This is a genomic window from Bacillus sp. ISL-47 (genome assembly GCF_018613175.1).
Lineage (GTDB): Bacteria > Bacillota > Bacilli > Bacillales > Cytobacillaceae > Cytobacillus.
The window spans coordinates 1-54178 of record NZ_JAGGQS010000027.1 but is presented as its reverse complement, the minus strand read 5'-3'; the positions used below and the strand labels follow the sequence as shown (position 1 = coordinate 54178).

Genomic DNA, 54178 nt, shown 5'->3' with positions numbered 1-54178 from the left:
AACTTCCATTATGGATGATTCCATATCCAGGCAAGGCAGTCAAAGTGAAAAGCCTTTGACTGCCTTGCCTGGATATGAAGACAAAAATCCATGGAAGTCACGCTCGAAAAATGAAAAGGGAATGAACCCCTAAAGTTTTGGTTGAAAACTGTTGTATTAAATTTTACACAATAATCAGGACTTGACTAAAAAGAAACAGTTTAAATGCCTAATTCGGGGAATTATCGGTCAAAAAAAGCAGTATAATGGCCCATTCAAGGTATTTGCGGTCCTTAAAAGCAGTTTAACGGCCAAATTTTAGATTTTTTCGGCCCCAAAAGGCCATTTATCGGCCAAAACGAGCAGTTTATCGGCCAAATTCCAAGATTGAACGGTCAAAAATGGCAGTTTAGTAGATTGTATATGTTTTTTAAGCCATTTACCGGCCAAATAACGGCTTTTACCGGCCGAATTCATATATTTACCGGCCAATAGTAGTGATTTACCGGCCGAATCAGCAGAAATACCGGCCAAAGTTCAAGAACGGAGGATATGAACATGAACGTTAAAAACATTATGGTAATCGGTGCAGGACAAATGGGCTCGGGAATTGCACAGGTTTGTGCACAGGCAGGGTACAGCGTGCTGCTGAACGATCTGAAGGCGGAGTTTGTAGACCGGGGACTGGGCGTTATTAAAAAGAACCTTTCCCGTCAGGTGGAGAAGGAGCGCATGACAGCGGAGGAAATGGAAACGGTGCTTGGAAATGTAACCGCTTCAACCGACCTGCAGGATGTGAAAAATGTTGACCTGGTTATCGAAGCAGCTGTTGAAAATATGGATATTAAGACAAAGATCTTCAGCCAGCTGGATGAACTTGCTCCGGAGCATGCGATTTTGGCGAGCAATACATCATCTCTTCCTATTACCGAAATTGCTGCTGCCACGAACCGTCCAGAAAAAGTAATTGGCATGCACTTTATGAATCCGGTGCCTGTGATGAAGCTGGTTGAAATCATTCGCGGCCTGGCTACAGCAGATGAAGTGTATCAGACAATAGAGGACATCACCAAAACGCTTAAAAAAGTACCTGTTGAAGTAAATGATTTCCCTGGCTTTGTGTCCAACCGGATCTTAATGCCGATGATTAATGAAGCGGTGTATACCCTTTATGAAGGCGTTGCATCGAAAGAAGCGATCGATGAAGTGATGAAGCTTGGCATGAACCATCCGATGGGGCCGTTGACTTTAGCTGATTTCATCGGCTTGGATACGTGCCTGTATATTATGGAAACGCTTCACGAAGGCTTTGGCGATGATAAATACCGCCCATGCCCATTACTAAGAAAATATGTAAAAGCTGGCTGGCTCGGCAAGAAAACCGGCAGAGGCTTCTACGTTTACGAATAAAGAAAGGGCTTTAAGGGCCTTGAGACAGTTTTGCCAAATAGGGGCTTGGCTACTAAAAGCCAGGCGGCATCGGGGGGAAGACAAGTGAACCTGAGATTTACAGAAGAGCAGGAAATGATGAGAAAAATGGTGCGGGATTTTGCCCAGACGGAAATCGCTCCTTTTGTTGAAAAAATGGAGCAAGGCGGGTTTCCGAGGGAGATCCTTTGCAAAATGGGCGAGCTAGGCTTAATGGGGATTCCGATTCCGGAAAAATACGGCGGATCTGAAATGGATTTTACCTCCTATATTATTGCCATCCATGAATTGTCACGGGTTAGTGCAACGGTAGGAGTTATTTTATCAGTCCATACATCTGTGGGTACTAATCCGATTTTATATTTCGGGACGGAAGAGCAAAAGCAAAAATATGTACCGAAGCTTGCTTCAGGTGAGTACCTTGGGGCTTTCTGCCTTACAGAACCGAGCGCAGGCTCAGATGCGGGAAGTTTAAAATCGCGTGCAGTGAAAGACGGAGACGATTACGTCATTAATGGATCGAAAGTATTTATCACCAATGGCGGCGAGGCAGATGTGTATATCGTATTCGCATCAACCAATCCCGAGCTGGGCAGTAAAGGGGTATCGGCGTTTATCGTAGAGAAGGATACTCCAGGCCTTGTATTCGGAAAAGATGAACATAAGATGGGCTTGCACGGTTCCAGGACACTGCAGCTGACATTTGAGGATATGCGCGTTCCGGCTGAGAACCTTCTTGGCAATGAAGGCGAGGGCTTCAAAATTGCTATGGCAAACCTGGATGCAGGACGGATCGGGATTGCTGCCCAGGCACTTGGAATTGCAGAGGCTGCCTTTGAAGCAGCAGCCGATTATGCGAAAGAGCGCGTGCAATTCGGAAAGCCGATAGCAGCCCAGCAGGGAGTAGGATTTAAGCTTGCGGACATGGCGACAAACATCGAAGCTGCCAAGCTATTAATCTATCGGGCAGCAGAGCTTCGCCAGCGCGGCATCAAGTGCGGCCTTGAGGCATCTATGGCAAAGCTTTTTGCATCAAGAACGGCAGTGGAAGTGACAACAGAAGCGATCCAGGTTTACGGCGGCTACGGCTATACAGAAGAATACCCGGTTGAACGCTACTTCCGTGATGCGAAAATTACCGAAATCTACGAAGGAACCAGTGAAATACAGCGGATAGTCATCAGCAAGCAGCTGTAAAGACATCTTCTTGGAGGATGTTCTCGAAAGTTTGTTGGATAACTAAGTTTTTCCACTGAGTTGATTGTAGCGGAAGGCACTTGATCCTCGAAAATGCTGCCGCATTTTCTTCGTGCGGTGTTTATTCAAGGATGTTTTTTCAATGTCCTACGGGAGTAGTGTTCCAAGGGTGACCCCGCAGATGCAGAGCGTCGAGGAGGCTCCCGGTAGCCCCCTGGGTTCGCTGTGTGCCTGCAGCGGAAATCAACGGGTAGGATTATAAGGTCTTTTTGAAAATATCAAAGAAATCATTCAAAGCGAGGGACTGACAATGAATTTTCAATTAAGTGAAGAGCATGAAATGATAAGAAAGATGGTTCGCGATTTTGCCAGAAATGAAGTAGCTCCAACAGCAGCAGAGCGTGATGAGGAAGAGCGTTTTGATCGCGAAATCTTCAATAAGATGGCAGAGCTTGGCTTAACGGGTATTCCCTGGCCTGAAGAGTACGGCGGAATCGGCAGTGATTACCTGGCATACTGCATCGCGGTTGAGGAGCTTTCAAGAGTGTGTGCTTCAACAGGTGTTACCCTTTCTGCACATACATCCCTTGCAGGCTGGCCGATTTTCAAATTCGGCAGTGAGGAGCAAAAGCAAAAGTATCTAAAGCCAATGGCACAAGGTGAAAAAATCGGTGCATACGGACTGACTGAGCCTGGCAGCGGTTCTGATGCCGGCGGAATGAGAACGACTGCGCGTCTGGAAGGCGACCATTATGTATTGAACGGCAGCAAAATTTTCATTACAAACGGCGGAGTAGCAGATATTTATGTAGTATTTGCTTTAACAGATCCAGCCGAAAAACATAGAGGAACAACGGCATTTATTGTGGAGGCCGGCTTTGAAGGTTTCTCTGTAGGCAAGAAGGAAAAGAAATTGGGTATCCGTTCATCGCCGACTACAGAAATAATTTTTGAAGATTGCAAGGTTCCTGTTGAGAATGTGCTGGGAGAAGTTGGCGAAGGCTTCAAAATCGCCATGATGACACTTGACGGCGGCCGCAATGGTATCGCAGCACAGGCTGTCGGAATTGCCCAGGGTGCATTAGATGCTTCCGTCGAGTATGCAAAGGAGCGAGTGCAGTTTGGCAAGCCGATTGCTGCCCAGCAGGGGATCGGATTCAAGCTGGCGGACATGGCGACAAGCATTGAAGCTTCAAGACTATTAACTTATCAGGCAGCATGGCTGGAATCCGAAGGCCTCCCATACGGAAAGGAATCTGCGATGTCTAAGCTTCTAGCCGGCGACACGGCTATGAAGGTAACAACGGATGCGGTTCAAATCTTCGGCGGATACGGATATACAAAGGATTATCCGGTTGAGCGCTTTATGCGTGATGCAAAAATCACGCAGATTTACGAAGGAACGCAGGAAATTCAGCGTCTCGTAATCTCGCGGATGGTAACGAAATAAAAGGATCTCACAGTAGTTATTTCAAAGGCTATTTTCGTAACGTTTGTTGATTTTAGGCGACTGACTAGTTGATTGGAGCGGGGGGCACTTGATCCTCGAAATTTTTTCATGCGGTGTTTACACAAGGATGGTTATTCTATGGTCCTGCGGGAAGTGAGGGAATGTGAGACCCCGCAGGCATAGCCGGGGAGGCTCACATCGCTCCCCGCGGGTTCGCTGTGTGCCTGCCGCGGAAATCAACGGTCAGAATTCGTAAACTAACACAACATTCTATGAGGAAATCCTCTTCAAAATAAACAGGTATTCAGGGAATGATTCACGGGAGGCGGTAGATAAGTAATGAAGAAACGGGAAGTTCAAGCTTCTGTTAAAGATGAGCGTCTTGTCAAAAAGAGGCGTGATCAGATGATTAAAGGTGCCGTCACCCTTTTTATCCAAAAAGGGTTCCATCGTACAACAACTAGAGAAATCGCTAAGGCATCTGGTTTTAGTATCGGGACGCTTTATGAGTATATCCGGACCAAGGAAGACGTATTATATCTGGTTTGTGACAGCATCTATGATCAGGTTGCAGAGCGCCTGCAAAAGGGTCTTGATACAAATCAGGGCACGCTTGAAAGCCTGGAGCAGGGAATTGCCGATTATTTCAAGGTAGTCGATGAAATGCAGGATGAAGTGCTCGTCATGTACCAGGAAGTCAAATCCTTAACAAAGGACGCGCTTCCTTATGTTTTGAAAAAAGAAATCGAAATGGTTGGCATGTTCGAGCATGTCATCACACTTTGTGTGGAAAACGGAGAGCTGGACCTTCCGGAAGGAAAAATCAAGATGATTGCCCATAACATTTTTGTCCAAGGGCAAATGTGGGCGTTCCGGCGCTGGTCATTGCAAAAGTTGTACACGATTGATGAATATATCCAGCTGCAGACGGATCTGCTTTTTCAAGGGATAAAAAACCCAGACAAGGTTTCGGAAAAAGCTTAACAAGTTAAATTTTTATGCGCACAGCATCAGCTGCCCTGGTGCCTGCGCTTTCGGACAAGGGGGAGAAGTATGAGTAATCCAGAAGTGTATAAGCCGAAAAATCATATTCGCTTTGTAACAGCTTCGAGTCTTTTTGATGGCCATGATGCTTCCATTAACATTATGCGCAGAATCATTCAGGCGAGCGGTGCGGAGGTAATCCACCTGGGTCATAACCGTTCGGTAGAAGAAGTCGTGAACGCTGCGATTCAGGAAGATGTACAGGGAATCGCCATTTCCTCTTATCAGGGAGGGCATGTTGAGTATTTCAAGTATATGTATGACTTGCTGAAGGAAAGAGGCGCTTCCCATATCCGCATTTATGGCGGTGGCGGCGGGGTTATCATCCCGAAGGAAATCAAGGAATTGCATGAGTACGGAATCGCGAGAATTTTTTCGCCTGAAGATGGCCGAAAGCATGGCCTGCAGGGCATGATCAACCAGATGATTCAAGAATGTGATTTCCCTACATTCACAGCAGGATCATCCGGGCAAATTGAAAAGCTTCAGGAAGGGGAAACCAATGCGATTGCCAAGCTGATTACCCTTGCTGAGCATCAGGTTACGGAAAGCAAAGAAGCAGCGGCATCTCTTGAAACCGTGATGGAAAAAGTAAAGTCGCTTGAAAAACAGGTACCGGTTGTTGGGATTACGGGTACAGGCGGTGCCGGTAAAAGCTCCTTAACCGATGAGCTGATCCGCCGTTTTATCAACGAAGTCCCGGAAAAGAAGGTAGCCATTCTGTCCGTTGACCCGACAAAGCAAAAAACAGGTGGCGCGCTTCTGGGCGACCGGATTCGCATGAATGCGATCTTTAATCCGCGTGTTTATATGAGAAGCCTCGCAACTAGAAATTCCCGAAGTGAGCTTTCACTTGCGATTCAGGATGCAATTTCGGTTGTAAAGGCGGCCGGCTTTGACTTGATTATTGTGGAAACGAGCGGAATCGGGCAAGGGGATGCCGGCATTACTGAAATTTGCGATGTCTCTATGTATGTGATGACAAGTGAATTCGGCGCGCCTTCCCAGCTTGAGAAAATAGATATGATTGATTATGCAGACTTAATCGTTATTAATAAATTTGAGCGCAAAGGGTCTGAAGATGCCATGCGCCAGGTGCAAAAGCAATATCAGCGCAGCCGGATGCTTTTTGAAAAGGAACTGGAAGAAATGCCTGTATACGGTACGATTGCAAGCCAGTTCAATGATCCGGGAACAAATGCGGTGTTTGCTGCACTGGTTGAAACGATCAACAAAAATGCAGGCACAGGTTGGGAGACAAGTTTTACAAAAGAAGCGAAAGTGGAAAAGCAGAATGTCATTATCCCGAATGAGCAGCGGTATTATTTGCGTGAGGTTTCAGATACAGTACGCGGCTATCATAAAAAGGCAGAAGAGCAGGCCGATCTTGCCCGCAAATTGTTCCAGCTGGAAGGTGCTCTTCTTGCTGTAAAAGAACAGGAAGGAAATGAAGAGGCAATCTCTTCATTGGAAGCCATCAAAGCGTCGGTCGAAGACAAATTGACAGCTGAAACGAAGAAGATTCTTGAGGGCTGGGATCGTCTGAAGGAAAAATATGCAGGCGATCAGTTTGTGACGAAAATCCGCGATAAGGAAATCATAACGGTTTTAAAAACCAAGAGCTTATCAGGCCTGTCCATTCCAAAGGTGGCCCTTCCTAAGTACAAGGATTATGGAGAAATCATCCGCTGGGTGTATAGAGAAAATGTACCGGGCTCATTCCCGTACACAGCAGGCGTTTTCCCATTCAAACGCGAGGGAGAAGATCCAAAAAGGCAGTTTGCCGGCGAAGGTACGCCTGAACGGACGAATCGCCGTTTCCACTATCTTTCAAAAGATGATTCAGCCAAGCGTTTAAGCACAGCGTTTGACTCGGTTACTCTTTACGGAGAAGATCCGGATTACCGCCCGGACATTTACGGAAAAGTCGGGGAGAGCGGTGTCAGCGTTTGTACGCTTGATGATATGAAAAAACTGTATGCCGGATTTGATTTATGCCATCCATCTACATCTGTATCGATGACCATTAATGGGCCGGCTCCGATCATATTGGCTATGTTCATGAATACAGCCATTGAGCAGCAGATTGAAGCAAAAGAGCAGGAGCTTGGCCGAGTGCTCACTCCGGAAGAGTTTACGGAAGTAAGGGCGCAAACGCTGCAGACAGTGAGGGGAACGGTTCAGGCTGATATTTTAAAAGAAGACCAGGGCCAAAATACGTGTATCTTCTCTACAGAGTTTGCCTTAAGGATGATGGGGGATATCCAGCAGTACTTTATCGACCATAAGGTCCGCAATTATTACTCTGTTTCAATTTCAGGCTATCATATCGCAGAAGCGGGTGCGAACCCAATTTCGCAGCTGGCATTTACATTGGCAAATGGCTTCACATATGTAGAGTATTATTTGAGCAGAGGCATGAATATCAACGACTTTGCACCAAACCTTTCATTCTTCTTCTCAAACGGACTGGATCCTGAGTATACGGTGCTTGGCCGTGTGGCACGCCGCATCTGGGCGACTGTTATGAGAGATAAGTATGGCGCGAATGAAAGAAGCCAAAAGCTGAAGTACCATATCCAGACTTCCGGGCGGTCGCTGCATGCGCAGGAAATCGATTTTAACGATATTCGCACAACACTGCAGGCATTAATGGCACTTCAGGATAACTGTAACTCACTGCATACAAATGCTTATGATGAAGCGATTACCACTCCGACAGAAGAGTCTGTCCGCCGTGCGATGGCCATTCAGATGATCATTACAAAAGAACATGGATTATCCAAGAATGAAAATCCGCTTCAGGGTGCTTTCATCGTGGATGAGCTTACAGATCTTGTAGAGGAGCAGGTATTGAAGGAATTCGAACGCATTAATGACCGCGGCGGTGTACTTGGTGCCATGGAAACTCAATATCAGCGCGGAAAGATTCAGGATGAGTCTATGTATTATGAAATGAAGAAGCATACCGGTGAGCTTCCGATTATCGGGGTAAACACATACTTGAATCCGAATCCTCCTTCAGAGGAAGAAATGGACAATATGGAGCTGGCAAGAGCAACTAAAGAAGAAAAAGAAACTCAGATCCGCAATCTGCGCAGCTTCCAGGAGCGCAATAAAGATAAAGCAGAAGGGGCCTTGAACCAATTGAAGGAAACGGCAGTCAGCGGAGGCAACATTTTCGCTGCCTTAATGGAAACCGTCAAAGTGGCGAGCCTTGGACAAATCACACGTGCGCTTTATGAAGTGGGCGGGCAATATCGCAGGAATATGTAGATAAAATAAGGCATCCAAAGGCCGATGGAGTCAATAATTGAAATTAAGGCTTGCAGCCTCATGCTGCAGGCCTTTACTTCTTCTGAGTGATAACCTAATTTTTACACGGAATACATACAAAATACATCCGTATCCTATATAATGGAATCATTATACATAGCGGTGCACTTCGGGGCTTGAGGATGTGAAAATGTGAAGAAATTATTTCTGTATGCAGCTCTAGTGGGAGCTAGTGCGGGCGTTTACTTCCTATACGAAAGACAGCTTGGAGCCATTGCCTTCTTTTTATTATCATTTTATTTTACTTGGCTGGCGTATAAACAGATGGATCAGCCTTTGAAAGGCCGGAAAAGAAACAGGGTGGATTAAACTCTTCTATTTATAGGCATGAAATACACTGCTTTGATTTTGGCACCCTGCTGAGTGGAGCGGGTCGCAGGGAGACTTCGCAGGTGCGTATGCGCCAGGATGCTCCCTGACCCCTGCGGAAAGCTGGTTTCAAGAGCGGAAATCAACAGGCCTTTTCATTAACGTTTATGTTTAGCAGGGCTGGAAAGTACAAAACTGCAGAAAAAATGCCAGAACAGCAGATATAACTGGCATAAACCGTAAAAATTTGTTTATAATGAAGAATATGTCTTCTTGGGGGCAGTTCAAGTGTTTTTTTGTGCTCTCAAAATATAGAGCCAATAGGGCTTCATTTAAGTTTGTGCGTGTTTTTGTTATTTACGCTGCCTAATAGCGTTACATAGGGAAAGGAAGTGCTGATATTGAGTTTGGAACAATTCTCAAAAGAAGAATTACAAGAAATGTCATTAATTGAAGTGGCTTATGAACTTTTAAAAAGCAAAAAAGAACCGATGGCTTTTAATGACATTATGGATGAAGTGACTAAGATTCTGAACCTTTCAAAGGAACAAGTTAAATCGAAAATTGCACAGTTCTACACTGATTTAAATATAGATGGACATTTTATTGGATTGGGCGACAACCGCTGGGGTCTTCGTTCATGGTATCCGGTAGACCAATATGAAGAAGAAGTCGTTTCCGTTATCAAGCCTAAGAAGAAAAAGGCGAAGAAGAAGGTCGCCGATGATGATCTTGACCTTGAAGATTATGATGAACTGGATGAAGAGGATATCGATTATGATGACGACGGTTTTGATGATGACGATCTGACAGATGACGATGATGATGATCTTCTTGATGATGACGACGATCTTGACGAAGACTTCGAGGATGACGCTGAAATTATTGATAAAGATGAAGAAGAATTCGATCTTGATGAAGATGATGACGATGATGACCTTGAAGAAGATGAACTTGAACTGGATGAGGACGAAGAAGATTTATAATCTTGACTTTTCGTTTCAGGGCTTGTAGAATACTTTTTGGGCTCCTTAAAAAAGGAACGATTCGTTAGACGCTAATAGCGCTCCCTTACTTTATAAGTAAGCGGAGCGCTTTTTATTTTTGGCTCTGTTAAAGCTCATTGTTTATATTTGCAACCTGTTGAATGGAGTGGAAGGAGCGAGACTCCAGCGGGAGAAGCGGGTCAAAGGGAGACCCCGCAGGCGCGGCTGCGCCGAGGAGGCTCCCGGACCGCCCGCGGAAAGCGAGCTCCTGGAGCGGAAATCAGCAGGCAAGTGTAACAGAGCCTTATTTTTTATATGGGAGAGGCGAACGATCGTCTCTTCTAAGGGTGAATGGATAAAATTGCGTTTCCTCCCCTTTGCCGAATGGTGCAGCTTCGGATTGAAAAAATCCTGCAGCTGGAAGATAGAATTTTTTTAATGAAGTCTTTAAACCAAGACGAATATGCACAAACTGATATTGAGGGGGAATTTTACATGACAAAGTATATTTTTGTAACAGGCGGGGTTGTATCATCATTAGGAAAAGGGATTACAGCAGCATCACTTGGGCGCCTTTTGAAAAACAGAGGTTTAACGGTTACGATTCAAAAATTTGATCCTTACATAAATGTGGATCCGGGAACAATGAGCCCGTACCAGCATGGTGAGGTATTCGTAACGGGTGACGGTGCAGAGACTGACTTGGACCTGGGCCACTATGAGCGCTTTGTTGATATTAACCTGACAAAGTACAGCAGTGTAACAACGGGTAAAATCTACTCAACGGTGCTTAGAAAAGAACGCCGTGGAGATTATAACGGAGGAACTGTACAGGTTATTCCGCATATTACCAATGAAATTAAGGATAAAGTATTCCGTGCAGGTCACGAAACCAATGCGGATGTGGTCATTACAGAAATCGGCGGAACAGTAGGGGACATTGAATCACTTCCATTCCTAGAAGCAATTCGCCAGATCAAGAGCGACATCGGCCGTGACAATGTGATGTACATTCACTGTACGCTGGTTCCTTATATCAAAGCGGCAGGAGAAATGAAAACAAAACCGACTCAGCACAGCGTAAAAGAACTAAGAAGCCTTGGCATCCAGCCAAACGTAATTGTTCTTCGTACAGAAATGCCGATTTCCCAGGACATGAAGGATAAAATTGCGTTATTCTGTGATATCGATAAAGAAGCAGTTATTGAAGCAACCGATGCAGAAACTTTATATTCCGTACCGTTATCGCTTCAAGAGCAGCATCTTGACCAGATTGTCTGCAAACATTTGAAGCTTGAGTGCGGAGAAGCAGACATGGCAGAGTGGAATCAGCTTGTGGACAAGGTTCTAAACCTGTCTAAGAAAACCAAGATTGCCCTTGTCGGTAAATATGTTGAATTGCAGGATGCCTATATTTCTGTAGTAGAAGCATTAAAACATGCAGGCTATGCTTTTGATTCTGATATTGAGATAAAATGGATTAACTCTGAAGAAGTGAACAAAGATAATGTAACAGAATTACTAAACGATGCAGATGGAATCCTTGTTCCGGGCGGATTCGGAGACCGCGGGATTGAAGGTAAAATTCTTGCGATCCAATTTGCACGCGAAAATAAAAAGCCATTCCTTGGCATTTGCCTTGGCATGCAGCTTGCTTCCATTGAATTTGCAAGAAACGTACTGGGCCTAAAGGATGCACATTCTGCAGAAATTAACCCTGAAACGGAACACCCAATCATCGACCTTCTGCCTGAGCAAAAGGACATCGAAGATTTAGGCGGAACATTGAGACTTGGGGTACAAGCTTGTAAATTGGAAGAAGACACGAAAGCATTTGAAGCTTACCAGGATGAAGTGGTTTATGAGCGCCATCGCCATCGCTATGAGTTTAACAACCATTACCGCCAGGATATGGAGAAGGCCGGATTTGTCTTTTCTGGTACAAGCCCGGACGGCCGCTTAGTGGAAATCATCGAGGTGAAGGACCATCCTTGGTTCGTGGCATCTCAGTTCCATCCGGAGTTTATTTCAAGGCCAACACGCCCGCAGCCTTTATTCCGTGAGTTTATTGGGGCATCACTGAAATTTAGCGAGAAATTATAAGATATGAAAAAATCCCTCCAGGTGCGGAGGGATTTTTTTATGGGCATGAACGAGCGCGAGAAGATTTTCGCGATATGTTTAAAATTTCTTTGAAAATACTATTCGTATTCCGCCAAAATCTCTTCAATTGTAAATTTGATTCCGTAATACACAAATAAAGCAGCCATGGAGGCAGGGTAACCAAAACGGTTTCCTTCTTCGTCAGGAAGGAGCCCTTTCGTTAGCTTCAAATCGATGTGAACATCGGCCAAATTGGCTAGGTTTTCGCTGCGATCAGCTTTTTCCGTACTCACTGCCACAAAAGGGATGCCTTTGTCGGCTAGTTTTTTTGCTAATGAAATAGCCTCATCATCATCAGAATATCTTGAAAAAATAATCAATCTGTCTGTTTCCGAAATTTCGTTATCATTCCCCCAAATTGCCGCATCCCGGAGCGGTTCCATGCTTTGGGTAGCTTCATAGCCGATACTGCTCATTTCATGAGTACCATATATATATATTTTTCCATCGCCTGCAGCGGCTTGGGCCAGTAAGCGCGCGCTGTCTTCGATGGCGAATTCCTCTTTCTCCTGCAATCGCTTAAACAAGCCTGTAAGCTGGGTAGAGAACATTTTTAACAAAGTATTTCACTCCTTCAGTCACTGCTTCCTGGGATTCTATTATAGTGAATCAAGAGGAAAAGGTAAAATATTCACGGTTAAATTGTAAAAAATAGCAGGAAATATGCTGTTTTATAGAGAAATTACCTGTAGGAGAATGTACAGTTAAGTGACCTGCAGTCATAATTGAGTAAGTATTTAATCAAAGTGCTTTTAAAACGACAGGAAGAGGTGGCTTGATGAAAGGGAAAATTTTAATCGTAGATGATCAGTTCGGAATCCGCATTTTACTTAATGAGGTATTACAGAAAGAAGGGTACGACACATACCAGGCTGCCAATGGAGTCCAGGCTCTCGACATTGTTTCCAAGCATTCGCCTGACCTCGTCCTTCTGGATATGAAAATTCCAGGAATGGACGGGATTGAAATTTTAAAAAGAATGAGAGTGGTTGATAAGGATATCCGGGTCATTATCATGACTGCGTATGGTGAGCTGGATATGATTCAGGAAGCCAAAGATCTAGGTGCTCTTACCCACTTTGCAAAACCATTTGATATTGATGATATTCGGGCAGCCGTAAAGAAGTATTTGCCGGTTCCCAATTCCAATTAAGGTGTAAAAAAAACCGTTTTTACCCTGAAATTCCATCGGCTTGAAAATGATAGCGTTTGCTTTATGACAATTAAGAAAAACGCTCTAGATTAATGGCTTTTCTAAATCCTTTTTGGTATGATAACAAATGAATTCCAAAGGATCGCTTTCGTTTAACAGGGGATTTTAAGGGTACATATTCGTTAGTGTTAAGGGGAAAACTTTAACAGTCCATGCCCTGTGAAAAACTTAATCGATCATCAATAAGGAGGAAGAAAAATGCCTTTAGTTTCTATGACTGAAATGCTGAACAAAGCAAAATCAGAAGGCTATGCAGTAGGTCAATTTAACTTAAACAACCTTGAGTTCACTCAAGCTATCCTGCAGGCTGCAGAAGAGGAAAAGTCACCTGTAATCCTTGGTGTTTCCGAAGGTGCGGCTCGTTACATGGGCGGCTTCGTAACGGTTGTAAAAATGGTTGAAGGACTGCTGGAAGATTACAAAATTACAGTTCCAGTGGCTATTCACTTAGACCACGGTTCAAGTTTTGATAAATGTAAAGAAGCAATCGAAGCAGGATTCACTTCTGTTATGATCGACGCTTCTCATGATCCGTTTGAAGAAAACGTAGCAACTACCAGCAAAGTAGTTGAATATGCGCATGCAAAAGGCGTTTCAGTTGAAGCAGAGTTAGGAACTGTCGGAGGACAGGAAGACGATGTTGTTGCTGACGGCGTTATTTATGCAGATGCAAAAGAATGTGAAGAGCTAGTGAAGCGTACAGGCATCGACTGCCTTGCACCAGCACTAGGTTCTGTTCATGGCCCTTACAAAGGTGAGCCTAACTTAGGTTTCGTTGAAATGGAAGAAATCGGAAACCTTACGGGTGTTCCTTTAGTTCTTCATGGCGGAACAGGTATCCCAACAAAAGATATTCAAAAAGCAGTTTCATTAGGAACAGCTAAAATCAATGTAAATACAGAGAACCAAATTGCTTCTGCAAAGCGTGTTCGTGAAGTATTGGCAGCAGATACAGAAATGTATGATCCACGCAAATACTTAGGTCCTGCACGTGAAGCGATTAAAGAAACAGTTATCGGCAAAATGCGTGAGTTTGGTTCTTCTAACAAAGCATAATTTAAGAACTGAACAAGTAATAAGAGAAACCGCCTTCTAGTTTTAGGGGCGGTTTCCCTGTATATTATATTACTTAAGGGTTGCAGGTTACCCAAGGCTTTACAGAATAGAGACTTTATTTAATAATACATAGATAATTATCAAAATATTAAACAAGGTGGGATTATTATGAAGTTTTTTATCGATACGGCAAACATGGAAGAAATTAAAGAAGCATTTTCGCTTGGGGTAGTAGCTGGTGTAACAACCAATCCATCATTGGTTGCGAAAGAAAAAAATGTATCCTTTCCTGACCGCCTTCGCGAAATTACGGAATTGGTTCCCGGGTCCGTTAGTGCAGAAGTAATCGCCCTTGATGCAGAAGGAATGATTAGAGAAGGGAAAGAGCTAGCTGCAATTGCGCCAAACATTACAATCAAGGTTCCGATGACCCCGGATGGATTAAAGGCCGTTAGCGCTTTTTCAAAAGAAGGCATTAAAACAAACGTTACTTTAATCTTCAGTGCCAACCAGGCGCTGCTTGCGGCAAGAGCTGGGGCTACTTATGTTTCACCGTTCCTTGGACGCTTGGACGATATTGGCCATAACGGTCTTGATTTAATTTCAACGATTGCAGAAATCTTCGCTATTCATGACATTGAAACGGAAATCATTGCAGCTTCCATTAGACATCCTCAGCACGTTACCGATGCCGCTTTAAGAGGTGCGGATATTGCTACGGTTCCTTATAAAGTAATCCAGCAATTATTCAACCATCCACTGACAGATAAGGGAATTGAAGCATTCTTGGCGGACTGGAATTCAAGAGGATAATTGATTCTTCGGTAAAATAACTCTAGGTACCCGGCTTTGTATCCGCTGCATAAGGCAAGCGGAGCAAAGCCGGCCCCATAACCTGAACCTCTGCTTTTAGTACTTCTTTCTTAATTTTAACTTTTTTCGTTATCGATACATGAGATTTGATTTTTCGTGTAAACTATAAGATAAAGATAATGTCGGAATCTGCAAAAAACAGTTGGAAAATTGTTCCTTATACATCTTGCAATGTTGTAAACTACAGATACGTGATAATATGAAAGTGCATATTTTCCCAAGGGATTTTTCTGACATTAATATTAGGACAAGCCTATTTCGGTTTCTTATAGAAGCTAGGGCTATTTTCTGGCGTAATTGGTTAGAAAAGTAGTGTATAGCTTTTGCTGTAAGGGCTCTCATTAGAAAAGCGGAAGTGCCTTGTTCAGCCCCGGCAAGCATAAGACGAATCACGCAGGAAATCCTGATTTCTGGAGTGATTTGGCTTATGACTCGAGGGGCTAGGCACTGGAGCTGGACAGTTATCTAATTAAGAGTTGCTCTCAGCAGTGCACGATTAACAACGGCTTAGAAGGGAGTTACAAATGGAAAAGCTTATGATTGCAGGCGGTTATCCTTTAAAAGGAACAGTCCGGATTAGCGGAGCCAAGAACAGTGCGGTGGCATTGATCCCGGCTACCATTTTAGCGGAGTCGCCTGTGACAATTGAAGGTTTGCCGGATATTTCGGACGTTCAAATTTTAAAAGATCTGCTTGAAGAAATAGGGGGAACAGTTGAATTTACAGACAATGATATGACAGTTGATCCCTCTTCCATGATTTCCATGCCTTTGCCGAACGGAAAAGTAAAAAAATTACGTGCTTCCTATTACTTGATGGGAGCCATGCTTGGCCGTTTTAAAAAAGCGGTGATTGGCTTGCCTGGAGGCTGTCACCTTGGTCCAAGGCCGATCGACCAGCATATTAAAGGGTTTGAAGCGCTTGGCGCACGTGTGACCAACGAGCAGGGAGCCATTTATTTGCGTGCCGATGAATTGCGCGGGGCGCGAATTTATCTGGATGTTGTCAGCGTCGGGGCAACCATTAATATCATGCTAGCCGCCGTTCGGGCGAAGGGCAGGACGATCATCGAAAATGCCGCCAAAGAACCCGAAATTATCGATGTTGCTACATTGCTGACCAATATGGGTGCCAAAATTAAGGGAGCCGGAACAGATGTCATCCGAATTGACGGAGTCGATCACCTGCATGGCTGCCAGCATACCATTATTCCTGACCGGATTGAAGCTGGAACCTATATGATCGTTGGTGCAGCAGCGGGAGAAGGTGTACTGATTGATAATGTCATTCCTCATCACCTCGAATCGCTGATTGCAAAGCTTCGTGAAATGGGTGTTCAGATCGAAACGAAGGACGATCAGGTTTTTGTTGGTCCGGCTGATAAAAAGAAAGCTGTCGATATTAAAACACTGGTATACCCTGGTTTTCCTACGGACCTTCAGCAGCCGCTGACTTCGCTGCTTACAGGGGCAGAAGGAACAAGCATGGTCACAGACACCATTTATAGTGCCCGTTTTAAACATATTGATGAGCTTCGCAGAATGAATGCGAATATTAAGGTGGAAGGCCGTTCCGCCATTATTAACGGTCCAGTCCAGCTCCAGGGTGCCAAAGTAAAGGCAAGCGATCTGAGAGCAGGGGCTGCACTTGTGATTGCTGGCTTAATGGCTGAGGGCGTCACAGAAGTAACAGGCCTTGAACATATTGACAGAGGCTACAGCCATCTGGTCGAAAAACTGAATGGGCTGGGTGCCACAATCTGGCGCGAAGAAATGAGTAAAGAAGAACTGGAACAAATGAAAAACGCTTAGTTTCAATTAAAATAAAGAGAACTTTACACCAATAAAAAAGGCGGGTGATGCGGCGCCGGGATCTTAAACCGGCCCGCCATTCACCCATGCAATTCTGCCTTAGAATCTGGGGAGGAAAGATCGATGGAAAGAAGTTTGTCAATGGAGCTTGTCCGTGTAACGGAAGGTGCTGCTTTAGCATCAGCACGCTGGATGGGGCGCGGTTTAAAGGATGAAGCGGATGATGCAGCTACTTCTGCGATGAGAGATGTGTTTGATACTGTGCCAATGAAGGGAACAGTGGTTATCGGAGAAGGTGAAATGGATGAGGCGCCTATGCTTTACATTGGGGAAAAGCTTGGAACAGGCTACGGGCCTCGCGTCGATGTAGCTGTTGATCCATTGGAAGGTACGAATATCGTAGCATCTGGCGGCTGGAATGCACTGGCTGTACTGGCTGTTGCTGACCATGGAAACCTGCTTCATGCTCCGGATATGTACATGGATAAAATTGCTGTCGGTCCTGAAGCCGTAGGACAAATTGATATTAACGCTTCTGTTTTGGATAATTTGAAAGCGGTCGCAAGAGCAAAAAATAAAGATATCAATGATGTCGTGGCAACCGTTCTTAACCGTGAGCGCCATGAGCATATTATCAGCCAGCTGCGAGATGCGGGGGCAAGAATCAAACTAATCAATGACGGTGACGTGGCTGGAGCGATTAATACAGCTTTCGACGAAACGGGTGTAGACATCCTGTTCGGTTCAGGCGGTGCTCCTGAAGGCGTTCTTGCAGCGGTTGCCCTTAAATGCCTTGGCGGAGAAATCCAGGGTAAACTTCTCCCTCAAAACGATGCAGAAGTAGAGCGATGCCTAAAGATGGGCCTTGATATTAACAAGGTTCTATTAATGGAAGACCTGGTAAGAGGCGATGATGCCATATTTGCCGCAACAGGTGTAACAGACGGAGAGCTTCTTAAAGGCGTACAGTTTAAAGGTTCATACGGTTCAACTCATTCAGTTGTTATGCGTGCCAAATCAGGGACTGTCCGCTTTATTGAAGGTCGCCATAGCTTAAATAAAAAGCCTAATCTTGTTATTAAATAGAGAGCAAAATAGATTGAAAATGAGGGCTGGCCTCTAATGCCAGCCTGCTCATTTTCATTTCCTTCCTGCTATATTTTCCATTTAAAAAATTGTTATTGATTAATTTTTAGATTTAGGGGTAAAATAGAGATTGTTTTTTACTGAAGAGGAAACCTCCTTATTTCAACTGAAAACGGACATCAAACCGGTCCATTCCTCGAAACCTTTTATTAAGAACATAAGTAGACATTCTTCAACTTTTTCAAGAACCTCAAAAGCGTCTTTCCCATTCCTTTCATATAAAGTCCTATATTCGTACAGCTGCATATGAAGGAAATAATTGAAAATTTCAAAAGTGTGGTGTGAAAATGGGTTTAAACATTTCAAGTTTAGAAAATATGAAGCTAAAAGAGCTTTATGAACTTGCCCGTGAATATAAAGTTTCTTATTACAGCAAGTTATCGAAAAAAGAATTAATTTTTGCCATCCTGAAAGCAAGGGCAGAGCAGGAAGGTTACTTTTTCATGGAAGGTGTCCTGGAAATCATCCAATCAGAGGGCTTTGGCTTCCTTCGTCCGATCAACTATTCGCCAAGCTCAGAGGACATTTATATTTCCGCTTCGCAGATTCGCCGCTTTGATTTAAGAAACGGAGATAAAGTATCCGGGAAGGTCCGCCCTCCAAAGGAAAATGAACGCTATTTCGGCCTGCTTCAAGTAGAAGCGGTTAATGGCGATGATCCGGAATCAGCGAAAGAGCGTGTTCATTTCCCAGGATTGACGCCTTTATATCCAAACCGTCATATGAAGCTGGAAACAGGTACAAGACAGGTTTCCACACGAATTATGGACTTGCTTGCCCCAGTCGGTTTTGGGCAGCGCGGTTTGATCGTTGCGCCTCCTAAAGCAGGTAAAACGATGCTTTTAAAAGAAATTGCCAACAGCATTACAACGAATCATCCGGAAGCAGAATTAATCGTCCTATTGATTGACGAGCGTCCGGAAGAGGTAACGGACATAGAGCGCTCGGTTGTTGGCGATGTTGTCAGCTCAACGTTTGACGAAGTGCCGGAGAACCATATTAAAGTGGCTGAGCTTGTGCTTGAGCGTGCCATGCGTTTAGTTGAACATAAGCGCGATGTTGTCATTTTGATGGATAGCATTACAAGACTGGCAAGAGCTTATAACCTTGTCATTCCTCCAAGCGGAAGAACATTGTCAGGCGGTATTGACCCTGCTGCATTCCACCGTCCAAAGCGTTTCTTTGGTGCGGCCCGCAATATCGAAGAAGGCGGAAGCTTAACGATTCTTGCGACTGCGCTTGTTGATACAGGTTCACGAATGGACGATGTAATTTACGAAGAGTTTAAGGGTACTGGAAATATGGAACTTCACCTTGACCGCTCACTGGCTGAAAGAAGAATATTCCCGGCCATCGACATTCGCCGTTCCGGAACGCGCAAAGAAGAATTGCTTATCCAAAAAGACCACCTGGACAAACTATGGGCAATCCGCAAATCCATGTCCGACTCACCTGACTTTGCAGAAAAGCTCCTTCGCAGGCTGAAACAGACAAAATCAAATGAGGAATTCTTTGCTAATCTGGCTGAGGAAATGAAGGCTAAGCGGTCTCATTAACATTTGAAAGTTTTTAGCAGCTTTTTTGGAAGGCTTTTTTGTAAAAGGCTTTTTTCGACGGAAAACTAATGCTAGCCCACTGAGTTGATTGGAGCGGAGGGCACTTGATCCTCGAAAATGCATCCGCATTTTCTTCGTGCGGTGCTAATTCAAGGAAGCATATTCAATGTCCTGCGGGAGGAGAGGGAGCGGGAGACCCCACAGGCGAAGCCGAGGAGGCTCCCGTTCCTCCCCGCGGAAAGCAAGTGCCCGCAGCGGAAATCAACGGGCAACATTAATAAACAAAACAACCATTTATGAGAAACGAGTTGCCTTTTGGAAAATACAGGCTGCATAATTCCCTTATTGCAAAATATACTTGGACTTGTTATAATGATGACAGTGTGTTTTTGAAGTTTACGGCAATTCCAGATTGCCCGTAATATATAACTCTGTTTCGAATGATTCAGGGCGGAAGGAGATGAAAAGAATGAAATCAGGAATTCATCCTAACTATAAAAAAGCAATGGTGAAATGTGCTTGCGGTAATGAGTTCGAAACGGGTTCTGTTCAAGAAGAGATCCGCGTTGAGACTTGCTCTGAGTGCCACCCATTCTATACTGGACGTCAAAAATTCGCTGAAGCTGGCGGACGTGTTGACCGTTTCAACAAGAAATACGGCATCAAGTCAGAACAAAAATAATAAACAACAAAAACAGGCAAGTTAACTTTCTTGCCTGTTTTTTATTGCTAATGAAGGCCGCAAGCCGGTCTTTATGCGGATATGAAGAACTGTTTTGCCAGGGCCATTTTACCCAAGGCTCTGAAAAAGCGCACGAGTAAAAAAGGAATTTTAACAGCTCGACCCTTTCTTCATAAAATAATAATTAGAACAAAAAATAGAAAAGTGTAATTTTTGAAGTCTGACGGGTGTCTAGCTTCAGGCGCCATCGGCTCGAGGTCATAAGCCAATCCGCCAAAAAGGTAAAGAGCAACCTTTTCGTCGGCTTTTCTTATGCTTGTCGCCGATGAGCAGGCGCCTTACGCATTTCGATTATATTAGATAGAACGAGGAAGGAGAGGCCGTTCATGTACGTTATGAATCATCACGGATGGGTGGAAGTCATTTGCGGAAGCATGTTTTCAGGCAAATCAGAAGAGCTGATTCGCCGTGTACGAAGAGCTCAGTTTGCCAAACAGCAAATTGCTGTTTTTAAGCCGCAAATTGATAACCGGTACAGTGATGAGGCTGTCGTTTCACACAATGGAACTTCTATCATAGCTAGACCTGTAATCCAGTCTACCGATATTTTTAAATACATTAATCCTGAAATTGATTTGATTGCCATCGATGAGGTGCAGTTTTTTGACAACGAAATCGTGAAGGTCATCCAGCATCTGGCTGACAGCGGACACCGTGTAATCGCTGCCGGACTTGATCAGGACTTCCGCGGAGAGCCATTTGGCCAAATGCCTGCCATTATGGCGATTGCTGAATTGGTTACAAAGCTTCAGGCTGTATGTGCCGTTTGCGGATCGCCTGCAAGCCGTACACAGCGCCTGATCAATGGAAAGCCAGCTTCATACGATGATCCCGTTATCCTGGTTGGCGCATCAGAAGCATATGAACCGCGCTGCCGCCATCATCATGAAGTTCCCAAATCGCCCAATGTTATAGAAAATCCTGAGACAACTGAGTCTTTATCATAATTTTAATACTTAACGATCTCTCTGCCCTGGCGTTGTTCCGGGCAGTTTTTTTATGTAGTAAAAGGACGGGGCTGTAATCGCATCAGACTGGGAAGTGGTGCAAAAAATCGGAAAGTGACGCATATATACTGGAAAGTGATTCATAAAAAGTAAAAGTGAAGCATATATCAGCCCAACTGCTTCATAAAAACAGAAAGTGAAGTATAAACAAAAAAGAGCAGCCCAATTTCCCTTAATTTGGCCCGCACAATCCTCCTTATAGCGGACATGCTATAAAAAGGAGGTGTTAGTTATGAAAAAGCTTGGTGTTTTCATTCTGATGCTCGCATTTATGGCTGGCTGTGCCCAGGATCAGGGGACAGATAATGCTTATAACCAAGAGAGCAGGGATGGCACTTCATTTATTAACAATGATCTGGATCGCCCAGAGGACAATGATACGCTGGACAGGACTTTTAGCGGCGACCAGAATCCTAATTTTATAAATTTCGATGGCAAACGCCTGGACAACCAGGATGATATCAACCATGCCCGCAAAGTAGTTGCTGCAAATGAAGGCTACCGCCCTGGTGCTGTTTGGGTAAATGGAGAAGATATGTGGGTAACAGCTTACCGTAAAGGCATGATGACCAATCAGGAAAAAATCGATGCCGAAGCACAATTGCATAAAATGCTTATAAAAGCTCTTCCTCGTTATCATATTGAAGTAAAAGTCCAGGAAGACCGCACATAAAATGCCCTGCTTTACAGGGCATTTTTTTACGCTGCTTTTCTTTTTAAAAGAACTTTGTTAGAGGTTACATAGCTATGAAGAACCATACCGGCAATGACAAGTGCCATACCTGTCAAAGAAACGGCAGAAGGAAGCGGGCTTGCCAGCAGGACCACCTCTCCGGCGACAGCAAAAAGAACCTCAAGAGATTGCGTTGCCTCTACTGCACCTAATTTTTGCATATTGCCTCGAACAAGGTCTGTGGCTGCGAAAAACAATACCGTCGCAAAGACACCGGAAAAAAGGGCGACCAAGCCGGATTGAACCACCTGGCCTGAGCTTGGCATACCGCTTGAAGCCAGACCCACTATGGAAAGAATCAGCCAAAAAGGCAGACTGGCAATGGTCATACCAAGCACCCGCTGGTAAGCATCGAGCCTGTTTTCACAGACGTCCATCATTTTGCGGTTGCCTAAAGGATAGGCGAAGGATGCCAAAATTAATGGGAGTACAACTAACAGGGTTTCGCGCCAGGAAATGGAGGAGGCGTGCTCCCATTGCATGACCGCAACCCCGAGCAGGATAATCATGCTCATCATTAGGCCGCGATAAGGAATCTTGCCCCTTACCCGAACAGTGCCATTTCCTGATTGATACGCAACATAAAAAAGCGGAGCCAGGAGTGAACCGGAAATAATGGTAATCTGCCAGGTGCCGGCAATCAGCCATCCGGGTCCGTAGGCTGCGGCGAAGCATAATGGGGCATAAAACAAGCCAAAGCCTACAAAGCTCCATAATAGCCACTTTCCAGGTGCCTTTTTCATTTCAGCGAAAAGCGGGCGCAAATTTCCCCTAAAAGCTACAATTGCCACAAGCAGGGGAACCATGAAAAAATAGCGGAGCGAGGCGCTCCACAGCCAGCTGCCGCCATCCATCTCCATTGCACGGTTCAGTACGAACGTAAACGCAAAAAAGAATGCGGAGCAAACCCCTAATATAATTGCCTTCAAGCCAGATCACCTCATTTTCCTTTGCTTGTTAAAAGCTTTCCGAGACTCAGCCAGTTTTCCTCAACAAGCCTGGATGCCAAAGCCTCATTTCTATGCCTGCTAACTTCAATAATCTTTTTATGCTGTGTAACGGAACTCAGGCCATTTAAAGAGCCAAACTGAGCGAATTCCAAGCGTTGAATTTTCGGCATGATCCGTTTTAAAGCCGAGATGATCTCTGGATTTGCTGCTGCCTGAAGATATATTTGGTGGAAAGCTTCATCAGCCTGGATTGCGCCAATAATGTCCTGCTGCTTCAAAGCAATTTCCAGTTCTTCGTTGGCTGTTTCCAGCTGCTCAAAATCTCTTTCGGTTAATTGGGGAACGGCGAGCCTGGTGCCCAATGCATGTAAAACAGCTGCAACTGTAAAAGCGTGGCTGGCCTCCTCATCATTTAATGGTGTAACACGTGTGGAGGAGCCAGGAGTTGACTCAACTAGCCCTTCATCCTCAAGCCGTTTCAAAGCTTCCCTGACAGGAGTCCGGCTGATCCCAAAATCTTCAGCAAGTTCCTTGTCATGAAGCCGTGCTCCCGGCTCGAAATCGAGCTGGACAATATTTTTCTTTAGTGTTTCATAAACTTCATCTCTTAGTGACAAACGTTTAATGGGAGTAATTTTTTTATTTTTCATAAAACCAATATATCGGATATCACTAAAATAGGCAATAACTTTTCAGAAAACTCCACTCACTATCCAGACCGCATTCATAATCGCGATTGGTTTTGACTGCAACTATTACCTATACTATAATTAGAATGTTATGGAGTTACGGATGTAAATTTATTATTAAAATATATCCCGCTGGCCAGATTCCGGCGGTTAATGGATAAAATGAGGTGAATGGCTGTGTTTGATCGTCTTCAATCTGTAGAGGACCGTTACGAAAGATTAAATGAGCTTTTGAGCGATCCGGAAATTGTCAATGATCCGAAAAAGCTTCGTGATTATTCAAAGGAACAGTCTGATATTCAGCAAACTGTTGAAACATATCGCGAATATAAAGAAGTGAAAGAGCAATATCAGGATGCGCGTGCCATGCTGGAAGAAAAGCTTGATGCAGAAATGCGCGAAATGGTAAAAGAAGAATTGGATGAGCTTGAGGAAAGAAAAGAGGATCTGGAAGCACGTCTGAAAGTCCTCTTAATTCCTAAAGACCCTAATGATGATAAAAACGTTATTATGGAAATTCGCGGTGCAGCCGGCGGTGACGAAGCTGCTCTATTTGCGGGCGACTTATACCGCATGTACAGCCGCTATGCCGAGACGCAGGGGTGGAAGATCGACGTTATTGAAGCGAGCTCCACAGGTGTCGGCGGATATAAGGAAATTATTTTTATGATCAACGGAAACGGCGCCTATTCAAAACTTAAGTTTGAAAACGGCGCACACCGTGTACAGCGCGTTCCGGAAACGGAATCTGGCGGTCGTATCCATACTTCTACTTCAACGGTTGCCGTTCTTCCTGAAGCAGAAGAAGTTGAAATAGATATTCATGAAAAAGATATCCGTGTTGATACATTTGCATCAAGCGGACCGGGCGGACAAAGTGTTAACACGACCATGTCAGCCGTGCGTTTAACTCACTTGCCGACAGGTACGGTTGTATCCTGCCAGGACGAAAAATCACAGATCAAGAATAAGGAAAAAGCGATGAAGGTACTTCGTGCACGTGTGTATGATAAATTCCAGCAGGAAGCACAGGCGGAATACGATCAGCAGCGTAAATCTGCTGTAGGAACAGGTGACCGTTCTGAGCGTATCCGTACGTACAACTTCCCGCAGAACCGCGTGACTGACCACCGCATCGGCTTAACGATCCAAAAGCTTGATCAAATCCTTCAAGGCAAGCTTGACGAAGTGATTGACGCGCTGATCGTTGAAGAGCAATCTGCAAAGCTGGACAGTGCTTCCAATGAGTAATCAATCCATGAAAGTATACGAAGCCCTCAATTGGGCTTCTTCTTTTTTAAAAAAGGCGAACCGCGATGAAAATGCCGGCGAATTATTATTGCAGCACTTTATGCAGATGGGCAGAGCAAGCTTTTTGGCTAATTTGCGGGAAGATTTGCAGCCCGAGACATTGGACGCTTTCCAGGAGGCTGTACATGCACACGCCGCAGGCCAGCCGGTGCAATATATAATCGGCTCTGAAGAATTTTACGGGCGGACCTTTCTGGTCAACGAGGATGTGCTTATTCCAAGGCCGGAAACGGAAGAGCTTGTTTATCATGCCCTGCAAAGGATTCCGAAGCTGTTTAGCGATGCTGATACACTTGAGTTGGCTGATATCGGGACAGGCAGCGGAGCGATTGCAGTCACGATGAAGCTTGAAAAGCCAGCACTGAACGTAACAGCAACAGATATTTACGGCCCGACACTGCAGCTGGCACAGGAAAATGCCGAGCGAAATGGCGCTGAAATTGAATTTGTGCAGGGGGATCTTCTGCAGCCGCTTATTTCGGAAGAAAAGCGGTTTGATATCATCCTATCAAATCCCCCCTATATTCCAGAGAGGGACGCAGAGTGGATGTCAGATGTGGTCACCAAGCATGAGCCTCACCGCGCACTATTTGCCGGAGAAGATGGTCTCGACCTGTACAGGCGTTTCATGAAGGAGCTGCCTGCCGTTCTAAACAAGCGAGCCATAATCGGCTTCGAAGTAGGCGCCGGCCAAAGTGAAGCCGTCTGTGCACTTCTGCAGCAAACCTTTCCACAAGCAAAAGTAGAAACAGTCTATGACATCAACGGCAAAGACCGCATGGTATTTGCAGAAATAGGATAAAAAGCCGCCAGCTGGCGGCTTTTTTGGTACCAGGTACCACCCGAATTTTGTCGATTTTTATAGGTTGTTAGAGAAAGGAAATGGCAACAGGAATTTTTTTAATTTTAATAGTTTAAGAATCTGGCATCCTGTCCACAATGAGGATAGTGAAGGGATGGTGTCGGAGAGATGAAAACAAAGACGATTGTGAAATTATATGTGTTGATTTTATCCTTGGGAACGATTCTAAGTTTATATATACCGAAAACAGAAGTGACAGCAGATGAGCCGATGGTGATTCCAAGCGAAGCAATTAGGCTTCGGATCCTGGCTAACAGTGATTATGAAGAAGATCAGGATATTAAGAGAAAAGTGAGAGATGCTGTAAATGCAGAGATTACAGAGTGGGTTGCAGAGTTAACATCGATTGAAGTCGCCCGTGATTTGATTCAATCCAGATTGCCAGAGATTCAAAAGATTGCAGAAGAAGTTGTAGAAGAAGAAGGATCTGACCAGAAGGTAAATGCGGATTTTGGAAAAGTAAATTTTCCTACAAAGCTATACGGCCAGTTTTTATATCCTGCAGGCGAGTATGAAGCGATTTTAATTACATTAGGTGAAGGCAAAGGCGCTAACTGGTGGTGTGTGTTATTTCCTCCTCTATGCTTCCTTGATTTTTCAAACGGTGTGGCTGTAAGTGAAGGCTTTGAAGAAGGCGATAAAAAGGGAGAAGTAAAGGCAGAGAAAGAGGTAGCTGCTGCTGCCGCAGACACGAAGAAAGAGGAAAAGGAAGAGGCGGCCCCTGTTTATACAGAAGAAGATGAACAGCCTGTAGAAGTAAAATTCTTTTTAGTAGAAATATGGGAGAAGATCTTCGGATAAAGACTTTGCTTTAGCAGCGAGTCTTTTCTTTTTGGCTGTTTTCTAAAAGATTGTTGTTTTTGAATAGATTTGTGAATAGAACAATAAATAAGGTTGGTTGATTGGAGCGTAAGGTGTGAACTCCTCGAAAATGCTATCGCATTTCCTTCGTGCGGTGTTTATTCAGGAAGCTTATTCAAAGTCCTGCGGGAGTGGGATAGGTGAGACCCCACAGGCGCTGCGCGGCGAGGAGGCTCACCGCCCACCCCGCGGAAAGCGAACATCCTGGAGCGGAAATCAACCTCTCTACAATACTTGGTTAAAAAGCAACAAAGTTTGCGAAAACAGCTTTTCTTTTGGCTATGATAAAGAGCTCAATGTTGTTTTTGCCACACTGTTAATTGGGGTGAAAATCTACAGTGAAGCGTAATAGAGACCTTTTTTAGAATTATTTTAGAAACTGGAAAAAATATTACAATTAAGACAAGCGGTTAACATCTTCTTTTCATGCGTTTGAATCTATCAAAAACGGATATTTAAAGTAATGTAACAACAAAACATAAACAAAAGGAGATGAAAGATAATGGCTAAAAACAACAACAATAATAACAACGATAAAATGTCTCGTGAAGAAAGAGGACGTATGGGCGGAGAAGCAACAAGCCGCAACCATGATAAAGAATTCTATCAGGAAATTGGCTCAAAAGGCGGAGAGGCTACAAGCCAAAACCATGATAAGGACTTCTATCAGGAAATAGGCCAAAAAGGCGGAGAAGCGACAGCTGAAAGCCATGATAGCGACTTCTATCAGGAAATAGGCCAAAAAGGCGGAGAAGCAACAGCTGAAAGCCATGACAAAGAATTCTATCAAGAAATAGGAAGAAAAGGCGGAGAAGCAACAAGTGAAAATCATGACCGGGATTTCTATGAAGAAATCGGCCGTAAAGGCGGCAACTCTAACGACTAATGTTTTACCTGAAAAATTCAATACGATTTTAAAATAAACACGGCAGCAGATTCATAACAGCTGCCGTGTTTTTATTTTATGGTGCAATCTAGTATTTTTCTTGTTCTACTTTTTCTATTTTTTCATATTCATAGAATGACAATAACAAAAATGGGGTGAAGAAATGGAAACAGGCGTAGTACGATGTGCACAAGTAGAAGATGTGGATAGACTGGCGGCATTTTTGGAAGCAGCAAATTTAAGCACGGATGGGATTAAGGATGCGATTGAGTATTTTTTGATTATGGAGAATGATTCGGGGGATATTAAAGCTACCCTGGGAATTGAGCCCCATGGAGAAGTAGGTTTGTTGAGGTCGCTCGTTATGTCAGCTTCGGCATCAGAAAAGGATTTATTCGTACTTTTCGAGCAAATTTTAATGCTGGCCAGGGATCGCAAGCTGCATTCGTTATATCTTGCTTCGAATAAAAGAAACTCACTTGATTTTTTCCATTTGCTTGGATTTAAACAGGAGGAAACAGAGCAGCTGCCAGCAGTTTTGTTTGAATCAGATCACGTAAAACATATTCTGACTGTGGATAACTCTTTCTTTTTAAAATTATCCATGTGAATTGTGGGTATGTTTCCAAAGTTATACACAAAATAGCATTATTTATACACAATTTGTGGATAAAACTTGAGTTATCCTCCATCTTCTACTATACTTTCCAAAGTAATGTTCAAAAAAATGTCGAAAATAAAGGAATTTTGACAGCTAAAAAACATTTTTTATGAAGGTGGATAACAATGATTACAAAAAGATGGTCGGTGGATAACAATGTGGATAAGGGAGAAAGTTACCCACAGCTTTCACAGGCTGCCGATCTTTTAAAAAATAATGAAGTAGTGGCTTTCCCGACTGAAACAGTGTATGGATTAGGCGGGAATGCAAAAGACGATGATGCGGTAAGGAAAATCTTTGGAGCAAAAGGGCGCCCAAGCGATAACCCACTTATTATCCACATTGCTGAAAAAAGCCAGCTGAACGCCTTTGTAGAGGAAATTCCGGAAAAGGCACTGGAGCTAATGGAGAATTTTTGGCCTGGGCCCTTAACACTGATTTTTAATATAAAGGAAGGCGTTCTTTCGGATTTGGCCACAGCCGGGTTATCCACAGTTGCCGTCAGGATGCCAGATCACCCTGTAGCCCTTGCATTATTGGAAAAAACGAGGCTTCCTATTGCAGCTCCAAGTGCGAACCGCTCTGGAAGACCAAGTCCGACGACAGCAGAACATGTTTGGGAAGACCTGAATGGGCGAATTGCAGGTATTGTGGATGGAGGTCCGACAGGTGTAGGTGTCGAATCGACTGTATTGGATTGTACCGGTGAAGTACCAGTCATCTTGAGGCCGGGCGGTATCACAAAGGAACAGCTTGAAGCGGTTGTTGGTGTAGTTACTGTTGATCCCGCATTAGCAGATGAGGGCCAGGCACCGAAATCCCCTGGAATGAAGTACCGTCATTACGCACCGGATGCTCCACTTTATTTAGTAGAAGGAACTCGAGAAGACATCCAGCGGCTTGTTGATGAAAAAAGGCAGGAAGGACTGTCTGTGGGAGTTTTGACAACAGTGGAAAACGAAGGATTTTACCAGGCGGATTATATATTTGCGTGCGGACAGCGGGAAAATCTGGAGACTGTCGCAAGCTCACTATATGAAGCCTTAAGGCACTTTAATAATACGGATGCTGATATTATTTTCAGTGAAATGTTTCCGAACGAAGGCGTAGGACACGCCATCATGAACCGGCTGATGAAAGCAGCTGGGCATCGGGTCATTAGCTGATTATCTAGAGGAAGAGCCGCTTCGGATGGAGACGGCTTTTTTGCTTTGGGCAGGTAAAAAGCCTGCCAGAATAAGTTCAGATAAGGCCGTAGAAAAAGCCTATAATGACAGGCAAGTATAACAGAGCCGAGACGACAGAAGAAAATCAGCCCGGCAAGAAGAGATTTTCCCCAAGAATAGAATGGCATTCTAAAACCGTTTGGACGTGCATATGCTGAATTAGCAAGTCCAAGGGGGCGGAAAAATGTCAGCTATGATAGGAGAAATACTAACACTGGCTTTAATGGCATTCGCATTGGGGATGGATGCCTTTTCGGTCGGCCTGGGTATGGGGATGTACAGACTCAGCCTTAGGCAGATAATAAAAATCGGGGTTACAATCGGACTTTTCCATGTATGGATGCCCTTGCTCGGAATGATTGCAGGCAGATTCCTTTCAAATACATTCGGAGCGATCGCCGGCTATGTTGGCGGCGGTTTGCTCCTTTTATTAGGCGTGCAAATGATTTGGTCAAGCTTCAGGGAAGATGAGGATAGCCTGATTACACCGGTAGGTCTGGGCCTGCTGCTGTTTGCGCTGAGCGTTAGCCTGGATAGCTTCTCTGTCGGGCTCAGTCTCGGAATCTATGGAGCGAAAACCCTCCTGGTCCTAACCTTCTTCGGAATCGGTGCAACCGCCCTAACTTGGGCTGGCCTCCTCACCGGCAGAAAAGTCCAGGGCTGGATGGGCTCCTACAGCGAAGCCCTCGGCGGTGCCATCCTGCTCGCGTTCGGGGTGAAGCTTTTATTTTTATAGAAGGTACCAGGTACCACCCGAATTTTGTCGAATACTTAAGCAGCCGGCCTTATCCGGGTTTAAATGTTAATAATTTGTGAAAAATGAAAAGGGTGCCTGTCACCCTTTTTCTTTTTTTGCCCGGTTGCTATATGTGCTGTGGGGAATTTATCTTATAATGGAAGAAAAGTACAGATGTATTATTTTTCCGCTTAAATAATAAATGATTGTGGATTTAAACCGATATAAATAAGGAGGAACCGATCTGTGACGAATGTATTGTTTGTTTGTACAGGAAATACTTGCAGAAGCCCAATGGCAGAGGCCATTTTAAAAAGCAAGGCATTGCCTGGGGTTGAGGTTAAATCGGCGGGAGTGTTTGCAGCTGATGGAAGCGATGCTTCTGCACACACGAAAAAGGTGCTTGAAGAACAGGGAATCCCGTTTGCGCACAAATCTTCCGGCATGACCGATGCTTTAGTGGATTGGGCCACCTATATTTTAACGATGACGTCAGGCCATAAAGGTACGGTTCTTGCTATGTTTCCTGGTGCAGCCGGAAAAACCTATACGCTAAAAGAATTTGCGGGCCAGGATGGAGCAGGCGATATTATCGACCCTTATGGCGGGCCTGTTGAGATTTATAGAAGTACCTTCGAAGATATGACAGAAAGTATTGCTCGGATTTTAAACCGCTTTAAAAAAGAGAAAGAATAATCAGGGGGCACATAATGGGGGAGAAAAAGGGTTATAAATTTGGCCTGAGGAAGAAGCTCGTTTTATTTATCACTTCATTGGCCATTATTACATACACAACAAGTGCTATTTTTCTTTATGTATTATTTCCTAGCATTAAAGATTCGCTTCCATTCGGAGAAGTCGTTTTTAGTATTTTAACCTTAAGTATGGGGGTTATCTGGTCAGGAATATTAGCCTTCTTTGCAGCAGGGTTTATCATCAAGCCTTTGCAGAAGCTTGAAAAAACCGCTTTAATGGCTGCCGAGGGGGATATTCGTGCAGATGCCGAGCTTTCCAAATCAGATGATGAGATCCGTTCACTGGGCATTGCCTTTAACCATATGCTTTTCAGTTTAAGAGATATGGTCCAGAAAATTGATGAAAACTTTAAAGAAACAAATGATAAAGTGATTGCGATTTCAACGGAATCATCGGTTGCTGCGGAACAGGCAGATTCGATCGCCAGAACCATCAGCGAGATATCCCTGGGTGCGGATAATTCAGCCGTTTCGATCCAGTCAACCGCAGAATCAATGGAGGATGTCATCCGCATTGCTGAAGAGGTGCAGGATAAAGCGAGAGTTTCCGAGACTGTTTCCGGGGAAATGGTCCAGGATCTGATCGAGTCGAAGAAAGTCATTCATTCTCTCATTTCAGGAATTGAAAAATTGGCGCAGGATAATGAAGAGTCCCTGCAAACGGTTAAGCGTCTTGAAGAAAATGCGGTTAAGGTGGAGCGGATTATCCAGCTTGTTGGCGATATTGCCGCGCAGACAAATCTCCTCGCATTAAATGCATCCATTGAGGCTGCCCGTGCCGGTGATCATGGAAGAGGGTTTGCAGTCGTAGCTGAAGAAGTTCGGAAGCTGGCTGACGAAAGTGCCCAGGCAGTTCAGGGAATTTCGGAATTGATTAAAAACATACAGGAAGAAGTCTGCAATGTGGTGAAGCAAATTTCACTGCAAGTAGAAACAGCAAATAATGAAGTGAAAAAAGGAACCCAGACAAATGAAGTAATTGAGGAAATGGCCAAAACGGTGAATGAGATGGCCGCTTCTGTTTCTGCCATTTCCGGCCTGGTAGACAATCAAATGGAGGGCATTCAGCATACCTCAACCCAATCTCAGGAGGTTGCGGCAATAGCTGAAGAAACTTCTGCCGGGGCCCAGGAGGTTGCTGCGGCCACCCAACAGCAAACCGCTGTGATGGCAAATGTGGAAAAATTGGCGTTTGAACTAAAAGAGCAAGCCGAAAAATTAAACTGTACGATCACAAAATTTAAGCTTTAATTTCCTAAGAAGGAGCTTCCTTATTGAGGCTCTCTTTTATCTTAAACATGTGCTCACTTTCTTTATAATTTCCTGCTTTTATGTCAAAATAAGAGAAGGATTTTAATATAAATGCGCGCTTTTCCAAACAGGAGGGTTTCAGATGAAAATTGCAATTGCATCAGACCATGGCGGAATTAATCTCCGCGAAGAAATCAAAAGCTTAATGGATGAAATGGGTATTGAATATGAAGATTTCGGCTGTGACTGCGAAACGTCAGTAGATTATCCGGATTACGCACTTCCGGTAGCTGAAAAGGTAGCCAACGGCGAATTTGAAAAAGCCATTTTAATCTGCGGCACTGGCATTGGCATGAGTATTTCTGCGAATAAAGTAAAAGGAATTCGCTGTGCACTTGTCCATGATGTTTTCAGTGCAAAAGCAACTCGTGAGCATAATGACAGCAATATTCTTGCGATGGGTGAACGCGTCATTGGACCTGGACTGGCACGTGAGATTGCAAAAGTATGGCTTTCAACGGATTTTGAAGGCGGACGCCATGAAAACCGTGTAGGGAAAATTACAGCATACGAAACAAAATAAAGCTTAAATTCATATAAAGTATTATAAATAAAGCTTCCGAAAGGGTGGGCTTTTTTGACAGATATGATTGAACAATGGGAAAAAGAGCTGGATGCCATCATTAATGAATTTAGCGAACAGGTTCCTCTAAATGAACGTCATATCCTTGTAGTGGGGTGCAGCACAAGTGAGGTGGCCGGCAAGCGCATTGGTACGGCCGGCACTGAGCAAGTAGCAGACATGATCTTCGCACGGATGGACAAGCTGCGTAAAGATACTGGAGTGTCTCTGGCATTTCAATGCTGTGAACATTTGAACCGTGCTCTGGTCGTCGAACGGGAAACCGCCGATGCGAAAAACCTGGATGAAGTGACCGTCATCCCCCACCGCACGGCCGGCGGTGCGATGGCAACATATGCCTATGAACACTTTCGTGACCCGGTTATGGTGGAGTTTATTAAGGCGGATGCCGGCATCGATATCGGTGACACGCTGATCGGCATGCACTTAAAGCATGTAGCCGTCCCGATCCGGACTTTACAAAAATCGATCGGAAATGCCCACGTTACCATGGCCAAAACAAGACCAAAACTAATCGGCGGAGCCAGGGCGATCTACGAACCAAAACCCGAAAACGAATCATGCTAATTGAAGTCCCTTCTGATGAGGGGCTTTTTTTATTAAAGTCAGCTGGTACCAGGTACCTATACCAGTTGGCTGAAGTGGTACAGGTACCTGGTACCTTTTTGAAAAAAAGCTGTAACATTTATCAGAGCTGCACGTTTTACTGATGTAGGTTCTGAAGAGAGGGGGAGGGGAACGTTGAAGGAGAACCGGCGGGAACGGCTGGATGATTTGTATCGGCATTATGCCAGGCCGCTTTATTACTATTTATATAAAATGTCCGGTTCCAGGGAAACAGCGGAGGATTTAACGCAGGAAACTTTCGTGAGAGCAACTGTTTCTCTCTCTTTCTATCAGCAGGAGGATGTGCGGGCGTGGCTTTTTAAAGTAGCGAGGAATGCCTATTTGGATGAATGGAGGAAGAGGCAGAGAAGAAAAAAGATTCCTTTTGCCGATTATCTATTTTCCAAAGATGAAATGACGAGTCCATATGGTTTGCCGGAGGATTCAGCATTACAGAAAGAAACAAAGGAGAAGGTTGAGGACCTGCTGGGCTGCTTGCCGGAGCAGTACCGCTCTGTCTTATATTTAAGAGAGTATGAATCATTTAGCTATAGCGAAATAGAAGAGGCACTGGATTTGTCTGAAAATCAGGTAAAGGTGACACTGCATAGGGCGCGGAAAAAGCTGGCGCAGATAGCCGATAGTCAATGGAGGGAGAAAGATGAGTGATTGGAACAAAGACCGCGAAAAGAAAATCATGACAAAGTACCGCTTTACGTTAACGATGAGGGTCTTAAGGGTCTTGGCTGCCTGCCTGCTGCTTTTCTGGGTCTATATGATGGCTGTGAATATCATATCGGATGCCTTTCATACCGAAAGGAAACATGCCTTTTACAGCAAGCTGGCACTTGATTGGAAACACCCGAACCTTCATGAGAATTTTGGCGGTTTCACAAACAAGGAGGTAACCGCTTTTCTGACTCATAAAATTTCATATCCTATCACACGAAAGGTTGGGCAGGATTTTCAGGCGGTTGGAGAGGTCCAGATTGAGAAAAGGCTGTTTAATGCTTATTCAACCTTTAATATTCAGAGGTTTGAGCCTGGCCATGAAAGCATTTATCGTTTTTCTCTGCCTGAAAATCCGAATACCGGGGCAACACTAACAGCCAATGAGGATCCAAAAGTGTGGACCCCTCTATCCAAAATTCATGAAGGTACCGTGGGGGAATTAGCGTTTTCTACAAAATCGTATATGAAACCGGAAGAGCTGATGGAAATGCTGAAGCCCTATGACCTCGAAGTTCTCTGGATGCCATTATATACAGGTGAACTGAAGGAATTCCAGATCGGCTATGGCAGCGGTGGAGACTCCATTGAATTAGCCTCTATTTATGGACTAACAGGCGCCAGGGAAGCTGGGGATGATTATATGTCAGAATCAAAGTTGTCTCTGACAGAGGAATTTATGGATGAAAATAAAGCAACCATGCTTAAACAGATGGAAAATCTATTAGAAAATAAATCACAAAGCTATTATGAAAATTTCCTGGGGCTCGATCACCTAGAAGAACGCCATAAATATCTCAAAGAAAATGGCTTTAAAGTATACGGTGCTGTCGTAACCGGTCCAGTAAAGGAATTATTAAAGCTTAAAGAAGAAGAACAAATCCGCTCTCCTTACCTTGGCGAACTGGATTACTGGAACTGGGAATAACAGGATGGTACCAGGTACCTATACCACTTTTACGAACTGGTACAGGTACCTGTCACTTTTTTAGAAAACATGCTAAAATAAAAAAGAATTTTCACAAAAGAACGATACATAGAAATGTGTAAGGGTCTTGGCAGGCGCTGGAGCTGGAGTTCAGTCCAGGTCTGGAAGGTAAATAGACTTCTTACCGACAAAAAGTGTGTTGAGGAAAAGGGAGGATTCTTATGAAGCATTTAGCACAGCAGGATGAGCAGGTTTTCAAGTCGATTCAAGATGAGTTGGGACGCCAGAGATCAAAGATTGAATTAATCGCTTCTGAAAACTTTGTCAGTGAAGCGGTAATGGAAGCGCAGGGTTCCGTTTTAACGAATAAATATGCTGAGGGCTATCCTGGCCGACGTTATTATGGCGGATGTGAGCATGTGGATGTGGTAGAAGATTTGGCACGCGACCGCGCGAAGCAAATTTTCGGAGCAGAGCATGTGAATGTGCAGCCGCATTCAGGCGCACAGGCCAATATGGCTGTTTATTTCACTGTATTAGAGCAGGGTGACACTGTTCTGGGTATGAATCTTTCCCATGGGGGACATTTAACACACGGTAGCCCTGTTAACTTCAGCGGTGTTCAGTATAATTTCGTGGAGTATGGTGTGGATGAAGAAAATCATCGCATCAACTATGAGGATGTGCTTGAAAAAGCCCGCCAGCATAAGCCGAAATTAATTGTAGCAGGTGCAAGTGCCTATCCGCGTGAAATTGATTTCAAACGTTTCCGTGAAATTGCGGATGAAGTAGGCGCGATGCTAATGGTTGATATGGCTCATATCGCAGGCCTTGTAGCAGCTGGGCTTCATCAGAATCCGGTTCCGTTTGCGGACTTTGTTACAACCACTACTCATAAAACATTGCGCGGACCACGAGGCGGTATGATTCTTTGTAAAGAAGAATATGCAAAGAAGATTGATAAATCCATTTTCCCTGGCATCCAGGGCGGTCCTTTAATGCATGTTATTGCTGCCAAAGCGGTTGCTTTCGGCGAAGCGCTTCAGGATGATTTCAAAACATATGCTGAAAATATCATTTCCAATGCGAAGAAGCTTGCTGAAGCATTGCAAAGTGAAGGAATTGACCTTGTTTCCGGAGGCACAGACAACCACTTATTACTAGTTGACCTTCGTTCCCTTGGCTTAACTGGTAAGATTGCAGAAAAGGTGCTTGATGAGGTCGGCATTACGGTCAACAAAAATACCATTCCTTTCGATCCTGAAAGCCCATTCGTAACAAGCGGTGTCCGCATTGGGACAGCGGCCGTTACTTCCCGCGGCTTCGGTGAAAAGGAGATGGAAGAAATCGCGTCCATCATTGCCTTCACATTAAAAAATCACGAAGATGAAGGAAAGCTTCAAGAAGCAGCTCAGCGCGTTGAGTCTTTAACAAGCAGCTTCACTTTATATCCTGAAAAATAGAAGCAAACTTACGAAAGTTATAAAAAAAGCAGCCGGTCTCATTGCTGGGACCGGCTTTTGCATGCGAAAAATAAAAATAGGGAATCTTAGAAAAATGACTTTTCTTTTACAAAAGCGAATCATGGTTGCCGATGGAATTGTTTTTCTGTAAAATTAGACGAAGTGTGGTTCGACTCATTCTGCATATTGAAAAGGAGAGATACTCATGGCAAAGGTTTACGTTTTTGACCATCCATTAATTCAGCATAAGCTTACATACATTCGTGAAAAAAGTACGGGAACAAAGGAATTCCGCGAGCTAGTCGACGAAGTGGCAACACTTATGGCATTTGAAATTACTCGTGATATGCCTTTGGAGGAAATCGAAATTGAAACACCTGTTAGCCTGACAAAATCCAACGTATTATCAGGGAAGAAGATTGGAATTATCCCGATTTTACGTGCGGGTATCGGCATGGTCGACGGCATCCTGAAGCTGATCCCAGCTGCAAAGGTAGGTCACATTGGCTTATACCGCGATCCGGAAACATTGCAGCCGGTTGAATACTATGTAAAGCTTCCAAGTGATGTGGAAGAAAGAGACTTTATCGTAGTAGATCCAATGCTTGCAACAGGCGGTTCAGCTGTTGAGGCGATCCACTCTCTTAAAAAGCGCGGCGGCAAAAATATTAAATTCATGTGCCTGATTGCAGCTCCAGAAGGAGTAGAGGCAGTAAAAGAAGCACACCCTGACGTGGACATCTATATTGCAGCTTTAGATGAAAAGCTGAACGAAAAGGGCTATATTGTCCCTGGACTTGGAGATGCAGGCGACCGCTTATTCGGTACGAAGTAATCTAGCGGGCAATAGTCGGACAAAAAGATCTAATATCTTTTAAAAAAGGAAGGTGCTTCGAATGAATCGCCCGATTAAAGTTATGACGATTTTTGGGACAAGGCCGGAAGCCATAAAAATGGCTCCGCTTGTTCTTGAATTGCAAAAATATCCTGATCACTTTGAATCGATTGTGACTGTAACAGCCCAGCATCGTGAAATGCTTGATCAGGTTTTAAATATCTTTCATGTTAAACCGGATTATGACCTGAATATCATGAAAGACCGCCAGACTTTGGTAGACGTGACAACACGCGGACTGGAAGGCCTTGATAAAATCATGAAGGAAGTGAAGCCTGATATCGTGCTTGTTCACGGCGATACGACCACTACTTTCATTGCGAGCCTTGCTGCATTCTACAATCAGATTGAAGTCGGTCATGTTGAAGCTGGATTGCGCACATGGAATAAGTACTCTCCATTCCCGGAGGAAATGAACCGCCAGTTAACAGGCGTTATGGCCGATCTTCATTTCTCGCCGACAGCAAAATCAGCTGAAAACCTTTTAAATGAAAACAAACCGGCCGAGAAAATTTTCATTACAGGAAATACAGCGATCGATGCACTTAAAACAACGGTTAAGGACGAGTATCATCATGAAGTGCTTGAAAAAGTCGGCGATGACCGTCTCGTGCTGCTGACCGCACATCGCCGAGAAAACTTGGGCGAGCCAATGAGAAACATGTTCAAGGCCATTAAGAGGCTTGTGGAAGAACAGAATGACATTCAAGTGGTTTACCCGGTACACCTAAACCCGGCAGTAAGGGAAATCGCTTCTGAAATACTTGGTGACGACAACCGCATTCATTTAATTGAACCGCTTGACGTCATTGATTTCCATAACTTTGCTTCCAGAGCCCATTTGATTTTAACAGACTCAGGCGGAGTACAGGAGGAAGCGCCATCGCTTGGCGTGCCTGTGCTTGTCCTGCGTGATACAACGGAAAGGCCTGAAGGGATCGAAGCGGGTACCCTAAAGCTTGCCGGTATTGAAGAACAGCCAATCTATGAACTGGCAACAGAGCTTTTAACTGACGGGACTGCTTACGAAAAAATGGCCAAAGCTGTAAATCCATACGGAGACGGCAATGCTTCCAAACGAATTTGTGAAGCCATCCGCTATCATTTTAAGCACACAACTGATCGTCCAGAAGAATATAAACCGCAAAACTAATCAAAGTGCACCTATTAAAATGACTGCCTCCAGCAGCGTTTGATAGGTGCATTTTTTATCGAAAAAAATACTAAAAGGGGAGGGGAGAGGAGGAAGAGAATCTGTAAAAATGAAATGGTTGAAATGTTGGTGGTTAGGTGGTTAATGGCGGTTAGGTTGTTTAAAGCGCAAATTCATGGTAATTAATAGTTTTTTAAGTTAAAAGTCTCTTTTATGCAGGAGCTGAAAAAGCTATGATAGAATATATAGAGATAGGAAGCGGTTTTACAAGTATAAATAGACGTGGTTAGTATGTTGGTGGTTGGATGGTTGGTAAAGGTTTTGAGTAAAAACGTTGATATAGCAGTGTTTTAGGACGAGTGAACGTATGAAGGTCTGTTGGAGTCATGGGGGAGTACTGTTAATTGTGGCCGATCCGATGGGTAATGGAAAAGCTGCAAAATGAAGCGTGGTGGTTTTGTTGGCGGTTAGGTGGTTGATTATGAACAGTACCCATCAATTGCCGGTTGATCCGCAATAAACCAAGAAAGGTGCTGAGGACGTTGGCAAATCAATATTTGACAATGAAGGAGCTCAAAGAAGCACTTCCGGAGATACCCGAAAATAGTTTAAAGCGTTATTTGCAGGAGCATGCAGAATACATAAATTTTAAAAAAGAACATAACCGCTATAAAATACAGGCTTCGGAAATTGAGAAGCTGAAATTAATTAGAAAATTATATTCTGATGGATTAAAGAAAGAAGAAGTAACCACCAAGCTTGAAGAAGCTGGATTCCCGGTCACCATTACAGTGGAGGATGAGGAAGAAAGCAGCAGCACATCGCTCATGAATGTGAATCATGAGCTTACGGATATGAAAAAGCTTGTCAGTTTTCTGGTTCAGCAAAATGAACAGTCCCGCCTTCAGCAAAATAAAATCAGGGAGCAAAACAAACAGCTCATCCATGAAGTTCAAGAGCTCAAACAGACGATTGACGATCTAAGACATGCCCAGGAACAAGGGAATGAGCAAGAAAGCGAAAAAGTCACTTCCCTTTATGAAAAGCTCATGCTAACGCAAAAATCTGTGGAAGAAGTGGCGAGTGCAGTGGAGGCTGAAAAAAGCAAAACCATCTGGCAAAAGCTATTTGGAAAGTAAAGGCAGGCAGGTTTTTAGAAATTTACGTTTAAACGGATAGCAACAGGGTATTGGCATAATGATTTAAATACCCGGGAGGTTGAAAAAATGAGAGCTTTGGCAGTAATAGAGGCAGTTTTGATTCTCTGGATCATCTTGTTGCTTGGATCACTAATGGGAACTTTAATGTCAGAAGGTCTTATTGCCTTGGTATTTAAGCTGGCAGAAGGCAAAGGCGTCGTCCTTACATTATTATTAATTTCTGCAACGCTAATAGACATGTGGAGAGATAAAAAGCGCGATCGTTTGATACAAAAAGGAAGGCTAGAACCGAACCAGTTATTTTAATACATATGAATAGTCGCAGCGCTTCATGATGGGCGGCGATTTTTATAAGTAAAACAAACACGCATACTCACCCTATAATCAGCCCACCCTAAAACAAAAAGAGGGTGGACTTTTTTATGAAAAAATTCTTGGTGATTTTTACAATCATGCTAACAATAGCAGGTCAAAATCCTGTTTCAGGCCGCACTCTTTCACACCCTCCTCTTCCGAAAGACTCACCTGATATCGAAAAGGTGGCCATTGTGGTCCTTAAAGAGGAAAAGGAAGAACTGGAAATAAAAAGGCTGATCGAGCGTCATCCGGATCTGCAAATAAGGTATGTATATAAACAGGCGCTAAATGGCTTTTCTGTTAAAGGGAAGCAGTCTGCTTTGGCTAGCCTGCTTAATCAAGAAGATGTTTCTGCTGTCTCCCCGGTTAATACTTATTTTGTTCATTCCGGAGATAATATCAAGCTGATTGGAGGCACAGCCGTCCGAGGGTTTTTTGATCAAAATAACCGGCGCCTGACAGGCAAGGATGTAAAAGTTGGCGTCATTGATACGGGCATTGATTATAATCACCCTGATTTAAGAAGAAGCTACGGGGGCGGCCATGACCTGGTTGATCAGGATAAGGATCCGATGGAAACGAAAGCAGCCGGGGGACAGGGTACACTGCACGGCACCCATGTTGCAGGCATCATTGCTGCGAATGGAAAAGTTCAAGGAGTAGCGCCAGAAGCAACGATTATCGCTTACCGTGCACTGGGGCCAGGCGGCAGCGGGACAACAGAACAGGTCATTGCGGCTATTGACCAGGCCATAAAGGACAAGGTGGATGTATTAAATCTTTCCTTAGGAAATAACGTAAACGGTCCAGATCTTCCAATCAGCCTTGCGCTTAATAAGGCAGTTGATAAGGGGATTACGGCAGTCACCTCCTCAGGCAACTCCGGTCCGAATATATGGACAGTTGGTTCACCGGGTACCGCTTCAAAAGCAATTTCTGTCGGCGCTTCAACTCCGACGATGAAGGTACCGATTCTTAACGCTGGCGGGCGAAGGATCAGGCTTGATCTTCTTCAAGGTTCAAAGGATTGGGAGTTCGACCGTTCCTATGAGATTGTATATGGGGGAATTGGACGCAAGGAAGAATTAAAAAGTGCTAATGGAAAGATTGTTTTAGTGGAAAGAGGCGAACTGACTTTTACGGATAAGGCGGTCAATGCACTGGAAGCTGGTGCGGAAGGGATTATTATTTTTAATAACACTAAGGGAAGATTCTTTGGCAATCTGGATAGTGGAGTTCCAATCCCTGTTGCGGCATTATCCAAGGAAGAAGGGGAAGAACTCAGAAAGATTACAGAAAAGAGAAAGCTCCTCGGCCGTACTTATATAATAGAAGAAAAGGATATTTTAGCTGATTTTAGCTCACGGGGACCTGTTACATCCACATGGGAAATCAAACCGGATGTAGTAGCTCCTGGTGTAGCAATCAATAGTACCATTCCGGGAGGATATCTCCCTTTACAAGGGACCAGCATGGCCGCTCCCCATGTCGCGGGGGCGTGCGCTATCCTGAAACAGGCTCATCCTGACTGGGGGCCTGAGAAAATTAAGGCTGCGCTGATGAATACGGCAAAGCCGCTTGTTAACAATGAGGGAAAACTGTATCGAACATACGAGCAGGGAGCCGGCAGGATTCAGCTGGAGAAAGCATTGCGAACGGAAACGGTTATCCATCCAGCCTCCCTGCAGTTCGGGAAATTCCAAATAGCAGACAGGCTGCATGAGCACAAGAGCTATGTAACGGTTGAAAACATAAGTAATAAAAACAAATCTTATTCATTTTCCATCCCGTATAAAGAACAGGGCATTAACTGGGAAATGCCAAGATCTTTTCAATTGAAGCCAGGCGAGAAAAAGAAGCTTGAAATTAAGATGTCGGTAGATCCTACATTATTGAAGAAAAAAATTTATGATGGAAGCTTAGTGATGTCAGCTGGAAGTGAAGAAATGAGAATCCCCTATCTCTATGTTCTGGAGGAACCAAATTATCCAAGGGTAATGGGATTTGGACTTGGAAAAGGGGACAAAGAGAAGACATATAGATATGAAGTATATTTGCCGGGCGGAGCAGAGGAATTCGGAATAGCGATGTTTGATTCGGAAAGCCTTCGCTTCATGGGATTTCTGGACTGGAAAAGGAATGTAGGCAAGGGGCAGCTTCTCCAGGAGATACCTGCTGACAAACTTCCTGGGCCCGGTTTGTATCTGGCCAAAGTGTTTGCTAAAAAGGCAGGCAAAGAAGATTGGATTGAGACTTATCTCTTTATCAGACCGGATGGACAGATAGGAGAACCGGAGCCTTCCGGACATAGCAGGGATTTAGTGAATGAATAGGCTGTGTATATCAATATTGGCTCACAGACCAACCGTGATTCGCTAAATCAACGGGTAAGTTTAACATAGTCAACATTAAAAAAACCGCAAAAATAGAGCGTTTTCAGGGGCGAAGCAGAAACTCGCTCCTTTTTCAATAGAATGGGAAAAATTAATTGTGATAAATATGTGAACATACCATATTTTTACCTTTTTGTTTGTGAACTTTTTCACTCCAAACGCATTGACATTGACAATGCCCTATTGTATGCTTACAAAGGGTAAAAGATGATAGGGTTTTCAAAATATTTGTGCAGACATATTTCCCACTTCTGCATGATGTAAATGTGATTAATTATGGCCTCAAAACCCACTTACCATTCTCTTAAGAGAGGATGCGTTTTTATGCGTCAAAAAGACCGCAACCCATTTAAGGCGATGGCCTTAATGTCCGCCATTCTTTCTCAATTAGTTGGTTCCACGCTCATTGGCATTTTCGCCGGAAGGTGGCTTGACAGCAAGGCAGGAACCGAGCCGTTATTCCTATTAATCGGCTTGTTCATTGGACTGGGCGCTGGGATTTACGCCATGCTTCGCTTAATCCAACATTTCTTCACAGGAGAATAAACATCATGCCGGAAATCAAAGCAATTTTTCAAAGACAGCGAAAGTACATATTCCTGTTATTGTCTGTATACGTTCTCGGCTGGGGTTTTACGCCTTATCAATCTGTTTTTCTCGGCTTGATCCTTGGTACAAGCCTAAGTCTGTTCAATTTGTGGCTGATGGCAAGAAAGACGCTGCAATTTGGAGAGGCAGTCGAGAGAGGCGAGAAGGTGCGCTCCCTTGGGACAGTATCCAGAATGGCTACGGCAGTTCTTGCTGTCATGATCGCTCTGGAGTACCCTGAAAAGCTGCATCTGCTCAGTGTTGTATTTGGATTAATGACATCCTATATTGTCATTATGATAGATTATTTTCTTCAATCTTTTCATTTACGTAAATAGCGGGAAGAGAGGTGAACACTATTGCATCATGAAGCTCCTATAGTAGAATTTTTAGGATTGAATTTTAACTTATCTAATGTACTGATGATTACAGTGGCAAGTGCTGTTGTATTCATTATTGCTTTGCTTTCCACCCGTCAGCTTGCCATGAAACCAGCGGGAATGCAGAACTTTTTCGAATGGATCATGGACTTTGTTAAGAATATCATTAACAGCACGATGGACTGGAAAACAGGCGGAAGATTCCATATTCTTGGATTAACCCTGATCATGTATATCTTTGTATCAAACATGCTCGGACTTCCGTTTGCGATCACTTATGATCACACTTTATGGTGGAAATCGCCAACAGCCGATCCGGTTATCACCTTAACTTTGGCGGCTATGGTTGTGGGGCTTTCGCATTACTATGGCGTCAAGCTAAAAGGAGTAGGAGAATACGGCCGGGAATTCTTCAGGCCAATGCCTTTCTTGTTCCCATTGAAAATCATTGAAGAGTTTGCAAACACTCTAACACTGGGACTTCGTCTTTACGGTAATATCTACGCAGGTGAAATCCTGCTGACATTGCTTGTCGGAGGGCTTGCACATGCAGGGGTAGGCGGTATGCTTGCAGCAATTCTGCCAACAATTGTATGGCAAGGATTCTCAATCTTTGTCGGATCTATCCAGGCATTCATTTTCTGTATGTTAACAATGGTTTATATGGCACACAAAGTGAGCCATGACCATTAATATATACCTGTTCATTTTATGAACAAAACATTTTAAACAAATAATTTTTTATACAATTTAAGGAGGAACTCAATAATGGGTCTTTTAGCAGCAGCAATTGCAATCGGTTTAGCAGCACTAGGTGCCGGTATCGGTAACGGTCTTATCGTATCTAAAACAGTAGAAGGTATGGCTCGCCAGCCAGAAGCTCGCGGTATGCTTCAAACAACAATGTTCATCGGGGTTGCGTTAGTAGAGGCTGTTCCGATCATTGGCGTTGTTATCGCGTTCATGGTTATCGGCGGTTAATTAATACTGTAAAAATTGTACAAAATGGCGAAGATCATTCTGTGAACCTTCGCCATTCCTTTATGTTTTTTTACCTGGAATCATAATTCGGATTCATGCATATGACTCCGTTTCATAAGTGAAACGACTCTTGAAGGGAGTGAATCGAGGGTGTTAACAAACAGTCTAGTATTAGGTGCTGCAGGCGGCGGTTTCAACGGCGGGGACGTTTTGTACCAGCTGGTTATGTTCATCATTTTGTTGGCATTGCTGAAAAAATTCGCTTGGGGTCCATTAATGGGCATTATGCAGCAGCGTGAAGAGCACATTGCAAGCGAAATCGAAGCGGCTGAACAAAGCCGTACAGAAGCAAAAAAGCTTTTGGAAGAGCAAAGAAATCTATTAAAAGAAGCACGTACAGAAGCACAAGGCCTTATCGAAAATGCAAAGAAACAAGGCGATGTGCAGCGTGAGGAGATCATTGCGGCTGCCCGCACTGAGTCTGATCGCATTAAGGAATCTGCTAAGCTTGAAATTGAGCAGCAGAAAGAACAAGCGGTTGCAGCTATTCGCGAGCAGGTCGCTTCATTGTCTGTCCTAATTGCTTCTAAAGTAATTGAGAAGGAATTAAGCGCAGCTGATCAAGAAAAGCTGATCAATGAATACATTCAAGAGGCGGGAGAAAAGCGATGAGCAACTCCACGGTAGCAAAGCGCTACGCGTTGGCTCTTTTCCAGCTTGCGAATGAACACCAGCTTCTTGACCAAATGGAAGAAGAGCTTCGTGCAGTGAAAGAAGTAGTAAACCATAACTCAGATTTAAAAGCAGTGTTAAAATCTCCAAAGCTTCCTATTGAGAAGAAGAAAGAGATTTTAAAAGGTGCATTTGCATCTGTGAACACTTTTGTACTAAATACGTTAATGATATTAATTGAACGCCACCGTGAAGATCATATCTCTGATGTGGCAGATCATTTTATAAGCCTTGCAAATGACAAGAAAGGGATTGCCGATGCGAAAGTCTACTCGGTTCGCCCTTTATCTGAAGCGGAAAAGGAAGCATTATCCGTATCATTTGCGGCTAAGGTTGGGAAGAAATCACTTCGTATTGACAATATAGTTGATACTAACTTGCTCGGCGGCATCAAGCTTCGAATCGGAAACCGGATTTTCGACGGCAGCTTGCGAGGAAAGCTAGAGCGTCTTGAACGTCAATTGTTAGGCTAAGATTCGTAGATAGGGGTGAAACTCATGAGCATCAATGCTGAAGAAATCAGTGCGCTGATAAAAAAGCAAATCGAAAACTATCAGTCGGAAATTCAAGTGAGTGATGTAGGTACGGTTATCTCTGTTGGTGACGGTATCGCACGTGCTCATGGCCTCGACAATGTCATGGCTGGAGAACTTGTTGAATTTTCAAACGGCGTTATGGGTATGGCACAAAACCTTGAAGAAAATAACGTCGGTATTATCATTTTAGGACCATTTACAGAAATCCGCGAAGGCGATGAAGTTCGCCGCACGGGCCGCATCATGGAGGTACCGGTTGGTGAGGAACTAATCGGCCGCGTGGTAAACCCTCTTGGACAGCCAGTAGATGGCATGGGACCAATTAACACAACAAAAACTCGTCCAATTGAAAGCGCGGCACCAGGTGTAATGGATCGTAAATCCGTACACGAGCCGCTTCAAACAGGTATCAAGGCGATCGACGCTCTTGTGCCAATCGGACGCGGACAGCGTGAGTTAATTATCGGTGACCGTCAAACAGGTAAAACATCTGTTGCAATCGATACAATCCTGAACCAGAAAGACCAGAACATGGTATGTATCTATGTGGCAATCGGACAGAAAGAATCTACTGTTCGTAACGCAGTAGAAACTTTACGTAAGCAAGGTGCTTTGGATTACACAATCGTTGTAACAGCATCTGCATCACAGCCTGCACCATTATTATATCTTGCACCATATGCGGGTGTAACAATGGGTGAAGAGTTCATGTACAACGGCAAGCACGTTCTTGTTGTGTATGATGACTTAACAAAGCAAGCTTCTGCTTACCGTGAGCTTTCATTGCTATTGCGCCGTCCTCCAGGCCGTGAAGCATATCCAGGGGACGTATTCTACTTGCACAGCCGCCTTCTTGAGCGTGCTGCGAAGTTAAGCGATGCGAAAGGTGCAGGTTCAATCACTGCGCTTCCATTTATTGAAACACAAGCAGGAGACGTTTCTGCTTATATTCCAACAAACGTTATCTCAATCACTGACGGACAAATTTTCTTGCAGTCAGATCTATTCTTCTCCGGTGTTCGTCCGGCGATCAATGCAGGTCTTTCTGTATCACGTGTAGGTGGATCCGCACAAATCAAAGCGATGAAAAAGGTTGCAGGTACTTTGCGTCTTGACCTTGCTTCTTACCGTGAATTAGAATCATTTGCCCAGTTCGGTTCTGACCTTGATAAAGCAACACAGGCAAAACTTAACCGTGGTGCCCGTACAGTAGAGGTTCTAAAGCAGGATCTTAACAAGCCGTTAAAAGTTGAGAAGCAGGTTGCCATTCTTTATGCTCTTACCCGCGGCTTCTTAGATGACATTCCTGTACAGGATATTCGTCGTTTCGAATCTGAATTCCTTTCATGGTTAGACCATAACCGCAAAGATTTGTTAGACCATATCGTGAATACAAAAGAACTTCCTTCTGATGACGATATGGCATCTGCGATTAACGACTTTAAGAAAACATTCGCAGTATCCGAATAATAGAACGAAAAGCGAAGAACACCCGTTCAGCGGCGTATGGACTGGACCGCTCCGTATGAGATAAAGGAAACACGAAGAGCGATAGCGATTCGATGTTGGCTTATCGTAAGGAGAAGAGGGAAGTACAATAGTCGCTGGGTGTTCGTAGCTAGACAGTTATCTAAATTCTGAGAACGAGAATTCTCAAAGGTAATTAAAGTTCTATTTGGGGTCTGACAAACTTTGAAAAAGGGTGGTGAGAACCTGTGGCATCATTACGCGATATAAAAAATCGTATTACTTCTACGAAAAAAACGAGTCAAATAACAAAAGCAATGCAAATGGTATCGGCTGCGAAAATGAATAAGGCAGAAATGAATGCAAAATCTTTCGTGCCTTATATGGAAAAAATCCAGGAAGTTACTGCCTCCATCGCTTTGGGAAGCAAGGATGTATCACATCCGATGCTGACTAGCCGTCCTGTGAAAAAGACTGGATACCTTGTGATCACGTCTGACCGCGGACTAGCCGGAGCTTACAACAGTAACGTTTTGCGAAACGTTTACCAGACTATTCAAAAGCGCCATAAATCATCAGATGAGTATGGAATCATTGCAATTGGACGTGTGGGCCGCGACTTTTTCAGAAAGCGCAATATGAACGTCATTCTGGATATCGTTGCAGTTGCCGACCAGCCTGCATTCGCTGAAATCAAAGATATTGCCAGCAAAACAGTTGGCATGTTCGCTGATGAAACATTTGATGAATTATACATGTATTACAGCCATTATGTCAGCGCGATTCAACAGGATGTAACAGAGAAGAAGCTTCTTCCGCTTACGGATATCTCATCTTCTAATAAGCTTACATCATACGAGTTTGAACCATCCGCTGAAGAAATCCTGAAAGTATTGCTGCCTCAATACGCTGAAAGCTTAATCTACGGAGCGCTTTTAGACAGTAAGGCAAGTGAGCATGCTGCAAGGATGACGGCTATGCAGAACGCAACGGATAATGCAAAAGAGCTTATCAATTCATTAAGCTTGAGCTACAACCGTGCACGTCAGGCAGCCATCACGCAAGAAATTACCGAAATCGTCGGCGGAGCAGCCGCGTTAGAATAAAGAAAAGCGGAAGCGCCTATTTAGATGAACGTCAACTAAAAGCCGCCACGTCCTGTGGCGAACGTTGACGTCAGCACATCCTGTGCAAGTCCGACAAGCATAAGGCAAGCACTGCAGGAAGGCGTTTTTTCCTTCCGAAAGGGATTGGCTTATGACCTCGAGGGGCTAGGCGCTGAAGCTGGACAAAAGAAAAAATGGGAGGGCAGATGAAATTCTGCCTGCTCTCCATTATGTGAAATGAACGGAGGGAAAAAGATGAACAAAGGACGCGTTCTTCAAGTTATGGGTCCGGTTGTTGACGTAAAGTTCGAAAGCGGCCAGCTTCCTGAGATCTATAATGCATTGACAATCACAAATTCAGCGCGTAACGAATCTAATGTTGACATCAACTTAACCCTTGAAGTTGCCCTTCATTTAGGTGATGATACAGTTCGTACCATTGCAATGTCTTCTACTGACGGCTTAATGCGCGGCAGTGAAGTTATTGACACTGGTGCTCCTATTTCTGTACCAGTAGGTGATGTAACACTTGGCCGTGTATTTAACGTGCTTGGTGAATCAATCGATTTGGATCCTGCAATTTCTGCAGATGCCCGTCGTGATTCCATCCACAGAGAAGCTCCTAAGTTTGAGCAGCTTTCAACTGAAGTAGAAATCCTTGAAACTGGAATTAAGGTAGTAGACCTTCTTGCACCATATATTAAGGGTGGTAAAATCGGTCTATTCGGTGGTGCCGGTGTTGGTAAAACCGTATTAATCCAGGAATTGATCAATAACATCGCCCAGGAGCACGGCGGTATTTCCGTATTCGCCGGTGTTGGTGAGCGTACTCGTGAAGGAAACGACCTTTATCATGAAATGACTGATTCAGGCGTTATCAAGAAAACAGCGATGGTATTTGGCCAGATGAACGAGCCGCCAGGAGCACGTATGCGTGTTGCCCTGACTGGTTTGACAATGGCAGAATTCTTCCGTGATGACCAAGGACAGGACGTTCTTTTCTTCATGGATAACATCTTCCGTTTCACTCAGGCAGGTTCAGAGGTTTCCGCGCTATTAGGCCGTATGCCTTCTGCCGTTGGTTACCAGCCGACACTTGCTACTGAAATGGGTAAATTACAGGAACGTATCACATCTACTAACGTAGGTTCTGTTACTTCCATCCAGGCGATTTATGTACCAGCCGATGACTACACTGACCCGGCTCCGGCTACAACTTTCGCTCACTTGGATGCAACAACTAACCTTGAGCGTAAGCTTTCTGAAATGGGTATCTACCCAGCGGTGGATCCTCTTGCTTCTACTTCCCGTGCATTGTCACCGGACATCGTTGGAGAAGAGCACTATGCAGTTGCGCGTCAAGTACAGCAAACATTACAGCGTTACAGGGAATTACAGGATATCATCGCGATCCTTGGTATGGACGAGCTTTCTGATGAAGATAAGCTAATTGTATCACGTGCGCGCCGTATCCAATTCTTCTTATCACAAAACTTCCACGTTGCTGAACAGTTTACTGGCCAGCCAGGTTCATACGTACCGGTTAAAGAAACAGTTAAAGGCTTTAAAGAAATTCTTGAAGGTAAGTATGATCACCTTCCGGAAGATGCATTCCGACTTGTCGGCCGTATCGAAGAAGTTATCGAGAGTGCAAAGAAAATGGGCGTAGAGGTCTAATTCTGGACCAGGAGGGTAAAAAATGAAGACGATTAAAGTCAGTGTTGTTACTCCCGATGGCCCGGTGTATGAATCAGATGTGGAAATGGTAAGTACGAAAGCTCAAAGCGGTGAGCTAGGAATTCTACCTGGCCACATTCCAATGGTTGCACCGTTACAAATTGGAGCCGTTCGTTTAAAAAACGGCGGAAAAACAGATTTCGTTGCAGTAAGCGGCGGATTTTTGGAAGTTCGTCCGGAGCAAGTAACGATCTTGGCGCAATCTGCTGAACAAGCAGATGAAATTGATGTAGAACGTGCTGTACGTGCTAAACAGCGTGCAGAAGAGCGCTTGAACGAGCAAAAGCGTGAAAACATCGACTTCCGTCGTGCAGAGCTAGCTCTTCGCCGTGCGATCAATCGTATCGAAGTTTCGGAAAGAAAGTTCTAATAAACATAAACAGCACCTCCTGGCTTTAGCTGGGGGGTGCTGTTTCATTTTTTGGCAACAATTACCAGGGGTATTTCTGTAAAAAACTGCCCAAAAAGTACACAAAACATTCGAATTCTTTTATATACGCCTTTACAATAGAAGAGAGGAATCCTATTAAGATTACTCTCTTTTTTAAAATGGGGATAGGTTGATTTAGCACGTTGATTGGAGTGGACGGCACGACAACCTCAAAAATTCATTCACATTTTTCCTTATTCGGTGTTTATTCGAGAAGCTTATTAAAGGTCCTTTGGGAAAATGCGCCAAGGAAGCACACGGCCCGCTCGAGGATAGCGAATGGCTGGACAGGAAATCAACAGGCAAGTTTAACAGATCCTTAAAAGTAATGTATTTTAATTAAGGAAAAGGAGGAGCCGCAATGCTAGAGTTTGATACAAATATAGACCAATACGCTACGATAAAAGTCATCGGAGTCGGCGGCGGGGGAAATAACGCAGTTAACCGGATGATTGAACATGGGGTTGAGGGAGTAGAGTTTATCGCTGTAAATACAGACGGACAAGCTCTTAATCAATCAAAGGCAGAAGTGACCATGCAAATCGGGGCATCCTTAACAAGGGGCCTTGGAGCAGGGGCAAATCCTGAAGTAGGAAGAAAAGCGGCTGAGGAAAGCGAAAGCCAGCTTCGTGAAGTTTTAAAAGGTGCTGATATGGTATTCGTGACAGCTGGAATGGGCGGCGGTACGGGTACTGGGGCAGCCCCGGCAATCGCGCGGATCGCACGCGAAGTTGGTGCGTTAACGATTGGCGTTGTCACCCGTCCGTTCAAGTTTGAAGGACGCAAGCGTGCTCAAAATGCAGATGCTGGGATCGAAGCCATGAAAAAAGCGGTGGACACATTAATTATTATTCCGAATGACCGTTTATTAGAAATTATCGATAAGAAAACACCTATGCTTGAAGCGTTCATGGAAGCTGATAATGTCCTGCGTCAGGGTGTTCAAGGGATATCCGATTTAATTGCAGTCCCTGGTTTGATTAATCTTGATTTTGCTGATGTTAAAACGGTTATGTCCCATAAAGGAACTGCTTTAATGGGAATAGGAATCGCCACTGGTGAAGACCGTGCAGCTGAAGCGGCCAGGAAGGCAATCTCCAGCCCGCTGCTTGAGACGTCCATCAATGGCGCCCGAGGTGTTATTATGAACATTACGGGTGGAGCCAATATAAGCCTATATGAAGTACAAGAGGCTGCTGATATCGTTGCTTCTGCATCAGATGAGGAAGTAAACATGATCTTTGGTTCGGTCATTAACGATTACTTAAAAGAAGAAATCATTGTAACAGTAATAGCGACCGGTTTTAATAATCAAGATGATACACCAGCGAAGCCAATCTCAAAACCATCAGCGGAGAAAGAATTGGTGCATACATATCAATATTCAGAGGAACAATCCAACCACCGTCCAGTGAGAGAACGTCAAGAGCCCGTTCGGGGTTATGAACAGCAGCCAGATCGTTCTGAAGAGTCACTTGATACGCCTGCCTTTTTACGAAATCGCAGAAAACGGTTTTAATCCTATTTGAAGAAGCCGCCCGGCAGTGCAGGGCGGCTTTTCTTTACGATCTGACGGATATATGGGTGAGTGAAAAGTGCTGGTTGATATGTTGGTGGTTGGGTGGTTGATAACCAGATAGGGGAAAAATCAGGGATATATCAAGGTTCATTAAGAAAGGACAGGCTCCCGCCTGTCCTTTTGTTTATGGAGATGGTTATTTACTTCGTTTGATCATATAAAGTTAACTGATCGAGGTTTTTATGAACGCTCATTAGTTTTTTTAGCAAGCTCATAAATTTCTTTTTATCTTCAAATGGAGTCAGGTCGAGCTCCCTCTTTAACTCATTACTTTTCTTAACAAGATCTTCAATTTTTTGAATAACTGGGCAGTTGTTTTTAGTCATATGTATTCTCCTAATATAAGCTCTTGATTTAACTGTATCACGAAAAACAATTTCAAAGGAAACAGGCATGTTTCATTTATATTAAAAAGAAACTGGCTTTTTAACTAATTTAACTATTCTATTAAAAATGTCAGATTTTGTTGAAACTCCTTGAATTGCGTCATATAGTATCAACATGTGGTTTACAAAGACAAGGTGATAAGAAACCAGGGGGTGAAATCCTTGTCGACTGTTTTGTTTGGAACTGTGGAATACTATGAAAAAGAATTAACTTACTATTTTTCTAATATGGATATGAGCAATTCAATGAAGGAAGATGCAACAAAGAAGATATTTATCATGCTGGAAAAAGAAATCCTGAATGTTTTTATGTTCGACGAAACCATTCGGATTAAATGTATTCATAACCTTTTAAAAGCATTTAGCAAGGTGTCAGAAAAGAGTTTTGTAACGTCTTAGTGGAAATTTTAACAGGAAATAGATCTGGTATGAACTTAACGAAGAGGCCCTCGCTTGAGAGAGGCCTCTTTGTTTTACTGCTATTTAGTTTAGGATCGTGATCTTAACATCTTTTCTTCCCCACTGCATAGCTGCTTCTGTCGTTGGGATGAACACGTCAATTTCATTTCCTTTAATTCCTCCGCCAATATCCTCGGCAGTCGCATATCCGTAGCCTTCTACATACACTTTTGATCCTAGCGGAATAACCTTTGGATCAACTGCAATGACTTTTGCATCCGGGTTCTCTAGTAAATTTACACCTGTCTTCGTTATGCCGATACATCCTTCACAGCTTGCTGTATAGGCTGTTGCTGTAACAGTAAGTGTTTTTGATTTTTCAGCGGCAGGCTTTGCCGTGCTGGCCGATTTTACAACTGTTTTGGCTGGAGCTGCTGCTTTAGTCTGGCCTGCTCCATTTTTATAGATAATCAGCTCTAAGCCTGGTTTAATAAGGTCTGAGTTTAATTGATTCCATGCTTTAAGACTTTTAACATTAACACCGTATGTGTGGGCGATATTCCAAAGGGTATCACCAGATTTCACTATGTAAAATTCTTCAGGCGAAACTTCAAGTTTATCATTTGGGTGTATTAAATCTGTTGATAAGCCATTCCAATTTTTAATATCTTGAACTGAAACTTCATGTTTTTGCGTTATAGACCAAAGAGTATCTCCCTTATTAACAACTACTTCTTCTGCTTGTACACTGGCACCTGCTGCACTCCAGATGGTTATTGCCGCTAGCATATAATACAAATACTTTTTCATCGAATAACCTCCTAATAGCTTGTTTTACGGTTTCTATGCTAACACAGAAGATTCTGAGAAAAAGAACAGGGAAGTTATAAATAAATTACGGACATTTCAGGAAGATAACGAGAAAATGTCTAATTAAACGAATATTCAGAATAAATAATCGGAACGGATTAGGTTATTTACAATAATAGTCATAATGTTACCTTTTAATGGGTTAATTGGGTAAAATTTAAAGTTACATGTTATGTTGAGGAATTAATTGGAAGGTTTGAGTTGAGCGCAATTTACTGGTTCTTTGAACCTTGTTGGAACGGGGAGTGGTGCATATATTTTAAAAGTGGTGCATATATTTGGGAATTTGATTCATAAAAGTGAAAATTGATGCAGAAATTAATGAAATTGGTTCATAAATTTCAAAAGTTGTACATAAAGGTGCGATTGGGGGAGATCTGAGAGGAAAATTAGTAGGTTTTTGGTGGGATATTAAAAACACTTGATAAAGTCCATATAATTGT

General features: G+C 43.8%; 54 protein-coding genes. 49 read left to right on the top strand and 5 right to left on the bottom strand.

The features are described 5' to 3' along the window. Positions 1-537: 537 nt before the first annotated feature. The 8 genes from J7I93_RS10780 (at position 538) to J7I93_RS10745 (ending at position 11832) form a co-directional block, all read left to right on the top strand. On the top strand, positions 538-1389 hold the full coding sequence (locus tag J7I93_RS10780) for a 3-hydroxybutyryl-CoA dehydrogenase (protein WP_214725865.1): 852 nt from the start codon (positions 538-540) through the stop codon (positions 1387-1389). Between the two features lie 84 nt (positions 1390-1473). Beyond that, positions 1474-2604: an acyl-CoA dehydrogenase gene (locus J7I93_RS10775; protein ID WP_214725864.1), complete on the top strand. Its 1131-nt coding sequence runs from the start codon at positions 1474-1476 to the stop codon at positions 2602-2604. 310 nt (positions 2605-2914) lie between these two features. After that, entirely contained in the window at positions 2915-4054 is a 1140-nt protein-coding gene (locus J7I93_RS10770; protein WP_214725863.1) for an acyl-CoA dehydrogenase, read from the top strand. Between the two features lie 339 nt (positions 4055-4393). Further along, on the top strand, positions 4394-5038 hold the full coding sequence (locus J7I93_RS10765) for a TetR/AcrR family transcriptional regulator (RefSeq protein WP_214725862.1): 645 nt from the start codon (positions 4394-4396) through the stop codon (positions 5036-5038). 69 nt (positions 5039-5107) lie between these two features. Beyond that, complete coding sequence (gene icmF / locus J7I93_RS10760) at positions 5108-8374, top strand: fused isobutyryl-CoA mutase/GTPase IcmF (RefSeq protein ID WP_214725861.1); 3267 nt, start codon at positions 5108-5110, stop codon at positions 8372-8374. A gap of 192 nt (positions 8375-8566) precedes the next feature. After that, positions 8567-8743 carry a hypothetical protein gene (locus J7I93_RS10755; RefSeq protein ID WP_214725860.1) on the top strand — a complete coding sequence of 59 codons (177 nt, stop codon included), beginning with the start codon at positions 8567-8569 and terminating at the stop codon, positions 8741-8743. A 401-nt stretch (positions 8744-9144) separates the two neighbouring features. Further along, positions 9145-9729 (top strand): DNA-directed RNA polymerase subunit delta, encoded by a 585-nt coding sequence (gene rpoE / locus J7I93_RS10750; RefSeq protein ID WP_214725859.1) that lies wholly within the window; start codon positions 9145-9147, stop codon positions 9727-9729. A gap of 495 nt (positions 9730-10224) precedes the next feature. After that, complete coding sequence (locus J7I93_RS10745) at positions 10225-11832, top strand: CTP synthase (protein ID WP_214725858.1); 1608 nt, start codon at positions 10225-10227, stop codon at positions 11830-11832. A gap of 98 nt (positions 11833-11930) precedes the next feature. Here the strand turns inward: J7I93_RS10745 and J7I93_RS10740 are convergent, their stop codons facing one another. Continuing rightward, entirely contained in the window at positions 11931-12452 is a 522-nt protein-coding gene (locus J7I93_RS10740; RefSeq protein ID WP_214725857.1) for a DUF2529 domain-containing protein, read from the bottom strand. Between the two features lie 215 nt (positions 12453-12667). Between J7I93_RS10740 and J7I93_RS10735 the strand changes: the two genes are divergently transcribed. The 9 genes from J7I93_RS10735 to J7I93_RS10695 all read left to right on the top strand — a co-directional run bounded on the left by J7I93_RS10735 (position 12668) and on the right by J7I93_RS10695 (position 21969). Further along, on the top strand, positions 12668-13045 hold the full coding sequence (locus tag J7I93_RS10735; RefSeq protein ID WP_181395926.1) for a response regulator: 378 nt from the start codon (positions 12668-12670) through the stop codon (positions 13043-13045). Positions 13046-13303: 258 nt separating this feature from the next. Continuing rightward, positions 13304-14161 carry a class II fructose-bisphosphate aldolase gene (locus J7I93_RS10730; protein WP_214725856.1) on the top strand — a complete coding sequence of 286 codons (858 nt, stop codon included), beginning with the start codon at positions 13304-13306 and terminating at the stop codon, positions 14159-14161. A gap of 168 nt (positions 14162-14329) precedes the next feature. Continuing rightward, positions 14330-14974 carry a fructose-6-phosphate aldolase gene (gene fsa, locus J7I93_RS10725; protein WP_214725855.1) on the top strand — a complete coding sequence of 215 codons (645 nt, stop codon included), beginning with the start codon at positions 14330-14332 and terminating at the stop codon, positions 14972-14974. Between the two features lie 584 nt (positions 14975-15558). Then, positions 15559-16845 carry a UDP-N-acetylglucosamine 1-carboxyvinyltransferase gene (locus tag J7I93_RS10720; protein ID WP_214725854.1) on the top strand — a complete coding sequence of 429 codons (1287 nt, stop codon included), beginning with the start codon at positions 15559-15561 and terminating at the stop codon, positions 16843-16845. A 123-nt stretch (positions 16846-16968) separates the two neighbouring features. Then, positions 16969-17931: a class II fructose-bisphosphatase gene (gene glpX, locus J7I93_RS10715; RefSeq protein ID WP_214725853.1), complete on the top strand. Its 963-nt coding sequence runs from the start codon at positions 16969-16971 to the stop codon at positions 17929-17931. Positions 17932-18278: 347 nt separating this feature from the next. After that, positions 18279-19547 (top strand): transcription termination factor Rho, encoded by a 1269-nt coding sequence (gene rho, locus J7I93_RS10710; RefSeq protein WP_214725852.1) that lies wholly within the window; start codon positions 18279-18281, stop codon positions 19545-19547. 469 nt (positions 19548-20016) lie between these two features. Continuing rightward, positions 20017-20229 (top strand): 50S ribosomal protein L31, encoded by a 213-nt coding sequence (rpmE, locus tag J7I93_RS10705; protein WP_009332279.1) that lies wholly within the window; start codon positions 20017-20019, stop codon positions 20227-20229. A gap of 386 nt (positions 20230-20615) precedes the next feature. Beyond that, positions 20616-21236 carry a thymidine kinase gene (locus J7I93_RS10700; protein WP_214725851.1) on the top strand — a complete coding sequence of 207 codons (621 nt, stop codon included), beginning with the start codon at positions 20616-20618 and terminating at the stop codon, positions 21234-21236. A gap of 292 nt (positions 21237-21528) precedes the next feature. Beyond that, the gene (locus tag J7I93_RS10695) at positions 21529-21969 is read left to right on the top strand and encodes a hypothetical protein (protein WP_214725850.1); all 441 of its coding nucleotides are present in this window, start codon (positions 21529-21531) and stop codon (positions 21967-21969) included. A gap of 26 nt (positions 21970-21995) precedes the next feature. Here J7I93_RS10695 and J7I93_RS10690 read toward each other — a convergent pair whose 3' ends face one another. After that, positions 21996-22958, bottom strand: a complete 963-nt coding sequence (locus J7I93_RS10690) for a DMT family transporter (protein ID WP_214725849.1) — start codon at positions 22956-22958, stop codon at positions 21996-21998. A gap of 11 nt (positions 22959-22969) precedes the next feature. Next, positions 22970-23629, bottom strand: a complete 660-nt coding sequence (locus J7I93_RS10685) for a GntR family transcriptional regulator (protein WP_214725848.1) — start codon at positions 23627-23629, stop codon at positions 22970-22972. 216 nt (positions 23630-23845) lie between these two features. Here J7I93_RS10685 and prfA point away from each other — a divergent pair, with 216 nt between their 5' ends. The 31 genes from prfA to ftsZ all read left to right on the top strand — a co-directional run bounded on the left by prfA (position 23846) and on the right by ftsZ (position 52020). Further along, positions 23846-24919 carry a peptide chain release factor 1 gene (gene prfA / locus J7I93_RS10680; protein WP_214725847.1) on the top strand — a complete coding sequence of 358 codons (1074 nt, stop codon included), beginning with the start codon at positions 23846-23848 and terminating at the stop codon, positions 24917-24919. Between the two features lie 7 nt (positions 24920-24926). Then, positions 24927-25781 carry a peptide chain release factor N(5)-glutamine methyltransferase gene (prmC, locus tag J7I93_RS10675; protein WP_214725867.1) on the top strand — a complete coding sequence of 285 codons (855 nt, stop codon included), beginning with the start codon at positions 24927-24929 and terminating at the stop codon, positions 25779-25781. Positions 25782-25949: 168 nt separating this feature from the next. Next, positions 25950-26642 carry a stage II sporulation protein R gene (spoIIR, locus tag J7I93_RS10670; protein WP_214725846.1) on the top strand — a complete coding sequence of 231 codons (693 nt, stop codon included), beginning with the start codon at positions 25950-25952 and terminating at the stop codon, positions 26640-26642. A gap of 115 nt (positions 26643-26757) precedes the next feature. Continuing rightward, entirely contained in the window at positions 26758-27051 is a 294-nt protein-coding gene (locus J7I93_RS10665; RefSeq protein ID WP_214725845.1) for a hypothetical protein, read from the top strand. 153 nt (positions 27052-27204) lie between these two features. Then, a complete protein-coding gene (locus tag J7I93_RS10660; protein ID WP_214725844.1) occupies positions 27205-27588 on the top strand; it encodes a KGG domain-containing protein in 384 nt (127 codons plus the stop codon). Positions 27589-27751: 163 nt separating this feature from the next. Continuing rightward, a complete protein-coding gene (locus tag J7I93_RS10655) occupies positions 27752-28198 on the top strand; it encodes a GNAT family N-acetyltransferase (RefSeq protein ID WP_214725843.1) in 447 nt (148 codons plus the stop codon). Between the two features lie 176 nt (positions 28199-28374). Beyond that, positions 28375-29415: an L-threonylcarbamoyladenylate synthase gene (locus tag J7I93_RS10650; RefSeq protein WP_214725842.1), complete on the top strand. Its 1041-nt coding sequence runs from the start codon at positions 28375-28377 to the stop codon at positions 29413-29415. A 244-nt stretch (positions 29416-29659) separates the two neighbouring features. Beyond that, positions 29660-30211: a manganese efflux pump MntP gene (locus J7I93_RS10645; protein ID WP_214725841.1), complete on the top strand. Its 552-nt coding sequence runs from the start codon at positions 29660-29662 to the stop codon at positions 30209-30211. Between the two features lie 246 nt (positions 30212-30457). After that, the gene (locus J7I93_RS10640; RefSeq protein WP_214725840.1) at positions 30458-30907 is read left to right on the top strand and encodes a low molecular weight protein arginine phosphatase; all 450 of its coding nucleotides are present in this window, start codon (positions 30458-30460) and stop codon (positions 30905-30907) included. A gap of 14 nt (positions 30908-30921) precedes the next feature. Further along, the gene (locus tag J7I93_RS10635) at positions 30922-32217 is read left to right on the top strand and encodes a methyl-accepting chemotaxis protein (protein WP_214725839.1); all 1296 of its coding nucleotides are present in this window, start codon (positions 30922-30924) and stop codon (positions 32215-32217) included. A gap of 142 nt (positions 32218-32359) precedes the next feature. Then, positions 32360-32800, top strand: a complete 441-nt coding sequence (gene rpiB / locus J7I93_RS10630; protein WP_214725838.1) for a ribose 5-phosphate isomerase B — start codon at positions 32360-32362, stop codon at positions 32798-32800. Positions 32801-32863: 63 nt separating this feature from the next. Beyond that, positions 32864-33427, top strand: coding sequence for a TIGR01440 family protein (locus J7I93_RS10625; RefSeq protein ID WP_214725866.1), 564 nt, complete (start codon positions 32864-32866; stop codon positions 33425-33427). Between the two features lie 174 nt (positions 33428-33601). Continuing rightward, positions 33602-34135: a sigma-70 family RNA polymerase sigma factor gene (locus tag J7I93_RS10620; protein ID WP_214725837.1), complete on the top strand. Its 534-nt coding sequence runs from the start codon at positions 33602-33604 to the stop codon at positions 34133-34135. Then, positions 34128-35123 carry an anti-sigma factor gene (locus J7I93_RS10615; RefSeq protein ID WP_214725836.1) on the top strand — a complete coding sequence of 332 codons (996 nt, stop codon included), beginning with the start codon at positions 34128-34130 and terminating at the stop codon, positions 35121-35123. Before J7I93_RS10620 ends, J7I93_RS10615 begins: the two co-directional genes overlap by 8 nt. A gap of 221 nt (positions 35124-35344) precedes the next feature. Beyond that, on the top strand, positions 35345-36586 hold the full coding sequence (locus J7I93_RS10610; protein ID WP_214725835.1) for a serine hydroxymethyltransferase: 1242 nt from the start codon (positions 35345-35347) through the stop codon (positions 36584-36586). 205 nt (positions 36587-36791) lie between these two features. Beyond that, complete coding sequence (gene upp, locus J7I93_RS10605; protein ID WP_110063723.1) at positions 36792-37421, top strand: uracil phosphoribosyltransferase; 630 nt, start codon at positions 36792-36794, stop codon at positions 37419-37421. 61 nt (positions 37422-37482) lie between these two features. Then, positions 37483-38634: a non-hydrolyzing UDP-N-acetylglucosamine 2-epimerase gene (wecB, locus tag J7I93_RS10600; RefSeq protein WP_214725834.1), complete on the top strand. Its 1152-nt coding sequence runs from the start codon at positions 37483-37485 to the stop codon at positions 38632-38634. 542 nt (positions 38635-39176) lie between these two features. Then, on the top strand, positions 39177-39773 hold the full coding sequence (locus tag J7I93_RS10595; RefSeq protein WP_214725833.1) for a hypothetical protein: 597 nt from the start codon (positions 39177-39179) through the stop codon (positions 39771-39773). Between the two features lie 87 nt (positions 39774-39860). Then, on the top strand, positions 39861-40100 hold the full coding sequence (locus tag J7I93_RS10590) for a hypothetical protein (RefSeq protein WP_214725832.1): 240 nt from the start codon (positions 39861-39863) through the stop codon (positions 40098-40100). Between the two features lie 116 nt (positions 40101-40216). Then, a complete protein-coding gene (locus tag J7I93_RS10585) occupies positions 40217-42484 on the top strand; it encodes a S8 family serine peptidase (protein WP_214725831.1) in 2268 nt (755 codons plus the stop codon). 384 nt (positions 42485-42868) lie between these two features. Then, a complete protein-coding gene (locus tag J7I93_RS10580) occupies positions 42869-43090 on the top strand; it encodes an AtpZ/AtpI family protein (protein WP_048007940.1) in 222 nt (73 codons plus the stop codon). 5 nt (positions 43091-43095) lie between these two features. Beyond that, positions 43096-43470 carry an ATP synthase subunit I gene (locus J7I93_RS10575; RefSeq protein WP_214725830.1) on the top strand — a complete coding sequence of 125 codons (375 nt, stop codon included), beginning with the start codon at positions 43096-43098 and terminating at the stop codon, positions 43468-43470. 21 nt (positions 43471-43491) lie between these two features. Next, a complete protein-coding gene (gene atpB, locus J7I93_RS10570; RefSeq protein ID WP_214725829.1) occupies positions 43492-44205 on the top strand; it encodes a F0F1 ATP synthase subunit A in 714 nt (237 codons plus the stop codon). A gap of 75 nt (positions 44206-44280) precedes the next feature. Beyond that, a complete protein-coding gene (gene atpE / locus J7I93_RS10565; RefSeq protein WP_009332220.1) occupies positions 44281-44493 on the top strand; it encodes a F0F1 ATP synthase subunit C in 213 nt (70 codons plus the stop codon). A 150-nt stretch (positions 44494-44643) separates the two neighbouring features. Then, positions 44644-45165 carry a F0F1 ATP synthase subunit B gene (locus J7I93_RS10560; RefSeq protein WP_214725828.1) on the top strand — a complete coding sequence of 174 codons (522 nt, stop codon included), beginning with the start codon at positions 44644-44646 and terminating at the stop codon, positions 45163-45165. After that, positions 45162-45698 carry a F0F1 ATP synthase subunit delta gene (locus tag J7I93_RS10555; protein WP_214725827.1) on the top strand — a complete coding sequence of 179 codons (537 nt, stop codon included), beginning with the start codon at positions 45162-45164 and terminating at the stop codon, positions 45696-45698. The genes J7I93_RS10560 and J7I93_RS10555 overlap by 4 nt, the downstream gene beginning before the upstream one ends. A 24-nt stretch (positions 45699-45722) precedes the next feature. Then, on the top strand, positions 45723-47231 hold the full coding sequence (gene atpA / locus J7I93_RS10550; protein ID WP_214725826.1) for a F0F1 ATP synthase subunit alpha: 1509 nt from the start codon (positions 45723-45725) through the stop codon (positions 47229-47231). Between the two features lie 245 nt (positions 47232-47476). Next, positions 47477-48334, top strand: a complete 858-nt coding sequence (locus tag J7I93_RS10545; RefSeq protein ID WP_214725825.1) for a F0F1 ATP synthase subunit gamma — start codon at positions 47477-47479, stop codon at positions 48332-48334. A 255-nt stretch (positions 48335-48589) separates the two neighbouring features. Beyond that, entirely contained in the window at positions 48590-50011 is a 1422-nt protein-coding gene (atpD, locus tag J7I93_RS10540) for a F0F1 ATP synthase subunit beta (RefSeq protein ID WP_214725824.1), read from the top strand. A 22-nt stretch (positions 50012-50033) separates the two neighbouring features. Then, complete coding sequence (locus tag J7I93_RS10535) at positions 50034-50441, top strand: F0F1 ATP synthase subunit epsilon (protein ID WP_110063735.1); 408 nt, start codon at positions 50034-50036, stop codon at positions 50439-50441. A 421-nt stretch (positions 50442-50862) separates the two neighbouring features. After that, positions 50863-52020 carry a cell division protein FtsZ gene (gene ftsZ, locus J7I93_RS10530; protein ID WP_214725823.1) on the top strand — a complete coding sequence of 386 codons (1158 nt, stop codon included), beginning with the start codon at positions 50863-50865 and terminating at the stop codon, positions 52018-52020. Between the two features lie 200 nt (positions 52021-52220). On the opposite strand, the gene J7I93_RS10525 is transcribed toward ftsZ, so the two are convergent. Further along, positions 52221-52406, bottom strand: coding sequence for a hypothetical protein (locus J7I93_RS10525; protein WP_214725822.1), 186 nt, complete (start codon positions 52404-52406; stop codon positions 52221-52223). Between the two features lie 222 nt (positions 52407-52628). Here J7I93_RS10525 and J7I93_RS10520 point away from each other — a divergent pair, with 222 nt between their 5' ends. Beyond that, positions 52629-52865: a hypothetical protein gene (locus J7I93_RS10520; protein ID WP_214725821.1), complete on the top strand. Its 237-nt coding sequence runs from the start codon at positions 52629-52631 to the stop codon at positions 52863-52865. Between the two features lie 84 nt (positions 52866-52949). On the opposite strand, the gene J7I93_RS10515 is transcribed toward J7I93_RS10520, so the two are convergent. Then, positions 52950-53675 (bottom strand): LysM peptidoglycan-binding and 3D domain-containing protein, encoded by a 726-nt coding sequence (locus J7I93_RS10515; RefSeq protein WP_214725820.1) that lies wholly within the window; start codon positions 53673-53675, stop codon positions 52950-52952. Positions 53676-54178 lie beyond the last annotated feature (503 nt).

What these genes read in the sequence shown, in the direction of transcription:
- J7I93_RS10780 (WP_214725865.1), top strand. Translation starts at nt 538, where the DNA reads ATGAACGTTAAAAACATTATGGTAATCGGTGCAGGACAAATGGGCTCG.
- J7I93_RS10770 (WP_214725863.1), top strand. Translation starts at nt 2,915, where the DNA reads ATGAATTTTCAATTAAGTGAAGAGCATGAAATGATAAGAAAGATGGTT.
- J7I93_RS10765 (WP_214725862.1), top strand. Translation starts at nt 4,394, where the DNA reads ATGAAGAAACGGGAAGTTCAAGCTTCTGTTAAAGATGAGCGTCTTGTC.
- icmF (WP_214725861.1), top strand. Translation starts at nt 5,108, where the DNA reads ATGAGTAATCCAGAAGTGTATAAGCCGAAAAATCATATTCGCTTTGTA.
- J7I93_RS10745 (WP_214725858.1), top strand. Translation starts at nt 10,225, where the DNA reads ATGACAAAGTATATTTTTGTAACAGGCGGGGTTGTATCATCATTAGGA.
- J7I93_RS10730 (WP_214725856.1), top strand. Translation starts at nt 13,304, where the DNA reads ATGCCTTTAGTTTCTATGACTGAAATGCTGAACAAAGCAAAATCAGAA.
- fsa (WP_214725855.1), top strand. Translation starts at nt 14,330, where the DNA reads ATGAAGTTTTTTATCGATACGGCAAACATGGAAGAAATTAAAGAAGCA.
- J7I93_RS10720 (WP_214725854.1), top strand. Translation starts at nt 15,559, where the DNA reads ATGGAAAAGCTTATGATTGCAGGCGGTTATCCTTTAAAAGGAACAGTC.
- glpX (WP_214725853.1), top strand. Translation starts at nt 16,969, where the DNA reads ATGGAAAGAAGTTTGTCAATGGAGCTTGTCCGTGTAACGGAAGGTGCT.
- rho (WP_214725852.1), top strand. Translation starts at nt 18,279, where the DNA reads ATGGGTTTAAACATTTCAAGTTTAGAAAATATGAAGCTAAAAGAGCTT.
- rpmE (WP_009332279.1), top strand. Translation starts at nt 20,017, where the DNA reads ATGAAATCAGGAATTCATCCTAACTATAAAAAAGCAATGGTGAAATGT.
- J7I93_RS10700 (WP_214725851.1), top strand. Translation starts at nt 20,616, where the DNA reads ATGTACGTTATGAATCATCACGGATGGGTGGAAGTCATTTGCGGAAGC.
- J7I93_RS10695 (WP_214725850.1), top strand. Translation starts at nt 21,529, where the DNA reads ATGAAAAAGCTTGGTGTTTTCATTCTGATGCTCGCATTTATGGCTGGC.
- J7I93_RS10685 (WP_214725848.1), bottom strand. Translation starts at nt 23,629, where the DNA reads ATGAAAAATAAAAAAATTACTCCCATTAAACGTTTGTCACTAAGAGAT.
- prmC (WP_214725867.1), top strand. Translation starts at nt 24,927, where the DNA reads ATGAAAGTATACGAAGCCCTCAATTGGGCTTCTTCTTTTTTAAAAAAG.
- spoIIR (WP_214725846.1), top strand. Translation starts at nt 25,950, where the DNA reads ATGAAAACAAAGACGATTGTGAAATTATATGTGTTGATTTTATCCTTG.
- J7I93_RS10660 (WP_214725844.1), top strand. Translation starts at nt 27,205, where the DNA reads ATGGCTAAAAACAACAACAATAATAACAACGATAAAATGTCTCGTGAA.
- J7I93_RS10655 (WP_214725843.1), top strand. Translation starts at nt 27,752, where the DNA reads ATGGAAACAGGCGTAGTACGATGTGCACAAGTAGAAGATGTGGATAGA.
- J7I93_RS10650 (WP_214725842.1), top strand. Translation starts at nt 28,375, where the DNA reads ATGATTACAAAAAGATGGTCGGTGGATAACAATGTGGATAAGGGAGAA.
- J7I93_RS10645 (WP_214725841.1), top strand. Translation starts at nt 29,660, where the DNA reads ATGTCAGCTATGATAGGAGAAATACTAACACTGGCTTTAATGGCATTC.
- J7I93_RS10635 (WP_214725839.1), top strand. Translation starts at nt 30,922, where the DNA reads ATGGGGGAGAAAAAGGGTTATAAATTTGGCCTGAGGAAGAAGCTCGTT.
- rpiB (WP_214725838.1), top strand. Translation starts at nt 32,360, where the DNA reads ATGAAAATTGCAATTGCATCAGACCATGGCGGAATTAATCTCCGCGAA.
- J7I93_RS10625 (WP_214725866.1), top strand. Translation starts at nt 32,864, where the DNA reads ATGATTGAACAATGGGAAAAAGAGCTGGATGCCATCATTAATGAATTT.
- J7I93_RS10615 (WP_214725836.1), top strand. Translation starts at nt 34,128, where the DNA reads ATGAGTGATTGGAACAAAGACCGCGAAAAGAAAATCATGACAAAGTAC.
- J7I93_RS10610 (WP_214725835.1), top strand. Translation starts at nt 35,345, where the DNA reads ATGAAGCATTTAGCACAGCAGGATGAGCAGGTTTTCAAGTCGATTCAA.
- upp (WP_110063723.1), top strand. Translation starts at nt 36,792, where the DNA reads ATGGCAAAGGTTTACGTTTTTGACCATCCATTAATTCAGCATAAGCTT.
- wecB (WP_214725834.1), top strand. Translation starts at nt 37,483, where the DNA reads ATGAATCGCCCGATTAAAGTTATGACGATTTTTGGGACAAGGCCGGAA.
- J7I93_RS10590 (WP_214725832.1), top strand. Translation starts at nt 39,861, where the DNA reads ATGAGAGCTTTGGCAGTAATAGAGGCAGTTTTGATTCTCTGGATCATC.
- J7I93_RS10585 (WP_214725831.1), top strand. Translation starts at nt 40,217, where the DNA reads ATGAAAAAATTCTTGGTGATTTTTACAATCATGCTAACAATAGCAGGT.
- J7I93_RS10580 (WP_048007940.1), top strand. Translation starts at nt 42,869, where the DNA reads ATGCGTCAAAAAGACCGCAACCCATTTAAGGCGATGGCCTTAATGTCC.
- J7I93_RS10575 (WP_214725830.1), top strand. Translation starts at nt 43,096, where the DNA reads ATGCCGGAAATCAAAGCAATTTTTCAAAGACAGCGAAAGTACATATTC.
- atpE (WP_009332220.1), top strand. Translation starts at nt 44,281, where the DNA reads ATGGGTCTTTTAGCAGCAGCAATTGCAATCGGTTTAGCAGCACTAGGT.
- J7I93_RS10555 (WP_214725827.1), top strand. Translation starts at nt 45,162, where the DNA reads ATGAGCAACTCCACGGTAGCAAAGCGCTACGCGTTGGCTCTTTTCCAG.
- atpA (WP_214725826.1), top strand. Translation starts at nt 45,723, where the DNA reads ATGAGCATCAATGCTGAAGAAATCAGTGCGCTGATAAAAAAGCAAATC.
- atpD (WP_214725824.1), top strand. Translation starts at nt 48,590, where the DNA reads ATGAACAAAGGACGCGTTCTTCAAGTTATGGGTCCGGTTGTTGACGTA.
- J7I93_RS10535 (WP_110063735.1), top strand. Translation starts at nt 50,034, where the DNA reads ATGAAGACGATTAAAGTCAGTGTTGTTACTCCCGATGGCCCGGTGTAT.
- ftsZ (WP_214725823.1), top strand. Translation starts at nt 50,863, where the DNA reads ATGCTAGAGTTTGATACAAATATAGACCAATACGCTACGATAAAAGTC.
- J7I93_RS10525 (WP_214725822.1), bottom strand. Translation starts at nt 52,406, where the DNA reads ATGACTAAAAACAACTGCCCAGTTATTCAAAAAATTGAAGATCTTGTT.
- J7I93_RS10515 (WP_214725820.1), bottom strand. Translation starts at nt 53,675, where the DNA reads ATGAAAAAGTATTTGTATTATATGCTAGCGGCAATAACCATCTGGAGT.